Origin of the sequence: Flavobacterium circumlabens, from assembly GCF_004345565.1 — a bacterium.
Classification (GTDB): Bacteria; Bacteroidota; Bacteroidia; order Flavobacteriales; family Flavobacteriaceae; genus Flavobacterium; species Flavobacterium circumlabens.
Genome location: NZ_SLWA01000001.1, coordinates 95,892 through 153,562, shown reverse-complemented (window position 1 = coordinate 153,562; position 57,671 = coordinate 95,892). Strand labels below are relative to the sequence as shown.

The following is a 57,671-nucleotide window of genomic DNA, read 5'->3' as shown; positions in this document are numbered from 1 at the left end:
TAAAGCGCAGTGGCCCTAATCCAATATAATCACAACCATTTTCAATATGATTTTGAATATCGTCGAATGTATTGGCAGTAGCCCCGATTATTTTGGTATTTCCCAGAATGGCTCTCGCTTCTTCAATTTTAGTATCAAGGAGACCTAAATGCACACCATCTGCGGCAATTTGCTGTGCCAGATATACATTGTCGTTTACAATGAAGCTAGCAAGGTATTCTTCACATAAAAATTTTACTGCTTCCGCTAATGCAAAACAGTTTTTAGCGCTTTGATTTTTGAAACGCATCTGAATCCAGTCGCAGCCACTGTCCAGTGCGTCATGAATATTGTACAACTGCTTTTCAATTGTATTTCCCTGCGAAATGTATTGTAGTTTATGGTACATAATGATAGCCAATTAAAGTTGGTGTTGAACTCAGGTATTTTTCTATGTAAATTTTAGCGTTTTTACAAGCCTCTTCGTGGGTCTGATTTAAGGCAAGATTTGAGGCAATTGCTGCCGATAGCACACAGCCTGAACCATGTTTTTCGAAGCATTTTTTTTCAGAAGGCAGTAATGCTATTATTTCATCTTTCAGAAACAGATAATCGGTTCCGGTTTTCGCTTCGTTATGTCCTCCTTTTACTAAAACAGCTGTTGGTATTTCGTTTTTATTCTGAAAATCTTCCGATAAAAAGTCCGGAAATAATAGCGCTGCTTCCTTGTAATTGGGTGTAATCAGATCAATTTGGGATAAGATTTTATAAAGATTCAAATCAGCTGTGATTTTAAGGAACTCAAATTGAGTTGTTGATTTTAAAACCGGGTCCCAGACAATTTTTGTGGTTGAAGAGGCAAGTTTTATGGCTGAAACAATTCGGCTTAAATAATTTAAATCCGGAGTAATTCCGATTTTCACGGCTTTGATTTTATAGTTTTGAAATAAGGTCTCCACAGACCGGATAACAAAACTTAAATCAGTCCATTGAATGTCATAAAACTGATTTTCGGTCTGAAGTGTATTCGCTGTCGAAATGGCAAAACCGCTGACCTGATGCTGCTCGAAAGTTTTAATATCAGCTAAAACTCCTGCACCACCGGTCGGGTCAAAACCTGCTATAGAGAGTGCGTATGGACGATTTTCTGGCATAATTTAAATTGGGTTACAGGATTTTTATGATTCCAGATCGCTCCTAAAAGGGCAATGTCATCAAAGCCGTTTTTAAGTACTTTTTGAATGTTTTCTGGATGAATTCCACCTAAGGCAACAATTTTTGTTTTGAAATTTGTTCTTGATTTCAAAGCTTCAAAAAGATCAGTTTCGGATGCATAATTTTGTTTCGAAATACTTTTAAAAACAGGACTTAAAAAAGCATATTCAAAATTCGGATTCAATGCATTAAAAGCTTCAATTGAATGCACAGAAGTTGAAATTATTTTGTTCTCTGATGAAATTTCCGAAGCCTTTTTTCTTTCTTTTTCGGAAAAATGAATCCTGTCAATTCCAAAATCTGCTGCAATTTGATGGTGATTGTGTAATACCAATTTAGATCTGAACTCCTGTTTGATCTGATGAATGAATTTTGCCATTTCAATTTCAGAAAATTCAGGTTTTCGAACATGAAATAGACCTAATCCTTCCTCAAAAAGAGAATGGATCAGGTTGATTTCATTTGCAATAGCAGAAGGATTGGTAATAACAATCATAGCCTGATTTTTTTCTTTAATCTTTACTGTTTTCTTTCTCAGATATAAATCTCTTTCCCCTGCTCAATAAACTCTTCTGATTTTTCCTGCATACCTTTTTCGGCAGCAGCAACGTCACGGATTTCCTGAGAGATTTTCATGGAGCAGAATTTCGGACCGCACATCGAGCAGAAATGTGCAATTTTAGCACCCTCGGCCGGAAGTGTTTCATCGTGAAATTCTCTTGCCGTATCCGGATCCAGCGATAAATTAAACTGATCTTCCCAACGGAATTCAAAACGGGCTTTACTTAAAGCATTATCACGATACTGAGCACCCGGATGTCCTTTGGCAAGGTCTGCGGCATGTGCCGAAATTTTATAGGTGATGACACCGTCTTTTACATCTTTTTTATTGGGCAGGCCTAAATGCTCTTTTGGAGTCACGTAACAAAGCATTGCACAGCCGTACCATCCAATCATAGCTGCTCCGATTGCAGAGGTAATATGATCGTATCCCGGCGCAATATCTGTTGTTAACGGGCCGAGTGTGTAAAACGGAGCTTCATTACAATGTTCTAATTGTTTGTCCATATTTTCTTTAATCATGTGCATGGGCACGTGACCCGGACCTTCTATGAAAACCTGTACATCATGTTTCCAGGCAATCTTAGCTAATTCTCCAAGTGTTTCCAATTCCGCAAATTGCGCAGCATCATTGGCATCGGCAATAGAACCCGGACGCAAACCGTCTCCAAGGGAAAAAGCGACATCGTATTGTTTCATGATTTCGCAGATTTCCTCAAAATGGGTGTATAAAAAATTCTCTTTATGATGAAACAGACACCACTTTGCCATAATCGATCCTCCGCGGGAAACAATTCCGGTAACGCGATCGGCAGTTAAGTGAATGTAACGCAATAAAACGCCGGCATGAATCGTGAAATAAGAAACGCCTTGTTCTGCCTGTTCGATTAAGGTATCGCGGAAAACTTCCCAGGTTAAATCTTCGGCGATGCCTTTTACTTTTTCCAAAGCCTGATAAATGGGCACCGTTCCGATGGGTACGGGGGAGTTGCGGATAATCCATTCTCTGGTTTCATGAATGTTTTTTCCTGTCGATAAATCCATGATGGTGTCTGCTCCCCAACGGCAGGCCCAAACGGCTTTTTCGACCTCTTCTTCGATGCTTGAGGTCACAGCGCTATTGCCAATGTTCGCATTTATTTTTACAAGGAAATTGCGGCCCACAATCATGGGTTCGCTTTCAGGGTGATTGATATTATTTGGAATAATAGCGCGTCCGATAGCCACTTCACTGCGGACAAATTCCGGCGTAATTTTACTTTTGGGTGTATTTGCTCCAAAACTATGACCTGCATGCTGGCATTGCATGGCTTTGGTTTGTTCGTTTAAAAGTTCAATTCGCTGATTTTCTCGAATTGCAATATATTCCATTTCAGGAGTAATAATTCCTTGTTTGGCATAATAAAGCTGGGTGACATTAGCCCCTTTTTTTGCTCTTTTTGGCTGATGCAGGTATTCGAATCTTAAATGATCAAGATTCTCATCTTTTAAACGCATTTGCCCGTAATCGGAAGTTATTTCAGATAAAATTTCTACATCTTTTCGGTCTAAAATCCATTCTTCTCTTAATCGGGGCAACCCTTTTCGAATGTCGATTGTGATGTTTGGATCTGTGTAAGCACCCGATGTGTCGTAAATAGTTACAGGCGGATTTTTTTCTGTCCCGCCGTTTGAAAGCCTTGTGTCGCTTAAAATTACTTCACGCATTGCCACTTTTATCGGATGTATTTCTCCGCTGATGTATATTTTTTGAGAATTTGGAAAGGGTGTTCTGGATATTTGTTCTTCGTTAGTCATAGCTTTTTTATGTAAGAGGTGTGTTGTGAAATGTGAAAGGATTTGTTATAAAGTAAAATTGGAATTTAGAATTTATCCTAAACCCTCAAGATTGGAATTTAACTTTTATCCACCCTGCGTTGCTGAAATAATTAGAATCTCGTCTGTTTCCTGAATAAGGTGTGAATTCCAGTGTAGTTTTGGAATTACGGTGCTGTTGACCGCCACGGCGATTCCGTTTTGTTTGTTTGGAATTTCGAGATCGAGCAATGACTGAACGCTAAGTGTTTCAGCATTGAATTTTTTGATTTGTTGGTTGATTTTTAGTTCCATTCCTTTTGAGTTTAGTATATAATAATACTTTAGGAATGGCTACAATTGCGCACAAAAATGCGCGAAGAAGTCATCTTACTTTTCCCTACGCTAGTATGAACTAGATCAGGTTCAGAGGGTAAAATCTCAGCCTGCAATGTTGCAGACACCCCTAAAGTGTGAAGCAAATGTAAGGAAAAAAAGTTTTCAGTCGCAGTTTTTAGCCGCAGTTTTCAGATTTTCATAAAACTTAAAACTGGAAACCCGCAAAGAGACTGAAACTGCGACTGAGAAAGGGGACTTGCAAACAGACTGAAAACTGCGACTGAAAACAGTCTACTAAGTCCTCGTCCAGCAGTCCTCAACGTGATCGTTGACCATGCCCGTAGCCTGCATATGAGCATAAATAACCGTTGAACCTACGAATTTGAAGCCTCTTTTTTTTAAATCTTTACTGATTTCATCGGAGAGTGGAGTAGTAGCAGGAACATCCTTTGATGTCTTCGGATTGTTTATGATTGGTTTTCCATTGGTGAATTTCCAGATATAGTCAGAGAAACTTCCAAATTCTTCCTGTATTTTTAGAAAGGCCTGCGCGTTTGAAATGGTAGCTCGAATCTTAAGCCTGTTGCGGATAATTCCGGTATCGAGTAATAAAGATTCAATTTTATCTTCCGGATAATGGGCTATTTTTTTATAATCGAAATCATCAAAAGCAGTCCTGAAATTTTCTCTTTTATTTAAAATGGTAATCCAGCTCAAACCTGCCTGAAAAGTTTCCAGAATTAAAAATTCGAATAATGAAGCATCGTCATATACCGGAACGCCCCATTCTTCGTCATGGTATTTTTTGTATAAATCACTGGCGGAACACCAGCTGCATCGAATAGGCTCCATTTTTTATTTCAAATATAAAGAATCTCAATTAGTAAGTTTGAGATTTATACATCTATTTTGTAGCTGCTATAAGTTGTAATTTAAAACTTTCAAGTTTGATCAGGTAAAAGATTATAAAAATTAAGATCCAGCTTATAAAAGTTAGATATATATTCGTTAAATTATGGTTCAATACTTCAGCATATTGACAAAAAAAGCCAAAAAACACGGTTAGTACAAAATTATACACAAAGGCATTTTTCAAACTCATTGTAATAACTCCTGTTAAAAAATTCCAGCTAACAAGCTGATCGCTTATTTTAAGTTTCCCCGGACTCGATAAATCAATAATAACATTTTGTGAAAATTCAAGATTTACAGTTATCAAATTTTGTTTTACGGTGTACTTGTAATTGTACTTTTCTAAAAAAATAATTATTTCGTCAGAGTTCATTTCGTGTCTTTTTTTAATTATGTATAAAGCTTCATTACCAAATAAAGGACACGCGAAACCTTTAAGCACTAGTCTTTAACCAGGTTTTTGTTTCTCTATTATTTTCCAATTTGCCAGCTATATCCTTTTACGCCCGGAATATAAGCAGAACGGCCAATTATAACCAGTTCATTATAAATCTTCTTGTCGTATTTGATGCCAATTGCAGTCCCTGAAGTGTATAGTTTATTGGCTTTAAAGGTGATTTTCATCAGGCCGTCTCTGAATTTAGCATCGGAAATCTTTTCTACCAACCATGTCGAACGCCATTTTACGGCAATTTCATCATCGTCGGTTTTTGTAATACTTTTTACAAGTTTAACAGCTTCTTCCGGAATTTCAAATTTTTGAGTGAGTTCCTCCTGAGTTAAAGTCTGTCCAATTTTGCTTCCGTAAAGTATTTTGCGCAAATTAACGAACGTCATCAGGGTTTTATTTGCCTCTTCACTAAGATCTAATTTAGGACTGTTTGCTATAATCTGTTGGTTTTTAATTTGCGGCTCAAAATCATGTTCTGCTTTTACTGAAAAAATATTCTTTTTTTCAGCAAGAGCTCTTTTTTTGGAATTTGAAATAAGTGTAGTTTTCGGTGTTGCTTTTTTTAAGATTTTTACCGGAGCAGGGTTTAATTTATTGACCGGATAAACGGTTTCTTGTTTAGCCTGTTTTTTTGCATCGTCACCACAGCCTGTAAAAAAACAGGCTATTGAAAGGAGTAAGATGGCAATTATCTTTTTCATAACTACAAGGTACGCTTAATCTTTAACAGAAGAATCCTCTTTCAAATATTTTTTGATTAAATGATGCCCCAGATAAATTAACGGAGTTAATAAAATGGCGACTGACAGTTTAAAAACATAACCCGTTAAGGCTGAAGAAATAAAAGTGTCAAAATTGATTTTTCCCGGTAGCCAGAAAGCAATTCCGAGAACAATAAACGAATCAAATAATTGAGAGACTACGGTAGATCCGGTAGTTCTCAGCCATATTTTTTTTTCACCTGTGCGTCTTTTAAAAAACCAAAAGATCCATACATCTATAAGCTGAGAGGCCATAAAGGCAATAAGACTTCCGACAATAATCCACATACTTTGTCCGAAAACGGCGAGAAATTGTTCATCATTTACCGGGCTGATGCCTTTTGCCGCGGGAATTACGATAGCCATAAATAAGATTAGAAAGGCATAAGCGATCAGACAAGCTGTTATAAAAGAAAGTTTTTTAACTCCCTTTTCTCCAAAATACTCATTGATTAAATCGGTTGTAAGAAAAACGATAGGCCAGGGCAGAATTCCGATACTCATTACAAATGGCCCAATTTGAATTAATTTTCCTCCAATTAATTCAGCTACTACAGCATTAGTGATAAAAATTCCTGCAAGAATAACAAAGACAATTTCTTTTTTGGTTTTGAACATATCTTTTTGTGATTGAAGTTTCAAATTTAAGTTTTTTCTTTATAACATAAAACAGTTTGAATTTAAATTAAATAATTAGCTGATTTAAGAATACTGAAAGTTAAATTTTTCTATTCAATGGCGTTTTTTAGTTATTTTTGAGAAACTAACAAAATTCATTTAGATCAAGTAAATTAATGATAATGAAAAAAATAATAGGAATTTTTCTTATGGGTACAACTTTTTTTGCGTCACACGCACAAACCAATTCTGAGAATCCGCTGCTTAAAAAATGGGTCGGCCCTTATGGAGGCGTTCCTGCTTTTAATGAGTATAAAGTATCAGATTTTAAACCGGCAATTGAGTTCGGAATTCAGGAAAAACTTAACGAAGTAGATGCTATTGCCAATAATCCAAAAGCTCCGACTTTTGACAATACGATAGCGGCTTTGGAGCTTTCCGGAAAAACAATTACAAGAATTGCTACAGTTTACGGAATTTACAGATCAAATTTAAGCAGTCCGGAGTTTAATGCCGTAGATACGGAAATGTCTCCTAAATTTTCTGAATTCAATGATAAGATCAATCAGAATAAAAAGCTTTTCGAAAGGATCGAAACGTTATATAATTCAAAAGAAAGTAAAAAACTTACGAGTGAACAACAACGCTTAATTTGGTTGTATTATACAGAATTCGTTCGTGAAGGAGCAAAATTAAATAATGCCGATAAAGAAAAAGTAGCTGAAATCAATAAGCAGCTGGCGACACTTTTTACGAAATTCAGTCAAAATTTGCTGGCAGAAGAACATGATCAGTATGTGGAATTAAAGACTGAAGCCGATTTCGACGGCCTTCCTGCTGAAGTGAAAAATGCAGCAATTGCAGAAGCGAAAGAGAGAAAATTAGGCGTAATGGGATGTGTTGCCAATACGCGTTCTTCAATCGAACCTTTTTTGACTTTTTCCAATCGTAGGGATTTGCGCGAAAAGGCTTTTAATATTTTTGTGAAACGAGGTGATAACGGAAATGCGAATGATAATAATGCCACTTTAGTCTCTATTTTGCAATTACGTACGGAAAAAGCCAAAATACTTGGTTTCCCTTCATTCGCTCATTGGAGTTTGTCAAATAAAATGGCAAAAGAACCACAGAAAACAATGGCACTAATGGAATCTGTCTGGACTCCGGCTGTAGAAAAAGTACATCAGGATGTTGCTGAAATGCAAAAAATTGTGGATGCGGAAGGCGGTACATTTAAAATTCAGCCTTGGGATTATCGTTTCTATGCTGAAAAAGTAAGGAAAGCAAAGTATGATTTAGACCAAAATGAGGTGAAGCCTTATTTGCAATTAGAAAACCTGCGCGAAGGAATGTTTTGGGTTGCGGGTGAATTATTCAATTTAAATTTTAAACAAATTACAAATGTTCCGGTATATCATCCGGATGTGCGTGTTTGGGAGGTAAGTAATAAGCTAACCGGTAAAGTGGTAGGATTGTGGTATTTTGATCCTTATGCACGTACAGGAAAGCGTTCCGGCGCATGGATGAATTCTTACAGGGATCAGCAAAAACTGGATGGTGACGTGCTGACGATTGTTTCTAACAATTGCAATTTTATTAAAGGCACTGCAAATGAGCCTATTTTAATTTCATGGGAGGATGCTACAACACTATTTCATGAATTTGGGCATGCGCTTCATAGTTTGTGCTCCAATGTAACCTATCCTAGTTTATCCGGCACATCGGTAGCCAGGGATTATGTAGAGTTTCCTTCTCAGTTGTTAGAGCATTGGCTGGCTACTCCTGAAGTTTTGAATAAATTTGCCTTGCATTACAAAACGAATCAGCCTTTGCCGCATGCATTGGTGGAAAGAATTGAAAGAGCAGCCAACTTTGGTGAAGGATTCTCTACTGTAGAAACTATTTCAAGTTCTTTAATAGATATGAAGCTTCATTTGACTACGACAGCTATTGATCCTCATAAATTTGAAAAAGAAACATTAGATGCGCTACATATGCCTTCTGAGATTGTAATGCGCCACAGAATTCCACAATTTGGACATATTTTTTCGAGTGATGGATATGCAGCCGGATACTATAGTTATTTATGGGCTGACGTTATAAATGCAGATGCCTACGAAGCTTTCCTTGAAGGAAAAGGCCCTTATGACAAAGAAGTAGCCAAACGTCTTTATGATACTGTATTTAGCGTTGGAAACACGATTGATCAGGAAAAAGCATATGAGAACTTCAGAGGAAGAGCCCCTAAGTCTGATGCTTTAATGCGTGCGAGAAACTTTCCGATCGTAGAGAAGAAAAACTAAGAGCCTGAAATCAGCAAATAAAAAAGCCCGAATAAATAAATATTCGGGCTTTTTATATTGAAATAATAATATATTAACCTAAAGTAACTCTTTTGAAACCTGAAATTTCAACGTTGAATCCTTTAACATAATCACTAACTTTTTTACTGTCATCTTTGATGAAGTTTTGATCTAGTAAGGCTTTCTCCTGGTCTAAAGTAGTATTGTCAGAGATGAAACGTTGCACTTTTCCTGGGATAATTTTGTCCCAAATTTGCTCTGGTTTACCTTCAGCTTTTAATTCCGCTTTAGCATCTTCTTCAGCTTGTTTTAAAACTTCTTCCGTTAATTGAGAGAAAGAAATATATTTAGGAACATTTTTTAAAGTTTTTCCTAAACGTTTTGCTTCTTCATTATCCTTTTCGATTACAGCAATACGAGCAGCAAGTTCAGATTCAACGAAAGCAGGATCAAAATCTTTGTAAGATAATGTATCAGCTCCCATAGAAGCAACTTGCATAGAAACATCTTTAGTTAAAACGTCAGCGTTAGGAACTGCAGCAGAAATTGCAGTTAATGCAGCAATTTTGTTAACGTGAACATAAGATCCAACAAAAGCACCTTCTAAGATTTCAAAACCACCGATTTCGATTTTTTCTCCGATAACTCCAGTTTGCTCAATTAATTTTTCAGCAACAGTAATTCCGTTGAAATCTGAAGCTAAGAATTCTTCTTTAGAAGAGAAATTGATAGCTTTTTCTACTAATTCTTTAGCCAAAGTTACGAAAGCCTCATTTTTACCTACGAAATCAGTTTCGCAGTTTAAAGTAATGATAGCTCCTTTAGTATTGTCAGCATTGATAAAAGAAACAGCAGCTCCTTCAGAAGACTCACGGTCAGAACGGTTAGCAGCAACTTTTTGTCCTTTTTCTCTAAGGACTTGAATAGCTTTATCGAAATCTCCATCAGCCTCAACTAAAGCTTTTTTACAGTCCATCATTCCGGCACCTGTAGTTTGTCTTAATTTATTTACATCTGCAGCAGTAATTGTTGCCATAATATTTTGAATTTTAATGTTAAAAGTAAAAATTCCATCTTTTAAATCCCAAACTCCAATTTTATTAAATTATCAACATAATGTTTTTAATTTTTTTTTTTTGGATTTTGGAATTTAAAATTTGGAATTTAAATTGTTATTTATTCTTCAGTTGCAGGAGCAGCAGCTTCAACAGCCGGTGCAGCTTCAACAGCTGGTGCAGCCTCTACAGCAGGAGCAGCTTCAACAGCAGCTTCTTCAGTAAAAACTTCAGTTTCTTTGTCAGAACCTCTGTCAGAAAGACCTTCGATTACAGCAGCAGTTACTAAAGATAAAATTTTGTCAATTGATTTAGAAGCATCATCATTTGCAGGAATAACGTAATCAACCTCTCTTGGGTCAGAATTCGTATCAACCATTGCGAAAACTGGAATGTTTAATTTTTGTGCTTCTTTTATTGCGATATGTTCAGCTTTGATATCTACTACGAACAATGCTGCAGGTAGTCTAGACATATCAGCGATTGAACCTAAGTTTTTCTCTAATTTAGCACGTAGACGATCAACTTGCAAACGCTCTTTTTTAGAAAGAGTCATGAAAGTACCATCTTTCTTCATTTTATCAATAGAAGACATTTTTTTAACTGCCTTTCTGATAGTTACGAAGTTAGTTAGCATTCCACCAGGCCATCTTTCAGTGATATAAGGCATGTTTGCAGCTTTTGCTTTTTCAGCAACGATGTCTTTTGCTTGTTTTTTGGTAGCTACGAATAATATTTTTCTACCTGATGCAGCGATTTTTTTCAAAGCTTCATTAGCTTCTTCAATTTTAGCTGCAGTTTTATATAGATTGATAATGTGTATACCATTACGCTCCATATAAATGTAAGGAGCCATGTTTGGATCCCATTTTCTAGTCATGTGTCCAAAGTGAACACCTGCTTCTAGTAAGTCTTTAACTTCTATTTTGTTTGCCATTTTTGTACTAGTTTACGTTCTGTTGATTAGCAATGTATAAATGGCGGTTTCCCAGGCTTTATACATTTAGATGCTAAACTATTTCCTACCTCGGTAGGAGAGCAACAACAACTGTGTTTTTTAATTTCAATAAATAATTGATCATGTCTTGTCCTAATTGAACAAGACAAGTAATATTAACGTTTAGAGAATTGGAATCTCTTACGAGCTTTCTTCTGACCGAATTTCTTACGTTCAACCATTCTTGGATCTCTTGTTAATAAACCTTCTGGTTTAAGGATAGCTCTGTTTTCAGCATTTACTTCACACATAACACGTGCTAATGCCATTCTTACAGCTTCTGCCTGACCAGTTGAACCACCTCCGTAAACGTTTACTTTTACATCAAAGTTGTTTACATTTTCTGTCATAGACATTGGTTGTAAAACTTTGTATTGTAAAGTTGCAGTTGGAAAGTAAGTTGCGAATTCTTTTTTGTTTACAGTGATTTTTCCTGTTCCTTCAGAAACATATACACGTGCAACAGCGGTTTTTCTTCTACCGATTTTGTGAATAACTCCCATTACTTAAGATCGTTTAGGTTAACAGTTCTAGGTTTTTGAGCTCCTTGTTTGTGCTCAGATCCTACAACAACATTTAGATTTCTAAAAAGTTCAGCCCCTAATTTGTTTTTAGGTAACATTCCTTTTACAGCTTTCTCTACTAGTAATGCAGGGTTTTTAGATTGCAATACTTTAGCAGTTAAAGTTCTTTGTCCTCCTGGGTAACCTGTATGACGCATGTAAATTTTGTCATTCATTTTTGTACCTGTAAGGTTAATTTTTTCTGAGTTGATAACAATTACGTTATCTCCACAGTCAACGTGCGGTGTGTAACTTGGCTTGTACTTACCTCTTAAGATCATTGCAACCTTTGAAGCAAGACGACCTAAGTTATGACCTTCAGCGTCAACAACAATCCACTCTTTCGTTACAGTGGCTTTGCTAGCTGAAATTGTCTTGTAGCTTAATGCGTCCATAATATTATTTTAATTAAACATTCCATCCCCAATAAAGGGGATGCAAAAGTACAATTAATTATTTTAAAACCAAATACCTTAAATGATTATTTTAACTGCTGATTTTCAGGAGTTATTTTTTCATCTAAAACAATAAAAAAACCATCTTTACAAAATGAAGTAAAGATGGTTTATAAAAGACTTATAAAAAAATAATTTACACTATAAATATATTGGCTATGTCTACAACTTGTTGTGTAGTAAGTGGTTCGTCATAAGCTTCAGATCCGGCGGCAGCTCCAAATAAGGTTGCAGTATTATATCCTGCCTGCATGGTAAGTCCTTCACCATCATATACGGCTTGTGTAGCTGCTGGCATTCCGGTACCTCTGTCGCTATTAGAAATCCATCCTTTTAAACCACGCAGTCTTCGTACTTCAGAGGCATGACGTGCTTCAACAGAATGTATTTGTAATGCTGCGGTTAGTAAAGCCGGAGCCGAAATCAGGTTTGCGGCCTGACCTTTGTAGGCTCTTACACCTGTATCTTCAAATGCCTGGGCTAAAGCCAAAAATGTCTGATAATTTCCAAAAGGATCAAAAGCACCGCCAACCGTAAAGTCGAAAGTTGGTTTCGGAACAAAGTTAGCACTCGAGGTGCCTCCTAATCCGGCAATTAGAAATTTTACGTGATCGGCTTCATGATCTGCTATTTGCTGAAAAACTTTTAAATCGCGACCACCATTTTCTGATGCCGGAATAACTCCTGAATCTAATGCCATCGCATAAAATTCGTTTTCCAGATATTCTAATGTCAGTGCAAATTGCAAAGCTCCGATTGGTGTTGCCGGAGTGGCGGTTATATCTTGTGCCATTGCTTTATTTGCTAACGCTGATAAACCAAAGGGAATGGATGCAAATGCTAAATTTTTTCCAAGATTTCCAAATTGTGTAAAACTGTCTCTTCTTGAACCTGTGCTGGCCATAATACCTTCATTAGTAAATGACTCTATAAATTTTAATATATTCATAATTTCTAGTTTTTAAAGTGCATTAATATTAAGGTAAAAATTGAGCTGTAAATTGTGTTGTAATAAATCCACCTGCAATGGCCAATATTTTAGACGGATCTTTTGCATCATCCAATCCGGTAGTCATATTTACGATATCATCGCCTGCAAAATCCTTAGAATTAGGATTGATTAAACTTCTGATTGCAGAGGCATGTCTTGCTTCTACGGAAACAATTTTCCCGGCTAATAATAGATAATCGGGACTTTTGATCAGTTTTCCGGCACCATTGTAAGCAGCTACACCAGTATCTTCAAGAGCTTTAGCAGTTGCAAGAACATCAGTACGGCTGTTAAAGTTTAATGCACCATAATTAAAGGCAAGTGTCGGCAATAGTTGAGAACTCGGGTCCGGTAGTCCGCCGCTCAAAGCAGCCTTAAAGAAATCTCTGTGCACGACTTCATGATGATATAAGTCGGTAAGTACTTGTTTCTCGATCTCATTAAAAGTGGCATTGAAATTTGAAGCATTTACCACCTTAGTATAAAAGTCAGCTTCTAATTGTTCTAAAGCATACGCATATGTTAAAACGCCAAAATCTCCGGCACCTAAGTCAAATTTTCCATTTCTGATTCCCGGTAACATATTATCTACAACTGGGTCGTCATTATCATTATCACTACACCCGGCCATAAGTAACCCCGCACCAACAACAGTCAGTCCGCTAAGTTTGAGAAAATTCCTTCTGTTGTTCAATGAAGTGTCAACCTCATGAATTTTTACTTCGTTTTTCATAATTAAATTTTTTAAGGTTATTAATAGCAAATCATAATTATCTGTAAATAAGTATTAACGAAATTTTAAAGAGTGCGGTTTTAGGAGTTTGTAAAAAATTTGATACTTATTTCCTACTTAAAGGTAGATTAAATTTTGTAATAAAATTCTGTTTTTAAATATGGTAATCTTCTGATAATCTGTAAAGTGCCTTTGTTTCCAGGGGTTTTAGTAACTGTGATTCTGAAGAAGAGTGCGTAATTACTTATGAAATTGATGTATTTACAGGAGAGCTTTATAAATATTGAGTTTAAAACAGATCGTTGTATTTTCTTTTTTTAACATAAATATTTATTATAAGTAAGTTTTTACATCGTAATTTAATAGAAATCACTTATGGCTTTTAAGAAATAAACTTCTGATTCTTCATGTTTTTTTTTAAATCATTATAAAATAAGAAATGAATCTACTTTATAATTTCACTCAGCTTTTATTTGGTTTTTGTTGTAATTTCACTAATTCTACTATATTTGTACTAATTCCATAAATTATGATAGAATGAAAGCTAAAGCAACTTTAAAACAAATCGCGAAAGAACTTAATGTTTCTGTATCAACAGTTTCTAAAGCGCTTAATGATAGCCCTGAAATCAGTGAGCAGACTAAAATAAAAATTAAAGAGTATGCTAAACTAAAAAATTACAAACCAAACGTTATTGGTCTGAATTTGAAGAATCGTAAAACAAAAACAATTGGAGTTATTATACCTAATATATTAAATTCCTTTTTTGCGAAGGTTTTTAGCGGTATCGAAAAAGTAGCAGACAAAAAAGGATATAACGTAATTACCTGTATTTCTAATGAGTCTTTGGAAAAAGAAATTCATACACTTGAAATGCTTAGTAACGGAACTATCGACGGTTTTATATTGTCCGTTTCGGAAGAAGCACAAAAACTACAGGAATACAACCATTTCTCGGCGATTATAAATGACGGAACTCCTATTGTAATGTTTGACAGAATTGCAGATGAAGTAGAATGTGACAAGGTTGTAGTTGATGATTTTGATTCGGCTTTAAATTCAACTCAGCATTTAATCAATATAGGATGTAAAAATATTGCCTTAATCTCTTCAGTTGATAATCTGAGTGTTGGAAAATTAAGAGCCGATGGATATTTGAAAGCTCTAAGAGATAATAATATTCCGGTAAACGAAAAGATCATTCTTCGTACCGATTCTGAAGAGGATATGAAAGCTAAAATTGATGCGATTTTTGATAACAACAAAATTGACGGAATTTTTGCTTTGGATGAAAATGATTCTGTTGCCGCCCTAAGGGTTGGATTGAAAAAAGGATACAGAGTTCCCGAAGATTTATCGATCATTGGTTTTGCTGATGGAATTTTGGCTTCAAGACGTCTGTCACCAAGTTTAACTACAGTAAGTCAGCACGGAATTGAGATTGGAGAAGTCGCTGCCAAAAGATTAATCAAAAGACTGGAAGAAAACGAAGAAGAAACTTCGGATTACGAAACAATCGTTATTAAGACGGTATTGAAAGAACGAGAATCTACTCGGAAATTATAGTTCAAAAAAAAGAGATACATAAAAAAAGACTGTTCCAAAAGGACAGTCTTTTTTTATTGTGTCATTTCGACGGAGGAGAAATCACAAGATTGTGTTTCTTTTACCCGGAAATCTAAAATCTGTAGTCTAAATCTAAAATAAAATTAATGCGCCTCCAGCCAGTCTTTACCCATTCCTAATTCCACTTCTAAAGGAACGGCCATTTTAAAAGCATTTTCCATTTCGTGTTTGATCATGGGCTGGATTTTTTCAAGTTCATCGTTGTGAACATCGAACACAAGCTCATCATGTACCTGAAGCAGCATTTTTGATTTCCAGTTTTCTTCTTTTAATTTTTTATGAATGTTGATCATGGCAATTTTAATGACATCTGCAGCACTTCCCTGAATAGGGGCATTTACAGCATTTCGTTCAGCGGCACTTCTCACCACTGTATTTGCCGAATTGATATCTTTCAGATAACGACGACGTCCTAAAATAGTCTGTACATATCCTTTTTCGCGGGCAAACTCAATTTGGTCCGAAATATAAGATTTCAATCGTGGGTATGTTTTATAATAAGCCTCAATTAAAGCGGCACTTTCGCTGCGTGATAATGAAGTTTGGTTGCTCAGTCCAAAGGCAGAAACGCCGTAGATAATTCCGAAGTTTACGGTTTTGGCATTGCTTCTTTGTTCGCGGGAAACTTCTTCTAACGGAACATCAAATACTTTTGCGGCAGTTGCTTTGTGAATGTCTTCTCCGTTTTGGAAAGCAGCAATCATATTTTCTTCTCCGCTTAGAGCCGCAATAATTCGCAATTCAATTTGAGAGTAATCGGCAGAAATCAACGTATGGTTTTCATCTCTTGCGACAAATGCCTTACGAATCTGACGGCCTCTTTCGGTACGGATCGGGATATTCTGTAAGTTCGGATTATTAGAACTCAAACGGCCCGTAGCGGCAACGGTTTGCATATAATCGGTATGAACACGTAATGTTTTTTTGTCTACCTGTTCCGGTAAAGCCAAAATATAAGTGCTCTGTAATTTTACCATCTGACGCCAGTCCAGGATCTCTTTTACAATTGGATTGTCGTTGGCCAAATACGTTAAAACTTCTTCGCCGGTCGCGTACTGACCCGTTTTGGTTTTCTTTTGTTTGGCGCCTCCTATTTTCATTTTATCAAATAAGACATCACCCAATTGTTTTGGCGAGGCCAGATTAAATTTCTCTCCGGCACTTTCATAAATTTTTTGCTCCAGAGATTTAATTTCAACATCCATTTCTTTAGACATGGCACTTAAAAATTCAACATCCAGACGAATTCCTTCGGTTTCCATAGCAGCCAGAACACTTACTAACGGAATTTCGATTTCATCAAATAACTTTTTAGTTTCTGTTTTGTCTAATTCTGTTGTGAAAATTTCTTTTAACTGCAAAGTGATATCAGCATCTTCGGCAGCATATTCTTTGATTTCTTCAAGCGCAACATCGCGCATGGAAAGTTGATTTTTGCCTTTTTTACCAATTAAGGTTTCAATTGATTTGGGCGAATATTTCAAATAAGTCTCTGCTAAAATATCCATATTATGACGCATATCCGGATTAATCAGATAATGCGCAATCATAGTATCGAAAAGCTTTCCTTTTACAGTAACGCCGTAATTAGAAAGAATTTTTAAATCGTATTTTAAATTCTGACCAATTTTTTCGATGTTTTCATTTTCAAAAAACGGAATAAATTTGTTGATTAAAGTTTGAGCTTCTTCCTGACTTTCCGGAAACGGAACATAATATCCTTTTCCTTTTTCATACGAAAAAGAAATCCCAACCAACTCCGCATGTAACGCATCTAAACCTGTCGTTTCGGTATCGAAGCAAACAGAAGGCTGTTTTTGTAAATTTTGCAAAAGTAATTTGACGCCCAAATCGCCTTCAACAGCCTGATAGGAGTGAGGGGTATTTTCTAATGTAGTATAGAAAGAAGTTCTTGCGGTTTCAGGATTTTCATCTGAAGTTGCACTTCCGAAAAGATCAAACTGATCTTCGTTTTTAGGTTGTGGTTTTTTGTATAATTTGGCATCAGGGGCTTCATTTGCAGTTGAAGTGCCGCCTGTTTTAAACAAATTATCAAATTGTTCTGCCATTCTTCTGAATTCAAGTTCCTGAAAAATAGCATCTGTTTTTTCGATATCGGGACGCGTTAACTCGTAATCCGTTTCATTAAAAACAACATCGCAGTCTATAATAATGGTAGCCAGTTTTTTAGAAAGGATTCCTTTCTCTTTATTGGCTTCGATGTTTTCTTTCATTTTTCCTTTCAGCAAATGCGTATTGGCCAAAAGATTCTCCATTGATCCGAATTCTTTCAGGAATTTCTTTGCGGTCACTTCTCCAACACCCGGCAGTCCCGGAATGTTATCGACCGCATCACCCATCATTCCGAGAAAATCAATCACCTGCTCCGGTCTTTCAATTTCAAACTTGGCCAAAACTTCGGGAACACCCCAGATTTCAATTCCGTTACCCATTCGGGCCGGTTTATACATGAAAATATTTTCAGAAACCAATTGTGCAAAATCCTTATCAGGCGTAACCATGTAGACTTTGTAATTTTCTTTTTCGGCCTGTTTTGCAATGGTACCAATTAAATCATCGGCCTCACAACCATTAGATTCAATAATTGGAATGTGCATTGCGCTTAATAAACTCTGAATATAGGGAATCGCAATTTTTATAGCCTCCGGAGTTTCGTCACGATTGGCTTTATATTCGGTATACATTTCTGTTCGCACATGACTTCCGCCTTTGTCAAAAGCAACCGCCAGATGATCCGGTTTTTCTCTTTTGATGACATCCAGAAGGGAATTCATAAAGCCCATAATGGCAGATGTATCCATTCCTTTGGAGTTAATCCTTGGATTTTTTATGAAAGCATAATAACCACGGAATATTAGTGCATAAGCATCAAGAAGAAAAAGACGTTTTTGAGTTGACATAAAAAAAATATTAGTCTGTAAAAATAAACAATTGGGTCCTTAAAAATTAGAGTAACAGGATTTTTTTTTAGCGATATAAGTTATATAAGTTCATTTTAGTGAAGGCGTAATTCGGCGTGTTTAAAACATTACGCATATTCATAAAGATTAAATGAACTTACATAACTTACATGGTCGAAAATGCCTCGAATGGACTAATAAGTTAATCTGAAGTTAAAATTTCTAAGAGGTATGTTTTCTTCATTTGGTCTTCATTTTACAGGAGTAAATTTGATCTGTAATTAAAAAGGTTATTAATTTTAAATTGTAGAAATCATGAGAAATTTTTTAATGTTATTCGTAGCAGTTTTAGGAACTACAGCAATGGTACATGCATTTCCGGCTTTAAAAGTTGGTCCTGTAAAAGAAGTTAAAGCAACTCCCGTAAAAGAGGTTAAAGCTACAAAACATCCCAGAAAAAAATCTGATAAAAAAGCAAAATCAGATAAAAAAGAAGCTCCAAAATCAGAAGCCTCAGCAATGAAAAAATAAGAGTTGTTTTTGTTTTGCTGTCGAAGGATTGTAAGGGGAGCAAAACAGAAAGGATAATTATGGAGAAAGCTGATAAAGAAATTTATCAGCTTTTTTTTTGATTCGTTAATTTTTTAATAACAGGCAACAGGGCTTTTTATAATTGCCTAATTTTAGTTGCGCTTAGAATTTGTGTATATGAATATTTTAATTGTTGAAGATAATAAGGAACTTGCTGCAGAAGTGTATGATTTTTTATGCAACACGGGTTATGTGTGCAAGATTACTCATAATTGCAGTGATGCTTTAGAAGAGGTAAACAGTAATGATTATGATGCCATGCTACTCGATCTTGGCCTGCCTGATGGTGATGGTTTTGAGGTTTTGAGGGCTGTTCGGAAAACCAAATCAAAGATTGCTGTCATTGTCATTACAGCTCGTGGCGAATTAGACGACAGAATTAATGGTTTGCATCTTGGCGCCGATGATTATCTCACAAAACCGTTTGCCTTAACCGAATTGAGTGCCCGTTTGTTTGCGGTTATTCGCAGAATGCATGGTTTTACATTGAATGACCTGGTAGTTCATGGCTTCTCCCTGCAATTGCAGGACTATAAGGTAAGCTACAATGCTATTCCTGTTAATCTGACCAAAAAAGAGTTTGATATTTTTCAGTATTTGGTGCTGAATAAAAATCGGGTGATTACCCGGCTGCAATTAACCGAGCATATTTGGGGTGATATTCTGGAAGTGAATTCAGATTCTAATTTTATAGATGTTCATGTTCGGAATCTTCGAAAAAAGTTAGACAAACATACCGATATCGGCTGGTTTGAAACAGTCAGAAATGTCGGCTATCGAATTAATGAGTAAAATAAGATATTGTGAAGATAAAACACCAATTGGCGATTTTTAATGCACTGACAAGATTGTTGGTTATTTTGGTTTTATGGTTAATGTTGCCCATTTTGGTCGAAAATGTAGTTTACAGGCATATTAATAATGGATTGCTGGAGAAAAAGAAAAAATTTATTGACCATTTAAATCAAAATGAGATTAATGATTTTATCGAAAATCCCGGTGATTCAACCGAAACGTATTCGCAATTTTCCACGCTTCACAGTGAGTTTCTGGTACTTTCGAAAGTTCCCGTAAAGCCTCGTCAAAAAGAAACCACTTTTAGTAATGACTATCGGATTATTGAGGGGGAAGAGAATGAGTACAGAATTCTCCAATATCATTTCACCTATGAAAAGGAAGGATATCAACTCGAAATTGGCAGTGATCTTAGCGAAGTAAACGACCTCACATTTATCATCAGGTTATTTATTATTATTGTTTTGGTGATTATTCTTCTGGTTACATTTCTGGCTGATACAGTTTATATTGAATATCTGCTGAAACCTTTTTATAAAATAATTGATACTAAAATTCGACGGGTCAATGAACCCGAAACTTTCGATCATACGCCAATAAAAGCAAAATCACGGGATTTCAGGGAACTTGATTTGGTTTTAAATCAGATGATGGATCGTATCGGAGAGCTTTTTAAAAAAGAAAAACAATTTATCTCCAACGTTTCGCACGAACTTCTTACACCAATCGCTTTACTCAAAAACAAGCTGGAAAATTTATTGCAGAATGATTCCTTAGATGATACTGCGGTTGATAAAATTGCGAGCTCCCTGAAGACATTGGACATGTTGAAAAAAATTATCAATAACCTGCTGTTGATTTCCCGAATCGAAAACAATCAGTATACAACCGAAGAAGAGATTCATTTCTATGAAATTATAACAGACATGCAGGAAGATCTTCAGGACAGAATTGAAGATAAAGAAATTGAGTTTTCGAATACAATGCAACATGATTTTAGTTTTAAAGGAAATAAAACACTGATTCATATTCTTATTTACAACCTGATTACAAATGCAATTAAATACAATTATCAAAAAGGAAAAATCACAATTACTGACGGATTTCTAAACCGACACTATTTTATTGCTATCGAAGATTCAGGAATCGGCATGGATTCTTCTCAAATTGAAAAGATATTTAACCGGTTTGCCCGAATCAATTCAGATCAGGACGGGCAAGGCCTCGGACTTGCTATCGCAGATAGTATTGCTAATTTTCATCATATAGAAATTAAGGTTACCTCAGGAATTAACGAAGGAACAACATTTCTGCTTTTGTTCCCGGAAACTGCAAAAACTTAATTTAAAGTTAATTTTTTTTAACACGGCAAATCTTCATTTCATCTTCATTTACTGATTCTATCTTTGGCTTATAAATAATCAAATAATAATAATTTATAAAATTCAAAGTCATGAAAAAATTAGTAATGTTAGCAGTAGCAGTTTTAGGAACAACAGCAATGGTAAACGCTCAGACAACTCCGGCACAAACAACTCCGGTAAAAGAAGCAAAAGCTCCTAAAAAAGAGAAAAAGGCAGAGAAAAAAGCTAAGAAAGCGGAGGTTAAAGCAGAAGCAGCTAAAGCAGAAACAAAAAAATAAAAAGTAATTTTTATTTGGTTTCATAGCTTTTGGTTTGGCTGTTAAATAATGAGTAAAGATAATTTTGAGCAGAGAGAAAGGCTGGTAAAGAAATTTATCAGCCTTTTGATTTATATTTGAGTTAAATTTTTGATAATAAAAAGCAATAAAAAATTCATTCTTTGTTACTTTGCTTAAAACTATAACTAATGATCGTTCGTTTTATAATTCTATGTGCTCTTTTTTTATTTATTGAGTTTTATTCTTACCAGGCCTTTCGAACTTTAATCAAATTAAGGTGGGTTTTGGTTAGTTATCAAATTATAAGTGTACTGCTTTTAATTTTTATCATCTATTCTTTTTCGCAGGTTGATCGCTCCGTTGGACAGACGAGACAGTTTATGTTTACTACTGGCCTGATGCTTATGGTTTATGTGCCTAAAATTGTCCTGACACTAATTATGTTTGGTGAAGATATTTTTAGAGCCGGAGCAGGAATAGTAAATTATTTTGTATACAATTCAAGTGGTTCAGAAGCTATTCCGTCAAGGCGAAAATTCATCAGTCAGATTGGTTTAGGATTGGCTGCGGTTCCTTTTCTTTCCTTAATTTACGGAATTTTTGAAGGGAAGTATAATTTTAAAGTAATTAAACAGACCATATTTTTTCCGGACCTTCCGGATGCCTTTGATGGTTTTAAAATCACTCAGATTTCGGATGTTCACAGTGGAAGTTTTGATAATCCGGAGAAAATCAATTATGCTATTGACCTGATCAATCAGCAGGAATCAGATATGATTTTGTTTACAGGAGATATTGTAAATACACATGCAAAAGAAATGCATCCCTGGTTAGCGTCTTTCAACAGAATAAAAGACTACAAATACGGAAAATTTTCAGTTTTAGGAAACCATGATTACGGTGAATATGTTACCTGGCCATCGGAAACGCAAAAAGAAGAAAATTTTCAGGACATCAAAAAATTATACGGTCAGATTGGTTTTAATTTATTGCTAAATGAGCATACTTACATCCAAAAAGGCGACGATAAAATTGCATTGATCGGAGTAGAGAACTGGGGGCAGAATTTTAAAAAAGCCGGAGATTTGAATAAAGCATCTCAAAATGTAGCTCAGGATGATTTTAAAGTCTTAATGAGTCATGATCCAAGCCATTGGGAATATGAAATTAAAAACCATCCTAAAAACTTTCATCTGACGTTGTCCGGACATACACACGGAATGCAGTTTGGTATTGAAATACCGGGCTATTTTAAATGGAGTATTGCACAATATATTTACAAACAATGGGCTGGACTATATGAAGAGTTTGGCCGATATGTATATGTGAACCGTGGTTTTGGTTTTCATGCCTATCCGGGAAGGGTTGGTATTATGCCGGAGATAACGGTCATTGAACTAAAAAAAGGGAAGAATGTGGCTTAATTCGTTAAAAATGCTACATTTGTATTAAACTATCTCTTTTTAATAGATTAAAAGAATTAAATTTTTGGTTTTATGTCAAAATTTGGAGAACTTATAAATGCTCAGGTTCCGGTGTTAATTGATTTTTATACTGATTGGAACGAATCATCTGTGTCAATGCATCCTGTTATCAAGGATGTGGCTGCTGCACTTGGCGATAAGGCCAAAGTCATTAAAATTGATGTAGATAAAAACCAGGAACTTGCTGAAGCCTTGCGTATAAAGGGACTTCCTACCTTAATGATTTACAAAGAAGGACAAATGATCTGGAGACAGTCAGGAGAACTCGATGCCAATACAATAATCGGAATTGTTCAGGATCAATTTAACTTATAATAAAAGATTCCGGATATTATTTTAGTGAATAATATCAAAAGCAAATCCATTTTCTTTTAGGAAATGCAGTGTTTTAGGTAAGGCAAATTTTAAATTTTGTGATGCTTTTACACTGTCATGAAAAACAATAACACTTCCTGATTTTACATTTTTAGTAACGTTTTCAAGACATTTTTCAGGGGTAATACTCTGATCGAAATCAGCACTTAACACATCCCACATTACTATTTTATAGCCTAAATTTCTTAAAATCTTAGATTGCTCTTTTTTTATCTTCCCGTAAGGAGGACGAAAGATCAGCGGATTTAAGTTTTTTTCTTCATTCAGGACGGTAGCGCAATTTTTTACATTTTCAATATAATCGTTGGTTTTACTTTTCCATCCGTTAATATGGTTCATGGTATGATTTCCGATAGAATGACCTTCGGTAATCAGTTTTTCAAATAAGGAAGAATTCGCTTTTATGTTTTTTCCGATACAAAAAAAGGTAGCTTTTGCATCAAATTTTTTCAATTCAGATAAAACCCAGTCCGTAATTTCGGGCGTTGGGCCATCATCAAAAGTGAGGTATATTTTCTTTTCATTGTTCGGGATATCCCAACAATATTTAGAAAATACCCTTTTAATGAATGTGTTAGTTTTTACCCAATAGAAGCTCATTTTTCAAAAATGATTTAGTGATATGTAAAAATAAAAAATGTAGCGCTATTTATCTAACAGCGCTACATTTTTTTAATTGCAAAGTTTTTCGTATTTTATTCCTTTTCTCTTCCAAAGCGTTCGAAAACATTTACATAAGTATTAAAAGTTACTTTATGTTTTTCATAGAACGCGTTGTCGTTGTTGTCTTTCATTACTTCCAATAAGCTTCTGTAACGCTCAATTTCAGTAATAATATCAATGGCTAAGTCAGTTTGGTCAGAAGCGCTTAAAGTTGCGTAATAATTTAGTTCTTCTTTGTATTTCTGAACCAGTTTATTCAGCAGATCCTGTGCTTTTGCTTTTTCTCCCACTTTATAGTATCCTCCGGCAAAAGGTTCAACTAATGAATAATATCCGAATTTGTCCAGAGGCATTTTTGTCATGGCTAAATTGATAACGTTTTTAGCTTTGTCAATTTTACCTTCTTCAATAAGCTGATTCATTAAACGAGACAGATTGGTACGGTAGGTGATACTGTTTCTTCTTGTTTCAGGATCGTGATATATGGTATTGCTGTCACTGTTACCCCAGTCCCATTTCATTACAATATTGTACATTTTATCGGCATCAATTTGCCCCATGTCCATTGGTCCGCCGTCTTTTGATGGCGTGTTTTTGACAGGAACTAATTTGTAAACCATTCCATCCAGTTGTAAATAGTCTTTCAGCCATAAATAATCTTCGTCATCAAAAGCACCTCCGCTAAAGTAGATCGGTCTCTTCCAGTTATTGTTTGCCAGTATGTCCAGCATCATTAAGCGGTTTTTATATAACGCGCTTCCCTTAATGTTAATGTCCATATAAGGAACAATAGAATCATTGTATTTTGGGTTGACCACTTTGTTTTTAATAATTAAAGCTTTGTCAACAGTAACCCTGATTTTATTAGTTGGGTAAAAATGAATGGTTTGTCCATTTTGTAGACCTACAGTTGATTTTGGATTTTTAATAAAACTGATAAAGTCATTAATGTTCCAACGCGTTTCTATTTTTGGAATGTGAGCCACATAATCCAGTTTGTCACCCACATATTCGGCATGTGTAAATGATATTGGCAGTGGTTCAGATTCGTACGATTTGGCTTTCATCTGATCAATGTACCAGTCCGTCATAAAAAGGCTTGTATTTACGATTTTTACATCTGTTCGCACCCCTTCGATTTCCTGGGCATACCACAACGGGAACGTATCATTGTCTCCAATGGTAAATAATATAGCATCCTTATCACATGAAGTTAAATACGCTTTTGCCATTGCTACAGCAGTATATTTACCGGATCTGTCATGATCGTCCCAGTTCTGAGAAGCCATTAAAACAGGAGCTGCCAGTAAACTTGCGGCTATAATGATCGGGCCGGCAAGCTTAGGTGCAATGTATTTCTGTATGCTTTCGTATAAAGAATATACGCCAAATCCTATCCAGATCGCAAATACATAAAAGGAGCCTACAAGGGCATAATCTCTTTCACGAGGTTCGAAAGGTCTTTCGTTCAGGTAAATTTTCAGGGCAATTCCGGTGAATAGGAATAAGGCTAAAAGGACATAAAAACTTTTAAGGTCTTTGTTAGCGTGATACATAAGTCCGATCAGTCCTAAAATAAAAGGTAAGAAGAAATAAACGTTTCTTCCTTTGTTATTTAGTACATCCGAAGGTAAATTGTCCTGAGAACCAAGGTGTAAGGAGTCCAATTGTTTGATTCCACTAATCCAGTTTCCGTCTAGATTATCGTATTTCCCCTGAATGTCGTTTTGACGTCCGACAAAGTTCCACATCAGGTATCTCCAGTACATATATCCAAATTGGTATTCGAACATAAAACTAAAGTTGTCTACTGCAGATGGTTTTTCAATAATTAGATAATCACCATAACTTTTCAGGAATTTGGTGTAACCTTCGTTGTCAATTTGTTTTTGAGCATACGCTTTTCTGAATTCAGAAACTGTTTTTTCTACTTCATTGCGCAATTGGGCAGTAGCTTTATTGTATTCGTCTTCGCTTAACTGACTGGCGTCGATTCCGTATTTCGCCAAATCATCTTCGTAAGGATAATTTGGATTTATTTTGAAACTCGGAGGATTTGTAAAACTGATATAGTTCTGAATGTGACTTGTTTCAGTACTCCACATTCTTGGAAGAATGGTTTTTTGATTGTCATCTGTATTTTGTTCCGCGTTTTTATAATTGTTGGTAATAATGTATTTACCGGTTTTATAATCTCTTTCGTAGTTTGGATTTTTGTCCAAATAAGGTGTTTTAGCATCCAGACCAGCAAAAACTTCAGTATACTGAGGCCCGTAAAACAATGGATTTACACCATATTGTTCACGGTTGTAATACGCTAAAACCTCTGTAGCATCCGATGGTTTGTTTTCATTAATTACCGTATTGGCATTAGCACGTACCGGCAACATCATCCAGGTTGAGAAACCTATTAAAATAAATAAGACACAAAGAATGATAGTGTTGTAGAAAACAAGCCCTTTTTGTCTGGTGTATTTTAATCCGAAATAAAAGAAAGCGATAAACAGTAAAAGCACAAAAATGGTTCCTGAATTAAAAGGTAATCCCATGCTGTTTACCATGAAAATTTCCGTTTTTCCAAAGAAAGCCATTGTTAAGGGTAAAAGTAATTTGAAGATAAACAACAAAACACCGATAACAACAACATTGGCTATTAGAAAGTTTTTGATTGTAACTTTTTCGTAGTGTTTAAAATAGTATAAAAATCCTATTGAAGGAATTGTAAGCAAAGCCATGAAGTGAACTCCAAACGAAAGACCGATAACAAGTGAAATCACCAATAACCATTTGTTTCCTGTTGGTTTGTCCATGTCTTGTTCCCAACGAAGTCCAAGCCAGAAAAGTAAGGCAATTAATAAAGAAGCCATTGCGTAAACTTCGGCTTCAACGGCATTAAACCAGAAACTGTCTGAAAAAGTAAAGGCCAAAGCTCCGACAAAAGAACTTCCTAAGATGACAATTGAATTATTTTGATCGATTTCAGCAAAACGAGCTATAATTTTTTTCAAAATCATAGAAGAAGACCAAAACAGAAACAGAATCGTAAAGGCACTTGAGAAAACAGACATCATATTTACCATTACGGCTACATGCTGATTGTCTATGGCAAACATGGCAAAGAAAGCGCCCATCATTTGAAATAAAGGAGCTCCGGGCGGGTGACCAACTTCCAATTTGGCCGCTGTAGCAATATATTCGCCACAATCCCAAAAGCTCATTGTAGGTTCAACAGTTAGTGTATAAGTAATTAAAGCGATTGCAAATGCAAACCAACCAATAATTGTATTCCATTTATTGAAATTGAATTGTGCCATATTTAGATGTTAAAATTTTGTTTGTTTTCTATCCTACAAAGAAAATGTTTTTTTGCGTAAAGAATAGGGCATTAACAAAAAATTCTACAAAAGTATTTAGTATGAGTAATATATTGTTTGTGAAATACTTGCGTGAAGATTGCGGATTTTTAAGGAGATAAAATGAAAAAAAATCATTTTTTTTTATCAAAAAGTTTGTGCAAACTAAAAAAAGCTTTAAATTTGCACTCGCTTAACAGCACTGCTGGTCTATGGTGTAATGGTAACACAACTGTTTTTGGTGCAGTCTTTCAAGGTTCGAGTCCTTGTAGACCAACATAAAAGCCTCTCAATCGAGAGGCTTTTTTTATGCGCTAAAAAATTTGCGCAAACTAAAAAAAAGATTTAAGTTTGCACTCGCTTAACAGCATTGCTGGTCTATGGTGTAATGGTAACACAACTGTTTTTGGTGCAGTCTTTCAAGGTTCGAGTCCTTGTAGACCAACATAAAAGCCTCTCAACTGAGAGGCTTTTTTTATGGAATAAAGTTTTTTTAAATAAATTCCAATTTTTAAAATTCCAATTTCTGGATATTCTTCATGAATTTAATACGTTTTATTTCAATTTTAGGTGTTTTTAAGAGGTGGTGTTATCTGCGTAATGTTTTTTAATTTACACAGTTTGGAATTTGAAATTTTAAAATTTGGAATTTGATAAAGAAGACGGAACCACTCCGAATTTCTTTTTAAATGAAAATGAAAAATGTGATAAGTCTTCAAAACCAACATTAATATAAACCTCAGAAGGTGCTTTTCCTTTTTCCTTAATAAGATAATACGCTTCCTGAAGTCTCTTGTCCAGAAGCCAGTGTCGGGGTGTTTCCTGAAAAACTTTCTGAAAATCCCTTTTAAAAGTCGCTAAACTTCTTCCGGTGAGATACGCAAAACGATTTAAGTGTACATTAAAATGAAAGTTTCTGTTCATAAAAGCTTCCAGGTCAATTTTCCCGGGTTCGTTGAAGTCAAATAAAATATCTTTAAGTTCGGGGTTTACTTTGAGTAGAAGATGAACCGCTTCTTTGATTTTTAAATTAAATAAAACTTCATTGTTTTCCTGTTCAACTTCCAGATAAGACAGGAGCGAAGTCATAAAAGATTGGTAAAGCGGATGTGGATTTAAGGAAATTATTGCAGCTTCCTGAGGTTTCTTTTCAATTTTAAATTGATATTCCTGATAGATTTCACGCAGAATTTCCTGATCCAGAAACAACGATATGACTTTAAATTCACCTCCTTCCGGCGGAATTTTCACAAACTTGGCCAAATGATTTCTTTTACTGATCCGAAAATCACCTGGTTTGGAGTGATAGGATTTTTTTCCGTCAGCAGCAATCATTTCGCCTGATATCTGATAGCTGAACACATGTTCGGGTATAAAATGTTCTCCTTCGCGACTACGCGCATAATAACAGGAGTATAAAATTTTGGGTTTTGTATTTGCTTTGATGGATGACATACCGTAAAGTTACTAAAAAGACACAGAGAATTTAGGTTGTAAAATTTTCTGTGTCTGAAATTATTATTTTCTGATTAATGTTTTGGGTTCTAAATAAGCCTCTAAGCCTAAAATTCCGAATTCCCTGCCAATTCCGGATTGTTTGAATCCGCCAAAAGGAGCCATCGGATCGTGGCTGAGTATATTAACCTGAACACGTCCTGCATTTATTTGTGAAGCAACGCTGTACGCTCTGTCCTCATTTTCAGAACTTACATAAGCTTGTAATCCGTAAGTCGTATCGTTGGCGATTTCGATGGCTTCTTCTTCTGTTTTATAAGTGATAATAGATAAAACAGGTCCAAAAATTTCTTCCCTTGCAATTCTCATCTGATTATTTACATGTATAAAAACGGTTGGTTTTACAAAGTTGCCGCTTTCTAATCCTTCAGGTTTTCCTAATCCGCCAATCAGTATTTCAGCGCCTTCATCAATCCCGATCTGGATGTAATTTTGTACGCGTTCGTATTGCTTTTTACTAACCATCGGGCCTACGGCAGTAGTTTCGTTTTTCGGATCTCCAACAATTGTTTTTGATACCACAGCTTTCACTAATTTTTTTACCTCTTCTAATTTATTTTCAGGTACTAATAAACGCGTTCCTGCAATACAAGCCTGCCCGTTGTTCATAAAAGCCGCAGCTATTGCCATCGGAATTGCTTTTGATAAATCGGCATCGTCAAGAATAATATTCGGTGATTTTCCGCCTAGTTCCAATGTAATGCGTTTCATGGTGTTAACGGATTCTTTGGCAATCAATTTTCCCACAACAGTAGAGCCGGTAAATGAAATTTTTGCAATATCAGGATTACGGCTAATCTCTGCACCAACAACTTCGCCAAGTCCGTTCACTATATTAAACACACCTTTTGGTAATCCGGCTTCGTGAAAGCATTCCAGGATCAATTGGGTTTGCTGGGCGCTCATTTCACTTGGTTTAATTACTGCTGTACAGCCCGCAGCAATTGCAGTTGCTAATTTTCCGCAAATAAAACCGTTGCTCGAGTTCCACGGAATAATAATCCCTACGACGCCAACAGGAGCCATTTGAACTTCAGATTCACCCATTGTTTTGTTGAAAGAATAAGTGTTTAGAAGTTTGATTGCCGAAGCAAAACTATTTAGCATGTACTGGTAGCTGACTGTGGCAAATTGAAAAGTCCCGCCGTATTCTTCAATTGTAATATCAATAAACTCCTGTTTCCTTTTTTCGATGGAAGCCTGCAGATTTTGTAAATACGTAATTCTTTCTGCTGTATTAGTTTTAGAGAAAGTTTTGAAGGCTTTTTTTGCTGCGTCTATTGCTGCAAGGGTATCTTCATTGTTTCCTAGAACTACTTCGCCTAGTTTTTTATTGGTAGTGGGGCTAATAAGATCAAAACGATCTTTTCCTTTTGGTGTTACAAACTCTCCGTTGATGTAAATCTTGTCAATTGTTCTCATGTTGTTTTTTATTTATGATTTTATTTGACAAAGGTCGGCAGGAATGTAAGAGTCGGCTTTGTTGAAAAGCTCAATGTAACTTTGTTTAAAAGCTCATGTTTTGATTGGGTAGGTAATAAAAAAAAGCCCCTCAGACGAGAAGCTTTAGGATAGTAAATAGGAGATTTTATTTAAATTTTAAAAGTAATCACCGGTTTTATAGCGTGATTTACCAAGCCTTCGCTGATGCTTCCGTTAAAAAAATGAGCAAATCCCGTTCTTCCGTGTGTGCACATTCCAATAATGTCCGCATTTATGGAATTGGAGAAGTTTATAATTCCCTTTTCGATATTAGTGTCATTGTAAATATGAGTAGAATAGTTGGTCAGATTGAATTCCGCAACAAATTCATTCATGGCTTTTTCGCTCGTATGGGTAGGTTTAAAACTATTGGGTGTGCAAATAGTAACTAAATGTATTTTTGAGTCGAAGAATTTAGTGAAGTTTAGAAATTTTTCGAACGGTTTTTTGGTTTCATCTGAAAAATCTGACGCAAAAACAATATTTTCCGGATTGAAATTAGAAATGTCTTTTTTGACCACTAAAACCGGAATTTCTGAATTTCGAACTACTTTTTCAGTAGTCGATCCTATCAGTAATTCCTCGACACCCGAAGAGCCGTGTGACCCCATTACGATTAAATCTATTTCGTAATCTTTGCTTACTTGTGCGATGCCGTGTATCGGTTTGTCCATTTTTACGATTTCAGTCACGGGAACTCCGTCCAGATAAGGTCTGGCAGAAACTTCGTCAAGCATTTCGTTGGCTTTTTTCATGAAAAGCATAGTTTCCGGAATGCTTGCGCCTCCTGTAATGGCGTCATTCATTTGATGTGGCAGTTCGAGCATGTGTAAAATGATGATTTCAGAATCATTTCTTTTGGCAATTTGAGCAGCAACTTTTAAGGCGTCTTCAGCGTGTTCTGAAAAGTCAGTAGGGAGTAGAATTCGTTTCATAATTTTCGGGATTAAATAATGTGAATTTCCTTTGTTTTAATGCTTACATAAAGATAAGAAATATTTTCTTCGCCATCTATTTATTTTGATTTATAAAAAAAACACTATATTTGCACCGTTATTTATTAAAATCTAAATAATGAGGGGACTAAGTGTCCCCTCTTTTTATAAAATTATGACATTTAAAGAAAAAGTAAACACATTAATTACAGAAGCTCTTCTGGAAAAGCCATCGATCTTTTTGATTGATTTGTCTATTTCGGATTCTTTTAAAATTAGTGTAGGTTTAGACGGAGATAATGGAGTGGCGTTGCAGGATTGTATCGATATTAGTCGTGCAATCGAGAATAATCTGGATCGTGAAGAACAGGATTTTTCGCTTGAAGTAGCATCGGTTGGAGTAGGATCTCCTTTGAAATTGACCAGACAATACATTAAAAATATTGGTAGAACGTTGATTGTTACTACAAATACTGAAAAAATTGAAGCAGAATTAGTGGAAGCTAACGATGTTTTTATAATTTTGTCTTGGAAAGCAAGAGAACCGAAAAAAGTAGGAAAAGGAAAAGAAACAGTTCAAAAAGAGCAACAAATACCTTATACAGAAATTAAAGAGGCAATTGTTACAGTAACATTTTAATTAAAGAATTCGCATGGAAAATTTAGCATTAATCGATTCATTCTCAGAGTTTAAAGATAATAAACTTATTGATCGTGTAACGCTTATGGCAATTTTAGAGGACGTGTTTAGAAATGCATTGAAGAAAAAATACGGTTCTGATGATAACTTCGATATTATTATAAATCCTGATAAAGGAGATATGGAAATCTGGAGAAGGAGAGTAATCGTTGCTGATGAAGATCTGGATTTTGAAAACGAAGAGATTACCCTGACTGAAGCCAGAATGATTGAAGCGGATTTTGAAATTGGTGAAGAAGTTTCCGAAGAAGTTAAATTGATAGATTTAGGAAGAAGAGCTATTTTGGCCTTGCGTCAAAACTTAATTTCTAAAATTCATGAACACGATAATACGAATCTTTATAAGCAATTTAAAGATATTATTGGCGATATTTACACCGCAGAAGTACATCACGTACGTCCAAGAGTTGTTATTTTAGTTGATGATGAAGGAAATGAGATTGTGCTTCCAAAGGAAAAACAAATTCCATCTGACTTTTTCCGTAAAGGAGATAATGTTCGTGGAATCATTGAAAGCGTTGAATTAAAAGGAAATAAACCTCAGATTATTATGTCCAGAACTTCTGAAAAGTTCCTGGAGAAATTATTTGAACAAGAAATTCCTGAAGTATTTGATGGTTTAATTACAGTTAAAAATGTAGTTCGTATTCCGGGTGAAAAAGCGAAAGTAGCGGTAGATTCTTATGATGACAGAATTGATCCTGTTGGAGCTTGTGTTGGTATGAAAGGATCCCGTATTCACGGAATTGTTCGTGAGTTAGGAAACGAAAATATCGATGTAATCAATTATACAAGTAATATTCAATTGTTTATTACAAGAGCATTAAGCCCTGCAAAAGTTTCTTCTATCAAAATTGATGAGGAAAATAAAAGAGCTGAAGTTTTCCTGAAATTAGAAGAGGTTTCTAAAGCTATTGGTAGAGGTGGTCATAATATAAAATTAGCGGGTCAGCTGACAGGTTACGAATTAGATGTTATTCGTGAAGGAGATGTTGCTGGCGCAACTGCAGATGAAGACGATGTTGAATTAACAGAGTTCTCAGATGAAATCGAAGACTGGGTAATAGAAGAATTTGCTAAAATAGGGTTAGATACTGCAAAAAGTATTTTAAAACAAGAAGTAGAAGACTTAGTAAGAAGAACAGATTTAGAAGAGGAAACTATTCTTGATGTGATGAAAATACTAAAAGAAGAGTTTGATAGTTAGTTATCTGCTCTAACAACACAACGAAAAAGGTAATAATAAAAAGGTTATATGTCTGAAGAGAGAGTAATAAGAATAAACAAGGTTTTAAGGGAATTAAATATTTCGTTAGAAAGAGCTGTTGATTATCTAAAAGATAAGGGAATTGCTATTGACGCAAATCCGAATGCAAAAATTTCTGATAGCGAATTTAATATCCTACAAAGCCAATTTGCGGGCGATAAGGGGAATAAGGAAGCTTCTAAAGAGGTAGGAGAAGAGAAAAGAAAAGAGAAAGAAGCATTACGTGTAGAACGTGAGAAAGAAATTGAGGACAAACGCAGACAAGACGAAGAGCGCCAAAAACAACAAGAAGTTATAAAAGCGAAAGCTGTTGTTACAGGGCCTGTTCAGGTTGGTAAAATAGATTTAAATCCAAAGAAACCCGAGAAGCCTGCGGCTGTTGCTACTCCTGTAGAGGAGCCAGTGAAAGCTGAAGAACCTAAGGTTGTTGCTGCTACTCCAGCTCAAGAGGAAAAACCTGTTCAAAAAGAAGTAGTACAGCCTGAGCCAGTAGCTCCTGTAGTTACCGAGAACAAAGTTGAAAAACCTATTATTACAGAGAAAAAAGAAGTAAAAGTGAATCCCGAAACTTCGGGACCAAAAGTAGCTCAGGAACCGGTTGTATCAACTGATCCTTCAACTGCAGAAGAGACGATCACTACTCAATATCAAAAGTTATCAGGAACGACACTTACAGGTCAGACAATTGATTTATCTCAGTTTAACAAACCTAAGAAAAAGAAAGAAGATCCTAAGATAACTCCAAATAAACCGGGAGCTCCGGGTGCAGGAAATAACGCTAACAAAAATAAGCGTAAAAGAATTGCTCCTAAACCAGGAACGCCGGGGGCGCCAAAACCTGCTACAGGTAATGCGCCGGGAACACCAAATCCTAATAAAATTACACCAAATACCGGTGGTGGAGGCTTTAATGCTAACAGAAGCGCAAGACCTGGTTTTGTAAAAGGAAACCGTCCTGCTATTGTTGCTAAAGTTGAGCCTACTGAAGAGGAAGTAAAAAACCAAATTAGAGAGACTCTTGAAAAACTTCAGGGTAAAGGTGGAAAATCAAAAGCGGCTAAATACAGAAGAGATAAAAGAGATACACACCGTCAGAAATCTGATGAGGAGCAAAGAGCCATTGATGAAGGAAGTAAAACTATTAAAGTTACAGAATTCGTTACTGTTGGTGAAATTGCAATCATGATGGATGTGCCGATTACTAAAGTAATTGGAACTTGTATGTCTCTTGGTATCATGGTAACCATGAACCAGCGTTTAGATGCTGAAACCTTAACGATTGTAGCTGATGAATTTGGTTACGAAGTTGAGTTCATAACAGTTGATATCGAAGAAGCTATTGAGGTAGTTGCCGACAGAGAAGAAGATTTAGTAGTTAGAGCACCAATTGTTACTGTAATGGGTCACGTCGATCACGGTAAAACATCTTTACTGGATTATATCCGTAAAGAAAATGTTATCGCTGGTGAGTCCGGAGGTATTACACAGCACATTGGAGCATACGGGGTAACTTTAGATAATGGTCAGAAAATCGCATTCTTAGATACACCAGGTCACGAGGCGTTTACCGCGATGCGTGCACGTGGAGCTCAGGTTACCGATATTGCTATTATTGTTGTTGCTGCGGATGATGATATCATGCCACAAACAAAAGAAGCCATTTCTCACGCACAAGCTGCAGGAGTGCCAATTATATTTGCAATCAATAAAATTGATAAACCAAATGCTAATGTTGAGAAAATCAAAGAGCGTTTGGCTGGTATGAATTTACTTGTTGAAGACTGGGGTGGAAAAATTCAGTCACACGATATTTCTGCAAAAGTGGGAACAGGAGTAAAAGAATTATTAGAAAAAGTTTTATTAGAAGCTGAAATTTTAGATTTAAAATCTAATCCAAACAAAGCAGCTCAGGGAACAGTTGTTGAGGCGTTTTTGGATAAAGGAAAAGGATATGTGTCAACAATTTTAGTTCAACACGGAACTTTAAAAGTTGGGGATTATATGTTAGCTGGTAAACATCATGGTAAAATTAAAGCCATGCATGATGAAAGAGGGCATATCGTTATAGAAGCCGGTCCTTCAACTCCTGTATCGGTTTTAGGTTTAGACGGAGCTGCTACTGCAGGGGATAAGTTCAATGTATTTGAAGATGAAAAAGAAGCAAAACAAATTGCATCTAAACGTTCTCAATTAATGCGTGAACAATCTGTACGTACACAAAGACATATTACGCTGGACGAAATTGGTCGTCGTATTGCTCTTGGACAGTTTAAAGAATTGAACGTAATCCTTAAAGGGGACGTTGATGGATCTGTTGAAGCATTATCAGATTCGTTCTCTAAACTTTCTACAGAAGAAATTCAGATTAATATTATCCATAAAGGTGTTGGAGCAATTACCGAAACTGACGTTATGTTGGCTTCTGCTTCTGATGCAATTATCATTGGATTTAACGTTCGTCCTGCCGGAAATGCAAGACAATTGGCAGATAAGGAAGAAATCGATATCCGTTACTATTCTATTATCTACGCTGCTATCGATGACTTAAAAGATGCGATGGAAGGAATGTTGGCTCCGGAGATGAAAGAAGAAATTTTAGGAACTGCTGAAATCCGTGAGATTTTCAAAATTTCTAAAGTAGGTTCTATTGCAGGATGTATGGTTATGGATGGTAAAATTATGAGAACTTCTAAAATTAGAGTTATCAGAGAAGGAGTAGTAGTGCATACAGGTGAACTTGTAGCATTGAAACGTTTCAAAGATGACGTGAGAGAAGTTGCTAAAGGTTACGATTGTGGTATTCAGATTAAAGGTTACAATGACATTGAAGAAAGAGATGTTATTGAAGCCTACCACGAAGTTGCTATCAAAAAGAAATTGAAATAAAATTCAATAATTATATTTTAAAGTCCCAGCTTTTGTTGGGACTTTTTTTGTTCTTATATTTTTGTGCCAGATCATTATTTTCAAATGCAGGAATATTTTTATTTATTTCAAATTTTAATATTATTTTTGATTAAAATTATTTGACTATGAAACGATTAATATATACAGTACTTCTTTTTGTAAGTATTTCTACTTTGTCCTTTTCCCAAGAAGCCGTAGAGAAAAAATCTCCGCCGGAAGGGAATGCTTTAGTGGGAGATTATTATGGAGCCGATGTTTCTAAAGTATCTGAAAATAAAGCGATCCCGGTTGATAAGCTGGAAAGCGGATTAAAGGATTCGAAAAGGATAGAAAATGTTGCCGTAAAAGGAGTGGTAACCGACGTTTGTGAAAAAAGAGGATGCTGGCTCACAATTAAAACAGAAGGAGGGAATCCATTTTTTGTTAAAATGAAGGATTATGCTTTTTTTGTGCCGACAGCTTTAAAAGGGAAAAATGTTGTTTTAGAAGGTGTCGCCGAGAAAAATATCACCTCCGTTGAAGAGCTAAAGCATTATGCAAAAGATGCTAAAAAACCGCAATCAGAAATAGATGCCATTACAGCACCAAAAGAAGAGATTCGATTTGTAGCTGATGGAATTAAAGTGGTAAACTAAGGATTGCTGCAATTTCAAATGAAATAATTACCGATGAAGTCTCAATGAAAGTTGAGGCTTTTTTTGTTTAGTAGTACTCTAACTTGTTTTAGGGCTTAAAATACCTGAATTCATTTTTATAAGTTTTTTCTTTTTATTTTAAAATTAACATATGAAAAATCTTATTTATTTTGAAAATATTTATATTTACAAAAAACAATAAATTGAGATGAAGATGAAAAAGCCAGCCAAACCATTCTTAAAAATTAGTTTTATCTTAGTGATAACATTTTTTATGTTTAATTGTAGTGATGAGCCTCTTGATTCTAGCGCTGTAACAACCGAATTAGACTTTCAATCAGCCAAACTGGAAACATTGCCTCTGAAAAAATCGTTTGATTTCTTTAATGAATTAAATAATGAACAATTAAACAAAAAAGCAGTAGATACTAATATTGATCTAAAAATAGATTTGTCCTCTTTAGAATAAGTGGATGTAACAGATACAGATGCTAAATTAAATATTGCAACTGCTACGACTGGATTGGAAGGAGTAGAGACAGAAATTTTGCAAATCAAAATAGATGGAGAAGTGCAGACAGTTTTGTTCCACCGCATATCTGAAAGCAGAAAAGCTTCTGTGACTGCCAGGGCTCCCAATGATAATGGGGAATTTACGGGTCGTATCTATTCTACTAATTTAAGAGGTGCTTAGTGGTTTTAAATTGGAGAAGGGAATTGTTACGCGTGTAAATATTCCTTCGGCTTATATTAAGGATCCTGTTCCATTAAAAGAGGTTGTTGTTAAAAACACCCACATAGCACCCGTAACAAATGATGCTTATACAAGGATGAATTATCAGTTTGTGCGAACGCAAAAACAATGGTTCTGCAATGGGTATTGCTTATGCCGCTTATTTCGGGAAACAATATATAAAAGCATTTGATGATAAGATTGATGATTCTAAATTGCCTCCGTGTTTGAAGAAAATTCTTAATGATCTAAAAAAGATGGGGGCTAGTCCTGGGAATATGATTGCTAAATTTACAGGTGATCCCTGGTCTGCAAATTATAATTGGACAATGGAGCAAGGAAAAACGAGTCCAGACGTTCCGGCACATACATTAGCTAATTCTTATAATGCAAATACAGGTATTAAAACGGTCTTTGATGTTGTGTCCTATACTAATGCAACAGAGTTGTCTTGGGCAAAAACAATGCTTCATGAATCAATTCATTCTTATTTGACAACCTATTATATACGTAATCACAAAGATATGGCAGCAACCTATCCTCAAATGCTTGAAGAATGGGGTAAGAGTACTTTTAACAAAGCGCAACATGAAGAAATAGCTAGAACCCTTATAAATTCAATTAGCGTTGCTTTAGAAAATTATGGCATTGATAAAGGGTATAAATTAGATAAGCAGTTTTATCAGGATATGGCTTGGGGTGGTCTTGAAGAAACGGATGAATTTAAGAAATTACCCGAGGCAGATAGGAAAAGAATATCTAATACTCTTCAAATTGAGTTAAGTGGATATGATGATTTGGGTAAAGTTAAACCACAAAAAGGAATAAAAACGGGTTGTTAATTTGTTTCATTATGAAAATAAATAAATTTATTGTTTTAATGTTTTCCTGCTTTTTTTTTATAAGTGGAGGGTCTTTTGCACAAAAGAAATTAATTCCAAATAATAACAAGGGAGGGTACAATTTAGTTGTAAGTGAGGAAAAATTAAAAAATGATGATGCTCATTATGTCACAATACGGGGACATGTTTATGATTTAAAAACTGAGAAACCTTTGAGTGTTGCAAAATTGATAGTAGGTTGTTTTGAATTTATGACGACAGATCAAGGAGAATATTCGTTTAAAACTAGAAATCAAGAGGATGAGTTTTTTTATGTAGAGGTTTTTGCTTTTCTGTATCGACCTGTCGAGACAAACTATATTAATATCTATAATAAAAAGGAAGTAATAATAGATTTTTATTTAGCCGAAGACGATAGGCCATTCCTCGAGTGTTCGGCAATAGGAGGGGAAACACACAAGCGAAAGCAGGAAGAACTTAATAATTTAAAATAATACTATTTTTAATCTAATCAATACAAAAAAAAGCAACTCCTGAATAGAGTTGCTTTTTTTTATGATTCGCTATAATTTGTTCAGTGATTACTTGCCAGGTTTCAATAAAAAAACACTTTTATATTTCTTTTTGATTTCAGCTAAGTTTCTCTCCGCTTCGATTCTGGTTTTAAAATTACCTACAAGTACTTTGTAGTTTGGCGTGTTGAAAATTATAGTGCCGTCAATTGTGTAAAACTCTCTTTTAAAATCGGTTAGCGTTTTTTTGGCTTCATCGCTTTTTCCGCTAAAAATTTGAATTCTGTAAGTGTCATTTGTACTTATTGATGTGTTAATTTTACGTTTGTCATTCAGTAATTGCTCAAATTTAGGATCTTGATTTAGTGTTAAATTTTGGTCCTGAGCATTAATATTATAAGCTAAAGTTAGCATTGCTAATGTTAAGAAAACTCTTTTAGTGGGGGTTAAAATTCTCATAATGTGATGGTTTTTATGCAAAAATAGTATTTAAAGTTTATATTGAAAATTTCAATATTATTTAGAATTGATATAAATTGATATTTAAGAGTATTTTAAGGTTTTGAGAATAGTTCATAAGTCGTATTTTTGTGCAAGTTTTAAAAGAAGGTGTTCGGTTTTTATTGTTTTAATACAGAAAAAATCATACCAAAAATTAGTAGATAATTTTATACTATATGAAAAAGGTGGGTAACCATAATTCGATCTCAAGAAAATTATTACTTAGCTTATCGCTAACGTTAATTTTCTCCCTAACTTCATTTGCTCAAGATGCTGCTGCTCCTGCAGCGCCTGAAGCTGCTGCTCCGGCTGCAACTGCAGGTGGTGATCCAGTAAAAGGAAAGGAACTTTTTAATGCAAATTGCGCTGCATGTCACAAATTAGATGCAAAATCAACAGGTCCTGCTTTAAGAGGAGTTGCTGCTAAGCATGAAATGGCTTGGATCTACAAGTGGGTGCACAACAGTTCTGAAGTAATTAAGTCAGGTGACGCTGTTGCAGTTAAATTATTTGAAGAAAACAATAAGTCTGTTATGACTGCTTTTCCTCAATTATCAACAGGTGATATTGATAATATTATCGCTTATACTTCTGAAGTAAAAGCTGAGCCTGCTGTAGTTGCCGGTGGTGCTGCTACTCCTCCTGGAACAAACGTTGAAAGTGGAAGTATTTCTAACAATATCATTTTAGGGGCTCTTGCTCTTGTAATGGCTATTTTAGTGGTAATGTTGTTCATGGTGAACAAAGTATTAACTAAGGTTGCTGGTAATAATGGTATTGTAGTCGCTCCTAAAGAGGCCAGAACACCAATTTGGAAAGCGTTTGCCAGAAATCAATTCCTGGTATTAGTGACTTCTATATTCTTGCTTTTGGCTAGTGGTTATTTTGTATATGGATTTTTAATGCAAGTAGGTGTGGATCAGAATTATGAGCCAATTCAGCCAATTCATTATTCTCACAAAATTCACGCTGGTGATAACGAGATCAATTGTAAATATTGTCACTCTGCTGCTCGTGTTAGTAAAAATGCTGGTATTCCTTCTTTGAATGTTTGTATGAACTGTCATAAAAATATTTCTGAAGTTGCTGAAACTACGGCTACTCCTGAGTACAGCAAAGCGTTTTACGATGCTCAGATCCAAAAACTATATGATGCGGTTGGTTGGGATAAGACCAAACAAGCTTATACAGGAAAAACGCAGCCGGTAAAATGGGTTCGTATTCATAATCTTCCTGATTTTGTTTACTTCAATCACTCTCAGCACGTTTCTGTTGCAGGTGTTGAATGTCAGACTTGTCACGGTCCGGTACAGGAATTTGAGATCATGAAGCAATATTCTAAATTAACAATGGGATGGTGTATTGATTGCCATAGAAAAACCGATGTTAAGATGGAAGGAAATGCATATTACGATAAAATTCATGCTGAACTTTCTAAAAAATACGGTGTAGAAAAATTGACTGCAGCGCAAATGGGAGGTTTAGAATGCGGTAAATGCCACTATTAATCGAATTATTAAGATTTTAATATTTATATACAATGTCATCAAACAAAAAATACTGGAAAAGTGTTGAGGAACTAGAAAATAGTTCTATTGTTGAGGCGCTTAGAAATAACGAATTTGTTGAAGAAATTCCTACTGATGAATTTTTAGGAAACGCAGATGCATTAGCTTCATCTGGAACTTCACGTCGTGACTTTTTAAAGTACGTAGGGTTTAGTACTGCAGCCGTAACGCTTGCAGCTTGCGAGGGCCCTGTTCACAAGTCTATACCTTATGTGTTGCAACCAGAACAAATCATTCCTGGTGTTGCTGATTATTATGCAACTACTGTTTTTGATGGTTTTGATTTTGCTAACCTTTTGGTGAAAACCCGTGAAGGTCGTCCAATTAAAATTGATAACAATACTATTTCCGGAGCTAAGTTTTCAGCCAATGCGAGAATTCATGCGTCTATCCTGTCTTTATATGACAGTATGCGTTTGAAAGAACCTAAATTGGATGGAAAAAATAGTAGCTGGTCTGCTGTTGATTTGAAAATTAAATCAAGTATTGCTGATGCAAAGGCAAAAGGTGGGCAAGTTGTATTGTTGACTAATACTTTAGCGAGTCCGTCTACTGAAAAACTGATTGGTGAATTTATCGCTAAAAATCCAAATGCTAAGCATGTGGTTTATGATGCAGTATCTTCTTCAGATGCTTTAGATGCATTTCAAACAGTATATGGTGAAAGAGCTTTAGTTGATTATGATTTTTCAAAAGCATCTTTAATCGTTTCTGTTGGTGCTGATTTCTTAGGAGACTGGCAAGGTGGAGGATATGATTCAGGATATGCAAAAGGACGTATTCCTCAAAACGGAAAAATGTCCCGCCATTTCCAGTTTGAATCAAACATGACTTTATCCGGAGCTGCTGCTGATAAGCGTATTCCTATGACAGGGGCTGATCAGAAGCAAGTTTTGGTTCAAATATATAATATCGTTGCAGGTGCTTCTGTTCCGGTTTCTTTGGAAGCTAAATTTAAAACAGAAGCTGTTAAAGCTGCTCAGCAATTAAAAGCTGCTGGATCAAAAGGAGTTTTAGTATCTGGAATTGAAGATAAAAATGCTCAGTTGTTAGTTTTGGCTATCAACCAGGCATTAGCCAGTGAGGCTTTTACTACTGTTGGAACAAGACAGATTAGAAAAGGTTCTAATGCGGTTGTTGCTCAATTGGTAAAAGATATGAATGCTGGCAGTGTTCATACTTTGATCATGAGTGGTGTTAACCCGGTTTATACATTAGCGGATTCTGCTTCTTTTGAAGCTGGATTGAAAAAAGTAAAAACATCAGTTGCATTTTCTTTAAAAGAAGATGAAACTGCATCAGTTACTACGATTGCTGCTCCTGTTGCTCACTATTTAGAGGCTTGGGGTGATGTTGAGATAACAAAAGGAACTTATAGTTTAACACAACCAACTATCCGTCCTATATTTAATACAAAACAATTTCAAGACGTTTTATTATCGTTAAACGGAATTCCTGGAACTTTCTATGATTATATCAAAGCTAATGCTGCTGGTATTACTGTAGGTTCTTCATGGAATAAAGTTTTACATGATGGTGTTTTTGTAGCTGGATCAGCTGCATTGGCAGGTGGAGCTGTTGATTATGCTGCTGCTGCAAACGCAGTTTCAAAATCAAAATCAGCTGGTGATTTCGAATTAGTATTATATACTAAAACAGGTTTAGGTGACGGACAACAAGCAAACAACCCTTGGTTGCAAGAGTTTCCGGATCCAATCACAAGAGTATCATGGGATAACTATGTTACTGTTTCGAATGCTGATGCTAAGAAATTGGGTTTAACAAATGAAATTGTTGCTAACGGAGGTTTAAATGGTAGTTATGCTACTATTACAATAGCTGATGGTACTAAGTTAGAAAACGTGCCGGTAATTGTTCAGCCAGGACAAGCTGTTGGTACACTTGGTTTAGCTGTTGGTTACGGTCGTAAAGCTGCTTTGAAAGAAGAAATGCAGGTAGGTTTAAATGCTTACGCTTTATATAAAAACTTTAATAGTGTTCAGGCTGTTTCTTCTATTGTGAAAGCAAATGGAGTACACGAGTTTGCTTGTGTTCAGGGTCAGAAAACTTTAATGGGTAGAGGAGATATTATTAAGGAAACTACTCTTGAAGTATTTAATTCTAAAGATGCTGAACATTGGAATCCACAACCAATGGTGTCTTTGGATCACCAGGAAGTAGAAGCTACAACGGTTGATTTATGGGAGTCATTTGATCGTTCTACAGGACATCACTTTAATCTTTCAATTGACTTAAATGCTTGTACAGGATGTGGAGCATGTGTTATTGCTTGTCATGCTGAAAACAATGTACCTGTCGTAGGGAAAGCTGAAGTAAGAAGAAGCCGCGATATGCACTGGTTGCGTATTGACAGATATTATTCTTCTGAAAGTACTTTTGAAGTTGATAATGAAAGAAAAGAGAATATTGCTGGTTTATCTAGTTCATTGTCTACTTTTAATGAAATGGAAAAAGCGGGAGATAATCCTCAGGTTGCTTTCCAGCCAGTAATGTGTCAACACTGTAATCACGCACCTTGTGAAACAGTTTGTCCGGTTGCTGCAACCTCTCACGGTCGTGAGGGTCAAAACCATATGGCATACAACAGATGTGTTGGTACTCGTTATTGTGCAAACAACTGTCCGTATAAAGTACGTCGTTTTAACTGGTTCTTGTATAACAAAAACAGTGAGTTCGATTATCACATGAATGATGATTTAGGTCGTATGGTATTAAATCCAGACGTAAATGTTCGTTCTCGTGGTGTTATGGAAAAATGTTCTATGTGTATTCAAATGACACAAGCTACAAAATTGAAAGCGAAAAATGAAGGACGTCCGGTTGTTGATGGTGAATTCCAGACAGCTTGTTCCAGCGCTTGTTCTTCTGGAGCAATGATATTTGGAGATGTTAATGATAAAGAAAGTAAAGTGGCTAAATTAGCTGCTGATGAAAGATCATACCATTTGTTAGAGCATGTTGGAACAAAACCTAATGTGGTTTACCATGTTAAAGTTAGAAATACGTAGTACAAAGAATTATTAATTAAGAAACAATATAAAGGATTATGTCGTCTCATTACGAAGCACCCATTAGAAAACCTTTAGTTATAGGTGATAAATCTTATCACGACGTAACAGTAGATGTAGCTGCGCCTGTTGAAGGTAAAGCAAATAAACATTGGTGGATTGTATTTTCAATCGCATTAACGGCCTTCCTTTGGGGACTGGGTTGTATTATTTACACTGTATCTACCGGTATCGGAACATGGGGATTAAATAAAACAGTTGGTTGGGCCTGGGATATCACTAACTTCGTTTGGTGGGTAGGTATTGGTCACGCAGGAACATTGATCTCTGCGGTATTATTACTTTTCCGTCAGCGTTGGAGAATGGCTATTAACCGTTCTGCAGAAGCTATGACTATTTTCTCAGTAGTTCAGGCAGGTTTATTTCCAATTATTCACATGGGCCGTCCATGGTTAGCATACTGGGTTTTACCTATTCCAAATCAGTTTGGATCTTTATGGGTAAACTTTAACTCACCGCTACTTTGGGACGTATTCGCAATTTCAACGTATCTTTCAGTGTCACTGGTTTTCTGGTGGACTGGTTTACTACCTGACTTTGCAATGCTGCGTGACAGAGCAATAACACCTTTCAATAAAAGAGTATATTCGATCCTGAGTTTTGGATGGAGCGGTAGAGCAAAAGACTGGCAACGTTTTGAAGAAGTATCTTTAGTACTTGCAGGTTTAGCTACTCCACTTGTACTTTCTGTGCATACTATTGTATCGATGGACTTTGCTACTTCTGTAATTCCGGGATGGCATACAACAATTTTCCCTCCGTACTTCGTTGCCGGAGCGGTATTCTCAGGATTTGCAATGGTAAATACATTGTTGATTATCATGAGAAAAGTTTCTAACCTTGAAGCTTATATCACACTTCAACATATCGAATTGATGAACATTGTAATTATGATTACGGGTTCTATTGTTGGTGTTGCTTATATCACTGAGTTATTCGTGGCTTGGTATTCAGGTGTAGAATACGAGCAATATGCTTTCTTAAACAGAGCTACCGGACCTTACTGGTGGGCATATTGGTCAATGATGACTTGTAACGTTTTCTCTCCACAATTTATGTGGTTCAAGAAATTAAGAACAAGTATCATGTTCTCATTTATTATTTCGATTGTAGTAAACATCGGAATGTGGTTCGAAAGATTCGTAATTATCGTTACTTCTTTACATAGAGATTATCTTCCGTCTTCATGGACAATGTTCTCACCAACATTTGTTGACATTGGAATTTTCATCGGAACAATTGGTTTCTTTTTCGTATTGTTTTTATTGTACTCAAGAACATTCCCTGTAATTGCTCAGGCGGAGGTAAAAACAATTTTGAAAGGAACAGGAGATAATTACATTAGAGAAAGAGCAAATAAAGATTCACATCATGAGTAATAAAGTAATATACGCCATTTATAATGACGATGATATTTTGATGGATGCAGTAAAGAAAACCAGAGCTGCGCATCATCATATTGAAGAAGTTTTTACTCCATTCCCAGTTCACGGATTGGATAAAGCTATGGGATTAGCACCAACAAGATTAGCAATTTGTGCATTTTTGTATGGATGTGTTGGTATCTCTGTTGCGACAACCATGATGAGTTACATTATGATTCATGACTGGCCACAGGATATTGGTGGAAAACCAAGTTTCAGTTTCATTCAGAATATGCCTGCATTCGTGCCAATTATGTTTGAAATGACTGTGTTTTTTGCTGCTCACTTAATGGTAATCACTTTTTATATGAGAAGTAGATTATGGCCGTTTAAAGAAGCTGAAAATCCTGATGTAAGAACAACAGATGACCATTTTTTAATGGAAGTTGCCGTAAACGATAACGAGGCAGAACTAGTTTCTTTCTTCGAAGGTACAGGAGCAGTTGAAGTTAAAGTAATTGAAAAGAATTAATTGTAGCTATGAAAAGGATATATAAAATAACACTTTTAGTTGGTATAACTATTTTAGTTTCATCTTGCCACAATAATTCGGCACCAAACTATCAGTATTTCCCTAATATGTATGAGTCTGTAGGTTATGAAACCTATTCAGAGGCAAAAATATTTAAAGGAGGAAAAGAAGGACAGCTTCCTGTAGAAGGAACTATTAACAGAGGTTTTGAGCCTTATGAATATGAAAATTCAACTGCTGGTTATGAATTGGCTAAAGCTAATCTAAAATCACCTTTGGATTCTATCGAGAGAAACTCAGGCAAAGGAAAAGAACTTTTCGAAATTTATTGTATCAGTTGCCATGGTGCAGCTGGAAACGGTAAAGGTAAATTGGTTGAAAGAGAAAAATTTCTTGGAGTACCTAGCTACAAAGACAGAGAAATCACTGAAGGAAGTATCTTTCACGTTGAAACTTATGGTTTAAATGCAATGGGTTCACATGCAAATCAATTAAGTGCCCACGAACGTTGGTTAGTTGCTGACTATGTTCTAAAACTAAAAAGCCAATTATAATTGTTGAACAAACTGATCGTAATAGATATGTATACATTTTCAAGTAAATTAAAAACTTTTTCTATCATCCTAATGGCCGTTGGTATATTAGGAATTGGATATGGTTTTTTAAGTGCGCCTAAAGATATTCAAGAAGTTGAAAAAATACTAGCTGCAGATGCACATGGTTCTCATGGTGCGGCGCATGAAGCTACTGCTGGGGCTTCTCACAAAGAAGCAGGTCATCATGAAGCTGCAGAAGCTTCTCATGAATCACACGAAGGTGGTGAGCATGCAAAAGTAAGTGTTGCCGATGAGCATGAAAAACATTTAGAACATGTATTGCACCAATTGCAAAATAAGCCTTGGTCTGCCTTATATGTTGCCTGTATTTTTTTCTTACTGCTTTCTATGGGAACTTTAGCATTTTATGCTATTCAACAAGTTGCCCAGGCAGGTTGGTCTCCGGTTTTGTTTAGAGTTATGCAGGGAATCACAGCTTATTTGCCAGTTGGTTCTGTTATTTTCTTTATCATATTAATTCTTTGTGGATTACATTTTAATCACATATTTGTATGGTTAGACAAAGGAATTACAGATCCTACAAGTGCAAATTATGATGAAATTATTGCTGGTAAAGCGGGTTATTTAAATTTTTATTTCTGGATTATCAGAGCTGCTATATTTTTAATAGGATGGAACTTATATCGTTATCAATCCAGAAAAAATTGTTTGGCTCAGGATGATGCTAAGGATGATCTATACTACAAAAAGAACTTCAAGTTAACTGCTGGGTTCTTAGTATTCTTTATTGTATCTGAATCTATTATGTCCTGGGATTGGATTATGTCTATTGACCCACACTGGTTCAGTACTTTGTTCGGATGGTATGTATTTGCTTCTTTCTTTGTAAGTGGTATTACTACTATAGCATTAGTTACTGTGTACTTAAAGTCAAAAGGATATTTAGAATATGTGAATACAAGCCATATACATGATTTAGCTAAATTTATGTTTGGTATAAGTGTTTTCTGGACTTATTTATGGTTCTCTCAATTTATGTTGATCTGGTATGCTAATATTCCTGAAGAAGTAACCTATTTTATAACAAGAATTCAGTTGTATAACTTACCATTCTTTGGAGCTGTAGTTATGAACTTTGTTTTCCCATTATTAATATTAATCAATACAGACTTTAAACGTCTTAGCTGGGTTATTGTAATGGCTGGTATTGTTATCTTATTAGGTCACTATGTAGATTTCTTTAATATGATTATGCCTGGTACAGTTGGAGATAAATGGTTTATTGGAATTCCTGAAATTGCATCTATACTTTTCTTCTTAGGTTTGTTTATTTTTGTAGTGTTTACTGCATTAACTAAAGCTCCTTTGTTAGCAAAAAGAAATCCTTTCATTGAAGAAAGTAAACATTTTCATTATTAATATTTAAAGAAGTAAACAGATGACAAGTTTGTTGGTAATTATAGTTTTAGTTTTATTAGCAGTTGCATTATGGCAATTGACCAAGATATTTGATCTTACTCAAGTGGGGTCTTCTTCGGACGATTCTCAGGTTGCATCAGATAATGATAATAATATTCAGGGATATATTATGTTCGGCTTTCTGGCATTCATATATATATTCACGATTTACGGCTTACTAAAATGGGGTGGTTTAGCACTTCATACTCCGGCGTCAGAGCATGGTCTTTTAGTAGATAATTTGATGAATATTACCTGGGTTTTAATTTTTGTAGTACAATTTATTACGCAAGGTTTATTATACTGGTTTTCTTTTAAAAATAGAGGTCATAAAGACAGAAAAGCGCTATTCTTTGCTGATAGCAGCAAATTAGAAGCAATCTGGAGTATTATTCCATCTGTTGTTTTGGCTTGTTTAATTCTTTACGGATTATATGCATGGAACAATATTATGTTCGTTGATAAAGATGAAGATGTTATCGAAATAGAATTATATGCGCAACAATTTAAATGGACTGCAAGATATGCCGGACAAGACAATGTTCTTGGAAAAGCCAATGTTCGTTTAATTGAAGGTGTTAATACATTAGGAGTTGACATGTCAGATCCTAATGCTCAGGATGATATCGTAGTTTCAGAATTGCATATCCCAAAAGGTAAAAAAATACATTTCAAAATGCGTTCTCAGGATGTATTGCACTCTGCTTACATGCCTCACTTTAGAGCACAAATGAACTGTGTTCCCGGGATGGTTACTGAGTTTGCTTTTATTCCAACTTACACAACTGCTGAATACAGAGAGTTGCCATTTATGATTGAAAAGGTGGCAAACATCAATAAACTTAGAGCTGAAAAAAGTGTAGAGTTGGTTGCTAAAGGCGGAACATCTTTAGATCCTTATACATTTGATTATTTATTATTATGTAATAAAATTTGTGGAGCTTCTCATTACAACATGCAAATGAAAGTAGTTGTTGATTCTCCGGAAGATTATAAAAAATGGTTAAGCGAAAAAACTACGTTAACTCAGGATATTAAGGCTGCAGCTGCTGCTGAAAAACCTGCTGAGGGAGTAAAAGCACCAACTACAGATAGTACAGCTAAAGATACAGTAAAAGCAGTTATTGATACCGTTAAAGCTGTTGTAGCTAAAGTGGCTATGAAATAATATTTATTAAGAAAATTTAAAGTATACATATATGTCAGCAGAAGCACACGATCACGGACACGAACACGATCACGAGCACGAACATCACCATAAAGACACTTTCATTACCAAATATATATTTAGTATTGATCACAAAATGATTGCTAAGCAGTACTTGATTACTGGTATCATCATGGGGATTATTGGTATTGTAATGTCATTACTTTTTAGAATGCAATTAGCATGGCCTGAAGAATCTTTTAAAATATTTAATGTTTTATTAGGGGATAAATTTGCACCCGATGGTGTAATGGCTAATGATATTTATCTGGCTTTAGTTACAATTCACGGTACTATAATGGTATTCTTTGTACTTACAGCCGGTTTGAGCGGAACTTTTAGTAATTTACTTATTCCACTTCAGATTGGAGCGCGAGATATGGCTTCCGGATTCATGAATATGATTTCGTACTGGTTATTTTTCCTGTCTGCTGTAATTATGTTGTCTTCTTTATTTGTTGAAGCTGGACCAGCATCTGCAGGTTGGACAATTTATCCTCCTTTAAGTGCATTGCCACAGGCAATTCCGGGATCAGGAACAGGTATGACTTTATGGTTAGTTTCAATGGCTATATTTATTGCATCTTCATTAATGGGATCATTAAACTACATTGTAACAGTTATTAACTTAAGAACTAAAGGAATGTCTATGACCAGACTTCCATTAACAATCTGGACATTTTTCGTAACAGCTATTATTGGTGTTATCTCGTTTCCGGTTTTATTATCAGCTGCATTATTATTGATTTTCGATAGAAGTTTTGGTACTTCATTCTTCTTGTCTGATATTTATATTGCAGGAGAGGTTTTACATTACCAAGGTGGTTCTCCGGTTTTGTTTGAACACTTATTCTGGTTCTTAGGACACCCTGAAGTTTATATCGTAATCTTACCAGCGATGGGACTTGTTTCTGAAATTATGGCTACGAACTCTCGTAAACCAATTTTTGGATATAGAGCGATGATTATGTCAGTTCTTGCAATTGCCTTTTTATCTACAATTGTTTGGGGTCACCATATGTTTATTTCGGGTATGAATCCTTTCTTGGGATCTGTATTTACCTTTACAACATTATTGATTGCAATTCCTTCTGCTGTAAAAGCGTTTAACTGGATTACAACTTTATGGAAAGGTAACTTACAATTCAACCCTGCAATGTTATTTTCTATCGGAATGGTTTCTACTTTCATCACTGGAGGTTTAACCGGAATCATCTTAGGAGATAGTACACTGGATATTAACGTTCACGATACATACTTTGTTATTGCTCACTTTCACTTAGTAATGGGTATCTCTGCACTTTACGGAATGTTTGCTGGTATTTACCACTGGTTCCCTAAAATGTACGGAAGAATGTTAAACAAAAACTTAGGTTATATTCACTTTTGGGTAACAGCAGTTTGTGCTTACGGAGTTTTCTTCCCAATGCACTTTATCGGATTAGCTGGTTTGCCAAGACGTTATTATACAAATACAAACTTCCCATTATTTGATGATTTACAAAATGTAAATGTTTTAATTACAACATTTGCTCTTGTAGGAGGTGCTTTCCAATTAGTATTTTTGTACAACTTCTTTAGTAGTATTTTCTACGGTAAGAAAGCAGTACAGAATCCATGGAAATCTACAACATTAGAATGGACAACTCCGGTAGAACATATCCACGGGAACTGGCCAGGTGAGATTCCTCATGTATACCGTTGGCCGTATGACTACAGTAACCCAAATCACGACGTTGATTTTGTACCGCAAAATGTACCAATGAAAGAAGGTGAAGAAGTTTTACACCACTAAAAATATTTTAAAAGACTGTCCGAAACGACAGTCTTTTTTTTAGCTATAAATTTCAATATCTTAAATTTCAAATTCCAGCCATGTTCATCATAGCATTGAAATTTGGAATTTAAGATATTGGAATTTTCATTTTTTTATTTAGAATTTAACTGTTTTACAAACTGATTACTTTATCTATCTTTGTAAAATGAATGAGAACCTAGATCCCACTACAAACGGATATAATCCAGAAGAATTAGATCTTGAAAAAAAATTGCGTCCGCTGTCATTTGATGATTTTGCAGGGCAGGATCAAGTTTTAGAGAATTTAAAAGTTTTTGTGGCTGCGGCCAATCAGCGTGGCGAAGCACTTGATCATACCCTTTTTCACGGGCCTCCCGGACTGGGGAAAACAACTTTAGCTAATATTTTAGCAAATGAACTTGAAGTTGGAATTAAAATTACTTCAGGCCCTGTTTTAGACAAACCAGGGGATTTGGCAGGTTTACTTACCAATCTGGATGAAAGGGATGTTCTGTTCATCGATGAGATTCATCGTTTGAGCCCCATTGTGGAAGAGTATTTATATTCGGCAATGGAAGATTTCAAAATTGATATTATGATCGAATCCGGCCCAAATGCCAGAACAGTTCAGATCAATTTAAATCCTTTTACCTTAATTGGAGCAACAACCCGTTCCGGATTATTGACTGCACCTATGCGTGCGCGTTTCGGAATTTCATCCCGTTTACAATATTATACCACCGAACTTTTAACGACTATTGTGGAAAGAAGTTCTTCTATTCTAAAAATGCCCATTTCTTTGGATGCTGCTATTGAAATTGCAGGAAGAAGTCGCGGAACACCTCGTATTGCCAATGCTTTATTAAGAAGAGTTCGTGATTTTGCACAAATAAAAGGAAATGGTACCATTGATTTAGAAATTGCGCGTTATGCTTTGAAAGCACTTAATGTAGATGCGCATGGACTTGATGAAATGGACAATAAAATTCTGCTTACTATTATTAATAAGTTCAAGGGCGGACCAGTTGGATTGTCTACTTTGGCAACTGCTGTCTCTGAAAGCAGCGAAACCATCGAAGAAGTCTATGAGCCTTTCCTGATTCAGGAAGGTTTTATTATGCGTACACCCCGTGGGCGTGAGGTAACAGACAAGGCTTATAAACACTTAGGAAAAATAAATACAAATATTCAGGGAGGACTGTTTTAATTCATTCAAAATGTCTGAGAATAATAAATATAATTATCCTGCAAAACTTTCAATATCCCGATTTTTTTTGGATTCTGAAGGGGTTCGTAAAAATCCTATCCCGTTTCACAGAAGGTATTTTGATAAATTGGGTGATTCCTTTTCTATTAGAATTGGAAGAACAAAACATATCATTTTATCCAGGGATAATGACGTTGCCCAATATATATTACAGAAGAATCAAAAGAATTATCATAAGTCTAAATTTCAGTCTGTTTATCTTTCGAAATATTTAGGGAAAGGACTTTTAACTGTTGATGGCGATTTTTGGTTAAAACAAAGACGACTTATTCAACCTGCCTTTCATAAACAAAAGATGAATCAGCTGGTTGAGAATATGCAGCAAACGATCGTTTTGGAGCTAAATGGTTTAGTAGAAGAAAGTGTTGTTGATCTTTTTCCTCTAATGAGTGAACTGGCTTTTAATGTGGTGGCTAAATCATTATTTCAGTTTTCTATAGCGGAAGAGAAATTGAATCGGATTAAATTTATTATTGAAGAAGTACAAAACTTTTTAATCAAGGAAATCAGACTTCCGCATAAAGCCTGGTGGTTCTCGCTAAGTGGTCAGGTAAAAAAACATCTGGAACTTGCCGCGGAAAATAACAGCATAATTCAGGAAATTATCGAAGAAAGAATTACTTCAAAGAATGAAGTTAATGATTTGCTGAATATGCTTCTGGAAACACGATACGAGGATAGTGGAGAGGGCATGTCTATAGGTCAATTGATAGATGAAATTAAAATTCTTTTTATCGCCGGACATGAGACGACAGCAAATGCGCTTACTTTTACACTGCATCTTTTAGGAAATGATTCCGCTGTTCAGCAAAAGGTATTGGATGAAATTATAAAAATTCAGTCAGAAACGGACGATGTTGTAGAACAGCTTCAGAAAATGACTTATACAAATGCTGTTTTAAATGAGTCTATGCGCCTCTATCCCCCGGCCTGGATTACAGATCGCCAAAATGTACAGGACGACAACCTTGGACAATTCAATATAAAAAGAGGAACCTTGATTGGAGTCTCTTTCTATGAGCTGCACAGAAATCCTAAATATTGGGAAAATCCGGATGCGTTTAATCCGGAGCGATTTCTCGGAGAACAAAGAAAACATTCTATGCAATATTTTTATCCTTTTGGAGCCGGACCCAGAATGTGTATCGGTGCAGGATTTGCTATTTATGAGATGTGTCTGGCAATTTCTCATATTGTTAAAAACTACAAAGTTGTTTCGGTTGAAAATACGGTTGATTTTAATCCGTTAATCACTTTAAAACCTGTAGGTGTTAAAGTCATTTTTTACAGGAGATAATGATTAATTCTAAAGAAACATATTCTAAATTTATAAAAGCAGAAGCCAAAAGACTTGGGTTTTTATCCTGTGGGATATCAAAAGCAGGATTTCTGGAACAAGAAGCCCCTCGATTGGAAAACTGGCTGAAAAATAACAGAAATGGTCAGATGGCTTACATGGAAAACCATTTTGATAAAAGATTAGATCCAACATTGTTGGTTGATGATGCAAAAAGTGTCGTCTCGCTTTTGCTTAATTACTTTCCCGGAGAAACTCAAAATCAGGAGAGTTTCAAAATTTCAAAATATGCTTACGGACAAGATTACCATACTGTTATAAAAGACAAACTAAAAGAGTTTCTTTTCTCCATACAGGAAAATATAGGTGAGGTTTCCGGTCGTGCATTTGTTGACTCAGCGCCCGTTCTTGATAAGGCCTGGGCAGCAAAAAGTGGTTTAGGATGGATTGGTAAAAACAGTAATCTGCTGACTCAAAAAGTAGGATCGTTTTATTTTATAGCCGAACTTATTCTGGATTTGGATTTAGAATACGACTTTGCCACAACAGATCATTGCGGTTCCTGTACGGCTTGCATTGATGCCTGTCCGACACAGGCAATAGTTGCTCCCTATGTTGTAGACGGAAGTAAATGTATTTCTTATTATACGATTGAACTTAAAGAAAATATCCCAACAGAAATGAAGGGAAAATTTGATGAGTGGGCTTTTGGCTGCGATACCTGCCAGGATGTTTGTCCATGGAACCGGTTCTCAAAACCTCATGCAGAACCCTTATTTAATCCAAATCCCGAATTGCTTTCTTTCTCAAAGAAAGACTGGATTGAAATTACTGAAGAAACTTTTCGGGCAGTCTTTAAGAATTCCCCTATCAAAAGAACAAAGTTTGATGGTCTAAAACGCAATATTAAATTTCTGCAGTAAGGTTAATTCTATGTTTTATCTTACCTTAAATTTTTAAAATTCATTCTTCCCTTTTTATAAGAATTATTAATTTTTATCTCAAACATAATTATTTTTCAAAAGTAAGTATTTGTCTACTTTTAAATAATTAACATGTTGATAGCTAATTATTTGTATTTTATATTGAGTTTTATTTTTTTGAAAAAAATTTACGTTTTTGTCGGATAAATATGTAAGAATGTCAAATATCAGCAATATTTTAATAGTTTTTGAGCCTTTGGTTATCAAATCATTACTTTTTCGCTATTTAAATGTGAATATCGACTCACAAAAGGTGTATTTCAACGACTTTATGGGTAGTTTGTCGACGAATGTATTTAGTATTGAGCACTTTACATATTTTCGCGGCACCAAAACTACTAATTTAATCCTAGACAGTATTATTTAGTCTTGAAACTATTTAACCTTATGGTCCACATGCGATGTTATTCTACTAAAAATTCTGAAACGACTTTTGTTGGATTTTTAGAAACCAATTCTTCCCTTTTATCGTATGTGTTCTATATTTTGAAAACTAAGTTAGTTTATTTGGTTTCTGATATTTCTATTTCACAAATAATAGTTGTCTATGCGTAATTTTACTTTTAAAAAGATTAGTTTATTTAAATTAATCTCATTTTTAGTTTTTTTCTTTTTTATAAATTTTAATGCTTCTGCTCAGTTTTATACAAAACATTATATCGCGCCGGCACCCTGGCAGTACTTTAGTAAAGCGAATGAAATTGTAATCGCAACAAATTCTGTTGCAGAAATAAATATAACGGTAGCGAAAAGTGATGGCACTTTTATAACTTCACTGAAGGCTAAAAAAGGGACGCCGGCTGTTTACAGATTTCCGCTTTTAGCAAAAAATCTTCCAATGAATGCCTTAGACACTGTACTTACAGGTGCGGGATTAATTGTAACTGCAGATGGACCAGTAGCTATAAATCTACGAAATATTGCTTCGGATGATTATTCCAATGGTGATAATGTTGATGCTAATATAAAAGGAAATGCAGCACTTACAAGCTTTGGAGATGCAGGGATTGGAGTCCGTTTTCGAATAGGTTATTACAGAGATGGTTCATTGGGAACTTTTAGCACCTTTGGAGATCAAAGGCCAATCTATAGTATTATGGCTACCGTTGATAATACATCTGTAAAGATAGATAACGTTGTTAAAGCGACATTAAATGCGGGACAAAGTTATTTGTTTAAGGCTCCAATGGGAACTTTAGTAGAATCTTCAAATCCATCAGTGATGAATACATCGGCTGCTATAGATGTACCGGGTGGTTGTGGAGATGGCGCTTTTAATCAAATTCCTCCTGAATCCGTTTTGGGAACTGAATATTTTCTGGAACGAGGAACGGGAAATAATACAGCAGAACAGACCACTGTAGTAGCTACAAAAGATGATACAAAGGTAACAATAGAAGGTTATTCAGCTACCGGAGCACTTATATCTACAACTACTCAGACTCTGGCACAGGCAGGGAAGTTTTATACTTTTGTAAATGGTGTTCCCGGCACAAGTTTTACGGCATCTCATATTGTTGCCGATAAGAGGGTTGCGGTTTATTCAGGGACTGCACAAAATTGTGAAGTTGATATTTCAACAATTGCACCAGTATCAGAATGTGGAGGATCTAATTTTATAGAAACAACCAAATTTAAAAATTATGCTTCAAATAATTTAGATTATTTTGGGTACATCCTTTTACGAAGTGCTACCGAAGTTGTAACAGTAAATGGTACTAATATTGCAAGTATCTCTGGTGTTGCAGCCCGTTATCAGATAGGTTCAACAGGCTGGTATTTAATAAACTTTAATAGTGTGCAAATTGGAAGTCCGGAAGTACTTTCTATTGCAAGTAATGCTAAACTTACCGTTTCGATAGTACAACAAGCAGGAGGATTCTCAATGGCAGGATTTTTCTCGAGTTTTGCTGCTCTGCCTGACGATCCTACTATGGCGTATGTTTCTGGAGGAGGATGTACTAATAACACAGCAACGCTAACAACTCCTTCCGGTTTTGCACCCTATCAATGGTATTATAATGGCACAGCAATTTCTGGTGCAAATTCAGATACATATATAGCTACCAAAACAGGTTCTTATGCAGTAGCTTCCACTTTAGCCTGTGGTGTTCAAACGCAGTCTAAACCGGTTTCAGTTACTTTATGTACAGATTTGGGAGTTACAAAAACGGTTGATAATGCAACACCATGTGTAGGCTCTAATGTAGAATTTACAGTTACTTTAAGCAATTTAGGGGTTAATAATGCCACAGGCGTTTCTATAAACGATTTGCTTCCTACGGGATATACTTATGTAAGTTCAGTAGCCTCAATTGGAAATTATAATTCAACAACCGGGGTATGGAGTATTGGAGATGTTGATGGAGGAGTTAGCCGAACATTAAAAATTACCGCAAAAGTAAACGCTACCGGAGTTTATAACAATACGGCAGCATTACCAAATTCTACAGTAGATAGTAATTCGGCCAATAATTCGGCAAGTGTTTCAACAACCCCTAAGCCATTACCAGTAGCGCTTTCCCTAACAGGAAGTACCATCTGTATTCCTGCATCAGGAGGGACTATTACATCCACAACGTCAGTTAATAATGTAAATTATCAATTATACAATTCAGCGAATACCGCTGTTCAGGCAGTAAAAGCAGGAACAGGATCTGGCCTTACCTGGTCAGGTCTTTCTGCAGGTACAGGTTATTATGTGATTGCGACTAATGCTGGAATGTGTACAATTACCAGTAATGTTGTTGCTGTTGTATCAGATACCCAAAAACCGACAATCACTTGTCCTTCGAATGTTACAAAAACAACAGATGCCAATTCATGTACTGCAACGGGAGTTGTTTTAGGAACCCCAACGACAGCAGACAATTGTGGAGTGGCTTCGGTTACGAATAACGCACCGACCTCATACCCAATCGGAGTGACAACGGTAACGTGGACTGTTACGGATAATTCAGGAAACACCCAAACGTGTACCCAGACTGTAACCGTAACCGATACCCAAAAACCGACAATCACTTGTCCTTCGAATGTTACAAAAACAACAGATGCCAATTCATGTACTGCAACGGGAGTTACACTAGGAACCCCAACGACAGCAGACAATTGTGGAGTTGCTTCGGTAACCAATAACGCACCGACTTCATACCCAATCGGAGTAACAACGGTAACGTGGACTGTTACGGATAATTCAGGAAACACCCAAACATGTACCCAGACCGTAACGATAACCGATACCCAAAAACCAACAATCACTTGTCCTTCGAATGTTACAAAAACAACAGATGCCAATTCATGTACTGCAACGGGAGTTACACTAGGAACCCCAACGACAGCAGACAA

General features: G+C 35.6%; 49 protein-coding genes, 2 tRNA genes and 1 riboswitch (1 of these 52 only partly in view). Of the genes, 30 read left to right on the top strand and 21 right to left on the bottom strand.

Features of this window, described 5'->3' with window-relative positions; translation table 11 throughout:
* From EV142_RS00645 to EV142_RS00610, 8 genes are all read right to left on the bottom strand, one after another.
* On the bottom strand, positions 1 to 388 hold the 5' portion of the coding sequence (locus EV142_RS00645) for a thiamine phosphate synthase (protein WP_132031722.1). It extends 251 nt beyond the left edge of the window; only the first 388 of its 639 coding nucleotides appear in the window; its start codon is at positions 386 to 388; the stop codon falls past the left edge of the window.
* A complete protein-coding gene (locus EV142_RS00640) occupies positions 378 to 1,133 on the bottom strand; it encodes a hydroxymethylpyrimidine/phosphomethylpyrimidine kinase (protein ID WP_132031720.1) in 756 nt (251 codons plus the stop codon). The genes EV142_RS00645 and EV142_RS00640 overlap by 11 nt, the downstream gene beginning before the upstream one ends.
* The gene (locus EV142_RS00635; RefSeq protein ID WP_132031718.1) at positions 1,100 to 1,690 is read right to left on the bottom strand and encodes a thiamine phosphate synthase; all 591 of its coding nucleotides are present in this window, start codon (positions 1,688 to 1,690) and stop codon (positions 1,100 to 1,102) included. Before EV142_RS00635 ends, EV142_RS00640 begins: the two co-directional genes overlap by 34 nt.
* A 38-nt stretch (positions 1,691 to 1,728) precedes the next feature.
* The gene (gene thiC, locus EV142_RS00630; RefSeq protein ID WP_132031716.1) at positions 1,729 to 3,552 is read right to left on the bottom strand and encodes a phosphomethylpyrimidine synthase ThiC; all 1,824 of its coding nucleotides are present in this window, start codon (positions 3,550 to 3,552) and stop codon (positions 1,729 to 1,731) included.
* A gap of 105 nt (positions 3,553 to 3,657) precedes the next feature.
* Positions 3,658 to 3,864 (bottom strand): sulfur carrier protein ThiS, encoded by a 207-nt coding sequence (thiS, locus tag EV142_RS00625; RefSeq protein WP_132031714.1) that lies wholly within the window; start codon positions 3,862 to 3,864, stop codon positions 3,658 to 3,660.
* A 65-nt stretch (positions 3,865 to 3,929) separates the two neighbouring features.
* Positions 3,930 to 4,027, bottom strand: a riboswitch (TPP riboswitch).
* Positions 4,028 to 4,182: 155 nt separating this feature from the next.
* A complete protein-coding gene (locus EV142_RS00620) occupies positions 4,183 to 4,740 on the bottom strand; it encodes a DNA-3-methyladenine glycosylase I (protein WP_132031712.1) in 558 nt (185 codons plus the stop codon).
* 531 nt (positions 4,741 to 5,271) lie between these two features.
* Positions 5,272 to 5,952 (bottom strand): hypothetical protein, encoded by a 681-nt coding sequence (locus tag EV142_RS00615; RefSeq protein WP_132031710.1) that lies wholly within the window; start codon positions 5,950 to 5,952, stop codon positions 5,272 to 5,274.
* A gap of 15 nt (positions 5,953 to 5,967) precedes the next feature.
* On the bottom strand, positions 5,968 to 6,630 hold the full coding sequence (locus EV142_RS00610; protein ID WP_132033164.1) for a queuosine precursor transporter: 663 nt from the start codon (positions 6,628 to 6,630) through the stop codon (positions 5,968 to 5,970).
* A gap of 182 nt (positions 6,631 to 6,812) precedes the next feature.
* On the opposite strand from EV142_RS00610, the gene EV142_RS00605 reads away from it, so the two are divergent.
* Positions 6,813 to 8,933, top strand: a complete 2,121-nt coding sequence (locus tag EV142_RS00605; RefSeq protein WP_132031708.1) for a M3 family metallopeptidase — start codon at positions 6,813 to 6,815, stop codon at positions 8,931 to 8,933.
* 73 nt (positions 8,934 to 9,006) lie between these two features.
* Here the strand turns inward: EV142_RS00605 and tsf are convergent, their stop codons facing one another.
* The 6 genes from tsf to EV142_RS00575 form a co-directional block, all read right to left on the bottom strand.
* Complete coding sequence (tsf, locus tag EV142_RS00600) at positions 9,007 to 9,969, bottom strand: translation elongation factor Ts (RefSeq protein WP_132031706.1); 963 nt, start codon at positions 9,967 to 9,969, stop codon at positions 9,007 to 9,009.
* A 140-nt stretch (positions 9,970 to 10,109) separates the two neighbouring features.
* Positions 10,110 to 10,925 (bottom strand): 30S ribosomal protein S2, encoded by an 816-nt coding sequence (rpsB, locus tag EV142_RS00595; RefSeq protein ID WP_132031704.1) that lies wholly within the window; start codon positions 10,923 to 10,925, stop codon positions 10,110 to 10,112.
* 176 nt (positions 10,926 to 11,101) lie between these two features.
* Entirely contained in the window at positions 11,102 to 11,488 is a 387-nt protein-coding gene (rpsI, locus tag EV142_RS00590; protein ID WP_007808909.1) for a 30S ribosomal protein S9, read from the bottom strand.
* A complete protein-coding gene (gene rplM, locus EV142_RS00585) occupies positions 11,488 to 11,943 on the bottom strand; it encodes a 50S ribosomal protein L13 (RefSeq protein ID WP_007808911.1) in 456 nt (151 codons plus the stop codon). The genes rpsI and rplM overlap by 1 nt, the downstream gene beginning before the upstream one ends.
* Before the next feature lie 196 nt (positions 11,944 to 12,139).
* Complete coding sequence (locus EV142_RS00580; RefSeq protein ID WP_132031702.1) at positions 12,140 to 12,952, bottom strand: ferritin-like domain-containing protein; 813 nt, start codon at positions 12,950 to 12,952, stop codon at positions 12,140 to 12,142.
* Positions 12,953 to 12,980: 28 nt separating this feature from the next.
* The gene (locus EV142_RS00575) at positions 12,981 to 13,727 is read right to left on the bottom strand and encodes a ferritin-like domain-containing protein (RefSeq protein WP_132031700.1); all 747 of its coding nucleotides are present in this window, start codon (positions 13,725 to 13,727) and stop codon (positions 12,981 to 12,983) included.
* Positions 13,728 to 14,264: 537 nt separating this feature from the next.
* On the opposite strand from EV142_RS00575, the gene EV142_RS00570 reads away from it, so the two are divergent.
* A complete protein-coding gene (locus EV142_RS00570; RefSeq protein ID WP_132031698.1) occupies positions 14,265 to 15,293 on the top strand; it encodes a LacI family DNA-binding transcriptional regulator in 1,029 nt (342 codons plus the stop codon).
* A gap of 143 nt (positions 15,294 to 15,436) precedes the next feature.
* Here EV142_RS00570 and polA read toward each other — a convergent pair whose 3' ends face one another.
* Positions 15,437 to 18,274: a DNA polymerase I gene (gene polA / locus EV142_RS00565; RefSeq protein ID WP_132031696.1), complete on the bottom strand. Its 2,838-nt coding sequence runs from the start codon at positions 18,272 to 18,274 to the stop codon at positions 15,437 to 15,439.
* A gap of 315 nt (positions 18,275 to 18,589) precedes the next feature.
* Between polA and EV142_RS00560 the strand changes: the two genes are divergently transcribed.
* The 6 genes from EV142_RS00560 to EV142_RS00535 all read left to right on the top strand — a co-directional run bounded on the left by EV142_RS00560 (position 18,590) and on the right by EV142_RS00535 (position 23,101).
* Positions 18,590 to 18,805 (top strand): hypothetical protein, encoded by a 216-nt coding sequence (locus tag EV142_RS00560; protein WP_132031694.1) that lies wholly within the window; start codon positions 18,590 to 18,592, stop codon positions 18,803 to 18,805.
* Positions 18,806 to 18,982: 177 nt separating this feature from the next.
* Positions 18,983 to 19,657, top strand: coding sequence for a response regulator transcription factor (locus tag EV142_RS00555; protein ID WP_132031692.1), 675 nt, complete (start codon positions 18,983 to 18,985; stop codon positions 19,655 to 19,657).
* Between the two features lie 11 nt (positions 19,658 to 19,668).
* On the top strand, positions 19,669 to 21,003 hold the full coding sequence (locus EV142_RS00550) for a sensor histidine kinase (protein WP_238698620.1): 1,335 nt from the start codon (positions 19,669 to 19,671) through the stop codon (positions 21,001 to 21,003).
* 110 nt (positions 21,004 to 21,113) lie between these two features.
* Positions 21,114 to 21,302 (top strand): hypothetical protein, encoded by a 189-nt coding sequence (locus EV142_RS00545; RefSeq protein ID WP_132031690.1) that lies wholly within the window; start codon positions 21,114 to 21,116, stop codon positions 21,300 to 21,302.
* 188 nt (positions 21,303 to 21,490) lie between these two features.
* Positions 21,491 to 22,726 (top strand): metallophosphoesterase, encoded by a 1,236-nt coding sequence (locus EV142_RS00540; protein WP_132031688.1) that lies wholly within the window; start codon positions 21,491 to 21,493, stop codon positions 22,724 to 22,726.
* 72 nt (positions 22,727 to 22,798) lie between these two features.
* Positions 22,799 to 23,101 carry a thioredoxin family protein gene (locus EV142_RS00535; RefSeq protein ID WP_132031686.1) on the top strand — a complete coding sequence of 101 codons (303 nt, stop codon included), beginning with the start codon at positions 22,799 to 22,801 and terminating at the stop codon, positions 23,099 to 23,101.
* Positions 23,102 to 23,122: 21 nt separating this feature from the next.
* Here EV142_RS00535 and EV142_RS00530 read toward each other — a convergent pair whose 3' ends face one another.
* Both EV142_RS00530 and EV142_RS00525 read right to left on the bottom strand, forming a co-directional pair.
* Positions 23,123 to 23,761 carry a polysaccharide deacetylase family protein gene (locus EV142_RS00530; protein ID WP_132031684.1) on the bottom strand — a complete coding sequence of 213 codons (639 nt, stop codon included), beginning with the start codon at positions 23,759 to 23,761 and terminating at the stop codon, positions 23,123 to 23,125.
* A 95-nt stretch (positions 23,762 to 23,856) separates the two neighbouring features.
* Positions 23,857 to 27,138, bottom strand: a complete 3,282-nt coding sequence (locus tag EV142_RS00525) for a glycosyltransferase family 117 protein (protein ID WP_132031682.1) — start codon at positions 27,136 to 27,138, stop codon at positions 23,857 to 23,859.
* A 245-nt stretch (positions 27,139 to 27,383) separates the two neighbouring features.
* Between EV142_RS00525 and EV142_RS00520 the strand changes: the two genes are divergently transcribed.
* Both EV142_RS00520 and EV142_RS00515 read left to right on the top strand, forming a co-directional pair.
* A tRNA-Gln gene (locus EV142_RS00520) sits at positions 27,384 to 27,454 on the top strand.
* Between the two features lie 97 nt (positions 27,455 to 27,551).
* A tRNA-Gln gene (locus tag EV142_RS00515) sits at positions 27,552 to 27,622 on the top strand.
* Between the two features lie 191 nt (positions 27,623 to 27,813).
* Here the strand turns inward: EV142_RS00515 and EV142_RS00510 are convergent.
* From EV142_RS00510 to EV142_RS00500, 3 genes are all read right to left on the bottom strand, one after another.
* On the bottom strand, positions 27,814 to 28,632 hold the full coding sequence (locus tag EV142_RS00510) for a helix-turn-helix domain-containing protein (RefSeq protein WP_132031680.1): 819 nt from the start codon (positions 28,630 to 28,632) through the stop codon (positions 27,814 to 27,816).
* 63 nt (positions 28,633 to 28,695) lie between these two features.
* Positions 28,696 to 30,114 (bottom strand): aldehyde dehydrogenase family protein, encoded by a 1,419-nt coding sequence (locus tag EV142_RS00505; RefSeq protein WP_132031677.1) that lies wholly within the window; start codon positions 30,112 to 30,114, stop codon positions 28,696 to 28,698.
* A gap of 170 nt (positions 30,115 to 30,284) precedes the next feature.
* The gene (locus tag EV142_RS00500; RefSeq protein ID WP_132031675.1) at positions 30,285 to 31,109 is read right to left on the bottom strand and encodes a universal stress protein; all 825 of its coding nucleotides are present in this window, start codon (positions 31,107 to 31,109) and stop codon (positions 30,285 to 30,287) included.
* A 175-nt stretch (positions 31,110 to 31,284) separates the two neighbouring features.
* On the opposite strand from EV142_RS00500, the gene rimP reads away from it, so the two are divergent.
* The 8 genes from rimP (at position 31,285) to EV142_RS00460 (ending at position 38,687) form a co-directional block, all read left to right on the top strand.
* Positions 31,285 to 31,749 carry a ribosome assembly cofactor RimP gene (gene rimP / locus EV142_RS00495; RefSeq protein ID WP_164502512.1) on the top strand — a complete coding sequence of 155 codons (465 nt, stop codon included), beginning with the start codon at positions 31,285 to 31,287 and terminating at the stop codon, positions 31,747 to 31,749.
* Positions 31,750 to 31,762: 13 nt separating this feature from the next.
* On the top strand, positions 31,763 to 33,016 hold the full coding sequence (gene nusA, locus EV142_RS00490; protein WP_127337718.1) for a transcription termination factor NusA: 1,254 nt from the start codon (positions 31,763 to 31,765) through the stop codon (positions 33,014 to 33,016).
* Positions 33,017 to 33,064: 48 nt separating this feature from the next.
* Complete coding sequence (gene infB / locus EV142_RS00485) at positions 33,065 to 35,962, top strand: translation initiation factor IF-2 (RefSeq protein ID WP_132031671.1); 2,898 nt, start codon at positions 33,065 to 33,067, stop codon at positions 35,960 to 35,962.
* 146 nt (positions 35,963 to 36,108) lie between these two features.
* Positions 36,109 to 36,618: a DUF4920 domain-containing protein gene (locus tag EV142_RS00480; protein ID WP_132031669.1), complete on the top strand. Its 510-nt coding sequence runs from the start codon at positions 36,109 to 36,111 to the stop codon at positions 36,616 to 36,618.
* Positions 36,619 to 36,832: 214 nt separating this feature from the next.
* Positions 36,833 to 37,087: a hypothetical protein gene (locus EV142_RS00475; protein WP_132031667.1), complete on the top strand. Its 255-nt coding sequence runs from the start codon at positions 36,833 to 36,835 to the stop codon at positions 37,085 to 37,087.
* Positions 37,088 to 37,312 (top strand): hypothetical protein, encoded by a 225-nt coding sequence (locus EV142_RS00470; protein ID WP_132031665.1) that lies wholly within the window; start codon positions 37,088 to 37,090, stop codon positions 37,310 to 37,312. It abuts the gene before it with no gap.
* 179 nt (positions 37,313 to 37,491) lie between these two features.
* On the top strand, positions 37,492 to 38,193 hold the full coding sequence (locus tag EV142_RS00465; RefSeq protein ID WP_132031663.1) for a hypothetical protein: 702 nt from the start codon (positions 37,492 to 37,494) through the stop codon (positions 38,191 to 38,193).
* Positions 38,194 to 38,204: 11 nt separating this feature from the next.
* Positions 38,205 to 38,687: a hypothetical protein gene (locus EV142_RS00460; protein ID WP_132031661.1), complete on the top strand. Its 483-nt coding sequence runs from the start codon at positions 38,205 to 38,207 to the stop codon at positions 38,685 to 38,687.
* A gap of 87 nt (positions 38,688 to 38,774) precedes the next feature.
* Here the strand turns inward: EV142_RS00460 and EV142_RS00455 are convergent, their stop codons facing one another.
* Entirely contained in the window at positions 38,775 to 39,164 is a 390-nt protein-coding gene (locus tag EV142_RS00455; protein WP_132031659.1) for an SPOR domain-containing protein, read from the bottom strand.
* Between the two features lie 218 nt (positions 39,165 to 39,382).
* Here EV142_RS00455 and EV142_RS00450 point away from each other — a divergent pair, with 218 nt between their 5' ends.
* The 12 genes from EV142_RS00450 to EV142_RS00395 all read left to right on the top strand — a co-directional run.
* Complete coding sequence (locus EV142_RS00450) at positions 39,383 to 40,714, top strand: c-type cytochrome (RefSeq protein WP_132031657.1); 1,332 nt, start codon at positions 39,383 to 39,385, stop codon at positions 40,712 to 40,714.
* Positions 40,715 to 40,746: 32 nt separating this feature from the next.
* Entirely contained in the window at positions 40,747 to 43,803 is a 3,057-nt protein-coding gene (locus tag EV142_RS00445; RefSeq protein ID WP_132031655.1) for a TAT-variant-translocated molybdopterin oxidoreductase, read from the top strand.
* A 38-nt stretch (positions 43,804 to 43,841) separates the two neighbouring features.
* Positions 43,842 to 45,242: an NrfD/PsrC family molybdoenzyme membrane anchor subunit gene (gene nrfD, locus EV142_RS00440; protein ID WP_132031653.1), complete on the top strand. Its 1,401-nt coding sequence runs from the start codon at positions 43,842 to 43,844 to the stop codon at positions 45,240 to 45,242.
* Positions 45,235 to 45,759 carry a DUF3341 domain-containing protein gene (locus EV142_RS00435; RefSeq protein WP_041516373.1) on the top strand — a complete coding sequence of 175 codons (525 nt, stop codon included), beginning with the start codon at positions 45,235 to 45,237 and terminating at the stop codon, positions 45,757 to 45,759. The genes nrfD and EV142_RS00435 overlap by 8 nt, the downstream gene beginning before the upstream one ends.
* An 8-nt stretch (positions 45,760 to 45,767) precedes the next feature.
* Positions 45,768 to 46,313: a c-type cytochrome gene (locus tag EV142_RS00430; protein WP_059117857.1), complete on the top strand. Its 546-nt coding sequence runs from the start codon at positions 45,768 to 45,770 to the stop codon at positions 46,311 to 46,313.
* 27 nt (positions 46,314 to 46,340) lie between these two features.
* The gene (locus EV142_RS00425; protein WP_132031651.1) at positions 46,341 to 47,735 is read left to right on the top strand and encodes a cation-translocating P-type ATPase; all 1,395 of its coding nucleotides are present in this window, start codon (positions 46,341 to 46,343) and stop codon (positions 47,733 to 47,735) included.
* A 19-nt stretch (positions 47,736 to 47,754) separates the two neighbouring features.
* Positions 47,755 to 48,942: a cytochrome c oxidase subunit II gene (locus tag EV142_RS00420; RefSeq protein ID WP_132031649.1), complete on the top strand. Its 1,188-nt coding sequence runs from the start codon at positions 47,755 to 47,757 to the stop codon at positions 48,940 to 48,942.
* A gap of 31 nt (positions 48,943 to 48,973) precedes the next feature.
* A complete protein-coding gene (locus EV142_RS00415) occupies positions 48,974 to 50,776 on the top strand; it encodes a cytochrome c oxidase subunit I (RefSeq protein ID WP_127337703.1) in 1,803 nt (600 codons plus the stop codon).
* 187 nt (positions 50,777 to 50,963) lie between these two features.
* Positions 50,964 to 51,986: a Holliday junction branch migration DNA helicase RuvB gene (gene ruvB / locus EV142_RS00410; protein ID WP_132031647.1), complete on the top strand. Its 1,023-nt coding sequence runs from the start codon at positions 50,964 to 50,966 to the stop codon at positions 51,984 to 51,986.
* Positions 51,987 to 51,996: 10 nt separating this feature from the next.
* Entirely contained in the window at positions 51,997 to 53,343 is a 1,347-nt protein-coding gene (locus EV142_RS00405) for a cytochrome P450 (RefSeq protein WP_132031645.1), read from the top strand.
* Positions 53,343 to 54,266 (top strand): tRNA epoxyqueuosine(34) reductase QueG, encoded by a 924-nt coding sequence (queG, locus tag EV142_RS00400; RefSeq protein WP_132031643.1) that lies wholly within the window; start codon positions 53,343 to 53,345, stop codon positions 54,264 to 54,266. The genes EV142_RS00405 and queG overlap by 1 nt, the downstream gene beginning before the upstream one ends.
* A gap of 607 nt (positions 54,267 to 54,873) precedes the next feature.
* The coding region (locus EV142_RS00395; RefSeq protein WP_132031641.1) for an HYR domain-containing protein at positions 54,874 to 57,671 on the top strand (2,798 nt) is incomplete at its 3' end.

What these genes read in the sequence shown, in the direction of transcription:
- EV142_RS00640 (WP_132031720.1), bottom strand. Translation starts at nt 1,133, where the DNA reads ATGCCAGAAAATCGTCCATACGCACTCTCTATAGCAGGTTTTGACCCG.
- EV142_RS00635 (WP_132031718.1), bottom strand. Translation starts at nt 1,690, where the DNA reads ATGATTGTTATTACCAATCCTTCTGCTATTGCAAATGAAATCAACCTG.
- thiC (WP_132031716.1), bottom strand. Translation starts at nt 3,552, where the DNA reads ATGACTAACGAAGAACAAATATCCAGAACACCCTTTCCAAATTCTCAA.
- thiS (WP_132031714.1), bottom strand. Translation starts at nt 3,864, where the DNA reads ATGGAACTAAAAATCAACCAACAAATCAAAAAATTCAATGCTGAAACA.
- EV142_RS00620 (WP_132031712.1), bottom strand. Translation starts at nt 4,740, where the DNA reads ATGGAGCCTATTCGATGCAGCTGGTGTTCCGCCAGTGATTTATACAAA.
- EV142_RS00615 (WP_132031710.1), bottom strand. Translation starts at nt 5,952, where the DNA reads ATGAAAAAGATAATTGCCATCTTACTCCTTTCAATAGCCTGTTTTTTT.
- EV142_RS00610 (WP_132033164.1), bottom strand. Translation starts at nt 6,630, where the DNA reads ATGTTCAAAACCAAAAAAGAAATTGTCTTTGTTATTCTTGCAGGAATT.
- EV142_RS00605 (WP_132031708.1), top strand. Translation starts at nt 6,813, where the DNA reads ATGAAAAAAATAATAGGAATTTTTCTTATGGGTACAACTTTTTTTGCG.
- tsf (WP_132031706.1), bottom strand. Translation starts at nt 9,969, where the DNA reads ATGGCAACAATTACTGCTGCAGATGTAAATAAATTAAGACAAACTACA.
- rpsB (WP_132031704.1), bottom strand. Translation starts at nt 10,925, where the DNA reads ATGGCAAACAAAATAGAAGTTAAAGACTTACTAGAAGCAGGTGTTCAC.
- rpsI (WP_007808909.1), bottom strand. Translation starts at nt 11,488, where the DNA reads ATGGGAGTTATTCACAAAATCGGTAGAAGAAAAACCGCTGTTGCACGT.
- rplM (WP_007808911.1), bottom strand. Translation starts at nt 11,943, where the DNA reads ATGGACGCATTAAGCTACAAGACAATTTCAGCTAGCAAAGCCACTGTA.
- EV142_RS00580 (WP_132031702.1), bottom strand. Translation starts at nt 12,952, where the DNA reads ATGAATATATTAAAATTTATAGAGTCATTTACTAATGAAGGTATTATG.
- EV142_RS00575 (WP_132031700.1), bottom strand. Translation starts at nt 13,727, where the DNA reads ATGAAAAACGAAGTAAAAATTCATGAGGTTGACACTTCATTGAACAAC.
- EV142_RS00570 (WP_132031698.1), top strand. Translation starts at nt 14,265, where the DNA reads ATGAAAGCTAAAGCAACTTTAAAACAAATCGCGAAAGAACTTAATGTT.
- polA (WP_132031696.1), bottom strand. Translation starts at nt 18,274, where the DNA reads ATGTCAACTCAAAAACGTCTTTTTCTTCTTGATGCTTATGCACTAATA.
- EV142_RS00560 (WP_132031694.1), top strand. Translation starts at nt 18,590, where the DNA reads ATGAGAAATTTTTTAATGTTATTCGTAGCAGTTTTAGGAACTACAGCA.
- EV142_RS00555 (WP_132031692.1), top strand. Translation starts at nt 18,983, where the DNA reads ATGAATATTTTAATTGTTGAAGATAATAAGGAACTTGCTGCAGAAGTG.
- EV142_RS00545 (WP_132031690.1), top strand. Translation starts at nt 21,114, where the DNA reads ATGAAAAAATTAGTAATGTTAGCAGTAGCAGTTTTAGGAACAACAGCA.
- EV142_RS00540 (WP_132031688.1), top strand. Translation starts at nt 21,491, where the DNA reads ATGATCGTTCGTTTTATAATTCTATGTGCTCTTTTTTTATTTATTGAG.
- EV142_RS00535 (WP_132031686.1), top strand. Translation starts at nt 22,799, where the DNA reads ATGTCAAAATTTGGAGAACTTATAAATGCTCAGGTTCCGGTGTTAATT.
- EV142_RS00530 (WP_132031684.1), bottom strand. Translation starts at nt 23,761, where the DNA reads ATGAGCTTCTATTGGGTAAAAACTAACACATTCATTAAAAGGGTATTT.
- EV142_RS00525 (WP_132031682.1), bottom strand. Translation starts at nt 27,138, where the DNA reads ATGGCACAATTCAATTTCAATAAATGGAATACAATTATTGGTTGGTTT.
- EV142_RS00510 (WP_132031680.1), bottom strand. Translation starts at nt 28,632, where the DNA reads ATGTCATCCATCAAAGCAAATACAAAACCCAAAATTTTATACTCCTGT.
- EV142_RS00505 (WP_132031677.1), bottom strand. Translation starts at nt 30,114, where the DNA reads ATGAGAACAATTGACAAGATTTACATCAACGGAGAGTTTGTAACACCA.
- EV142_RS00500 (WP_132031675.1), bottom strand. Translation starts at nt 31,109, where the DNA reads ATGAAACGAATTCTACTCCCTACTGACTTTTCAGAACACGCTGAAGAC.
- rimP (WP_164502512.1), top strand. Translation starts at nt 31,285, where the DNA reads ATGACATTTAAAGAAAAAGTAAACACATTAATTACAGAAGCTCTTCTG.
- nusA (WP_127337718.1), top strand. Translation starts at nt 31,763, where the DNA reads ATGGAAAATTTAGCATTAATCGATTCATTCTCAGAGTTTAAAGATAAT.
- infB (WP_132031671.1), top strand. Translation starts at nt 33,065, where the DNA reads ATGTCTGAAGAGAGAGTAATAAGAATAAACAAGGTTTTAAGGGAATTA.
- EV142_RS00480 (WP_132031669.1), top strand. Translation starts at nt 36,109, where the DNA reads ATGAAACGATTAATATATACAGTACTTCTTTTTGTAAGTATTTCTACT.
- EV142_RS00475 (WP_132031667.1), top strand. Translation starts at nt 36,833, where the DNA reads ATGAAAAAGCCAGCCAAACCATTCTTAAAAATTAGTTTTATCTTAGTG.
- EV142_RS00465 (WP_132031663.1), top strand. Translation starts at nt 37,492, where the DNA reads ATGGGTATTGCTTATGCCGCTTATTTCGGGAAACAATATATAAAAGCA.
- EV142_RS00460 (WP_132031661.1), top strand. Translation starts at nt 38,205, where the DNA reads ATGAAAATAAATAAATTTATTGTTTTAATGTTTTCCTGCTTTTTTTTT.
- EV142_RS00455 (WP_132031659.1), bottom strand. Translation starts at nt 39,164, where the DNA reads ATGAGAATTTTAACCCCCACTAAAAGAGTTTTCTTAACATTAGCAATG.
- EV142_RS00450 (WP_132031657.1), top strand. Translation starts at nt 39,383, where the DNA reads ATGAAAAAGGTGGGTAACCATAATTCGATCTCAAGAAAATTATTACTT.
- EV142_RS00445 (WP_132031655.1), top strand. Translation starts at nt 40,747, where the DNA reads ATGTCATCAAACAAAAAATACTGGAAAAGTGTTGAGGAACTAGAAAAT.
- nrfD (WP_132031653.1), top strand. Translation starts at nt 43,842, where the DNA reads ATGTCGTCTCATTACGAAGCACCCATTAGAAAACCTTTAGTTATAGGT.
- EV142_RS00435 (WP_041516373.1), top strand. Translation starts at nt 45,235, where the DNA reads ATGAGTAATAAAGTAATATACGCCATTTATAATGACGATGATATTTTG.
- EV142_RS00430 (WP_059117857.1), top strand. Translation starts at nt 45,768, where the DNA reads ATGAAAAGGATATATAAAATAACACTTTTAGTTGGTATAACTATTTTA.
- EV142_RS00425 (WP_132031651.1), top strand. Translation starts at nt 46,341, where the DNA reads ATGTATACATTTTCAAGTAAATTAAAAACTTTTTCTATCATCCTAATG.
- EV142_RS00420 (WP_132031649.1), top strand. Translation starts at nt 47,755, where the DNA reads ATGACAAGTTTGTTGGTAATTATAGTTTTAGTTTTATTAGCAGTTGCA.
- EV142_RS00415 (WP_127337703.1), top strand. Translation starts at nt 48,974, where the DNA reads ATGTCAGCAGAAGCACACGATCACGGACACGAACACGATCACGAGCAC.
- ruvB (WP_132031647.1), top strand. Translation starts at nt 50,964, where the DNA reads ATGAATGAGAACCTAGATCCCACTACAAACGGATATAATCCAGAAGAA.
- EV142_RS00405 (WP_132031645.1), top strand. Translation starts at nt 51,997, where the DNA reads ATGTCTGAGAATAATAAATATAATTATCCTGCAAAACTTTCAATATCC.
- queG (WP_132031643.1), top strand. Translation starts at nt 53,343, where the DNA reads ATGATTAATTCTAAAGAAACATATTCTAAATTTATAAAAGCAGAAGCC.